The organism is Levilactobacillus sp. (assembly GCF_022646225.1).
Taxonomy (GTDB): domain Bacteria; phylum Bacillota; class Bacilli; order Lactobacillales; family Lactobacillaceae; genus Levilactobacillus; species Levilactobacillus suantsaiihabitans.
Genome location: NZ_JALCJA010000007.1, coordinates 57,672 through 115,342, shown reverse-complemented (window position 1 = coordinate 115,342; position 57,671 = coordinate 57,672). Strand labels below are relative to the sequence as shown.

At 52.2% G+C, this 57,671-nt stretch carries 49 protein-coding genes, 2 pseudogenes and 2 CRISPR repeat arrays (2 of these 53 cut by a window edge); of the genes and pseudogenes, 44 read left to right on the top strand and 7 right to left on the bottom strand.

Features of this window, described 5'->3' with window-relative positions:
- The 14 genes from LKH74_RS11605 to LKH74_RS11540 all read left to right on the top strand — a co-directional run.
- Window positions 1–144 carry the final stretch of an alcohol dehydrogenase catalytic domain-containing protein gene (locus LKH74_RS11605; protein ID WP_287708442.1) on the top strand. 807 nt of this gene lie to the left of the window's left edge, so 144 of the gene's 951 nt are visible here — the last part of the coding sequence; its start codon lies off the left edge, out of view; the stop codon is at window positions 142–144.
- Between the two features lie 356 nt (window positions 145–500).
- Complete coding sequence (locus LKH74_RS11600) at window positions 501–2,405, top strand: Ig-like domain-containing protein (RefSeq protein ID WP_287708443.1); 1,905 nt, start codon at window positions 501–503, stop codon at window positions 2,403–2,405.
- A 325-nt stretch (window positions 2,406–2,730) separates the two neighbouring features.
- On the top strand, window positions 2,731–3,750 hold the full coding sequence (gene trpS, locus LKH74_RS11595; RefSeq protein WP_125576223.1) for a tryptophan--tRNA ligase: 1,020 nt from the start codon (window positions 2,731–2,733) through the stop codon (window positions 3,748–3,750).
- Between the two features lie 20 nt (window positions 3,751–3,770).
- Complete coding sequence (locus tag LKH74_RS11590; RefSeq protein ID WP_135368784.1) at window positions 3,771–4,691, top strand: Ppx/GppA family phosphatase; 921 nt, start codon at window positions 3,771–3,773, stop codon at window positions 4,689–4,691.
- A 12-nt stretch (window positions 4,692–4,703) separates the two neighbouring features.
- Window positions 4,704–5,966, top strand: coding sequence for a hydroxymethylglutaryl-CoA reductase, degradative (locus tag LKH74_RS11585; RefSeq protein WP_287708445.1), 1,263 nt, complete (start codon window positions 4,704–4,706; stop codon window positions 5,964–5,966).
- 15 nt (window positions 5,967–5,981) lie between these two features.
- On the top strand, window positions 5,982–6,947 hold the full coding sequence (locus tag LKH74_RS11580) for an IpaB/EvcA family protein (RefSeq protein WP_135368782.1): 966 nt from the start codon (window positions 5,982–5,984) through the stop codon (window positions 6,945–6,947).
- A gap of 33 nt (window positions 6,948–6,980) precedes the next feature.
- Window positions 6,981–7,685 carry an NAD-dependent protein deacylase gene (locus tag LKH74_RS11575; protein ID WP_135368781.1) on the top strand — a complete coding sequence of 235 codons (705 nt, stop codon included), beginning with the start codon at window positions 6,981–6,983 and terminating at the stop codon, window positions 7,683–7,685.
- A gap of 5 nt (window positions 7,686–7,690) precedes the next feature.
- Window positions 7,691–8,017, top strand: coding sequence for a hypothetical protein (locus tag LKH74_RS11570; RefSeq protein ID WP_135368780.1), 327 nt, complete (start codon window positions 7,691–7,693; stop codon window positions 8,015–8,017).
- Between the two features lie 121 nt (window positions 8,018–8,138).
- Window positions 8,139–8,984, top strand: coding sequence for a DUF72 domain-containing protein (locus tag LKH74_RS11565; RefSeq protein ID WP_287708446.1), 846 nt, complete (start codon window positions 8,139–8,141; stop codon window positions 8,982–8,984).
- Window positions 8,985–9,343: 359 nt separating this feature from the next.
- The gene (gene metG / locus LKH74_RS11560) at window positions 9,344–11,377 is read left to right on the top strand and encodes a methionine--tRNA ligase (RefSeq protein ID WP_135368778.1); all 2,034 of its coding nucleotides are present in this window, start codon (window positions 9,344–9,346) and stop codon (window positions 11,375–11,377) included.
- Between the two features lie 702 nt (window positions 11,378–12,079).
- On the top strand, window positions 12,080–12,859 hold the full coding sequence (locus tag LKH74_RS11555; RefSeq protein ID WP_135368777.1) for a TatD family hydrolase: 780 nt from the start codon (window positions 12,080–12,082) through the stop codon (window positions 12,857–12,859).
- Window positions 12,846–13,412 carry a ribonuclease M5 gene (gene rnmV, locus LKH74_RS11550; RefSeq protein WP_287708447.1) on the top strand — a complete coding sequence of 189 codons (567 nt, stop codon included), beginning with the start codon at window positions 12,846–12,848 and terminating at the stop codon, window positions 13,410–13,412. The genes LKH74_RS11555 and rnmV overlap by 14 nt, the downstream gene beginning before the upstream one ends.
- On the top strand, window positions 13,409–14,299 hold the full coding sequence (gene rsmA / locus LKH74_RS11545; RefSeq protein ID WP_287708448.1) for a 16S rRNA (adenine(1518)-N(6)/adenine(1519)-N(6))-dimethyltransferase RsmA: 891 nt from the start codon (window positions 13,409–13,411) through the stop codon (window positions 14,297–14,299). The genes rnmV and rsmA overlap by 4 nt, the downstream gene beginning before the upstream one ends.
- 99 nt (window positions 14,300–14,398) lie before the next feature.
- Window positions 14,399–14,635, top strand: a complete 237-nt coding sequence (locus tag LKH74_RS11540) for a Veg family protein (RefSeq protein ID WP_061777444.1) — start codon at window positions 14,399–14,401, stop codon at window positions 14,633–14,635.
- Between the two features lie 93 nt (window positions 14,636–14,728).
- On the opposite strand, the gene LKH74_RS11535 is transcribed toward LKH74_RS11540, so the two are convergent.
- Window positions 14,729–15,562 carry a MerR family transcriptional regulator gene (locus LKH74_RS11535; protein WP_287708449.1) on the bottom strand — a complete coding sequence of 278 codons (834 nt, stop codon included), beginning with the start codon at window positions 15,560–15,562 and terminating at the stop codon, window positions 14,729–14,731.
- Between the two features lie 73 nt (window positions 15,563–15,635).
- Between LKH74_RS11535 and LKH74_RS11530 the strand changes: the two genes are divergently transcribed.
- From LKH74_RS11530 to LKH74_RS11510, 4 genes are all read left to right on the top strand, one after another.
- Complete coding sequence (locus LKH74_RS11530) at window positions 15,636–16,496, top strand: arginase family protein (protein ID WP_287708450.1); 861 nt, start codon at window positions 15,636–15,638, stop codon at window positions 16,494–16,496.
- A 970-nt stretch (window positions 16,497–17,466) separates the two neighbouring features.
- The gene (ispE, locus tag LKH74_RS11525; RefSeq protein ID WP_287708451.1) at window positions 17,467–18,321 is read left to right on the top strand and encodes a 4-(cytidine 5'-diphospho)-2-C-methyl-D-erythritol kinase; all 855 of its coding nucleotides are present in this window, start codon (window positions 17,467–17,469) and stop codon (window positions 18,319–18,321) included.
- 163 nt (window positions 18,322–18,484) lie between these two features.
- Window positions 18,485–19,078: a uracil-DNA glycosylase family protein gene (locus tag LKH74_RS11520; RefSeq protein WP_434737635.1), complete on the top strand. Its 594-nt coding sequence runs from the start codon at window positions 18,485–18,487 to the stop codon at window positions 19,076–19,078.
- 1,118 nt (window positions 19,079–20,196) lie between these two features.
- Window positions 20,197–21,147: a hypothetical protein gene (locus LKH74_RS11510; protein WP_287708453.1), complete on the top strand. Its 951-nt coding sequence runs from the start codon at window positions 20,197–20,199 to the stop codon at window positions 21,145–21,147.
- A 160-nt stretch (window positions 21,148–21,307) separates the two neighbouring features.
- Here LKH74_RS11510 and yicI read toward each other — a convergent pair whose 3' ends face one another.
- The gene (gene yicI, locus LKH74_RS11505; protein WP_287708455.1) at window positions 21,308–23,596 is read right to left on the bottom strand and encodes an alpha-xylosidase; all 2,289 of its coding nucleotides are present in this window, start codon (window positions 23,594–23,596) and stop codon (window positions 21,308–21,310) included.
- Window positions 23,597–24,076: 480 nt separating this feature from the next.
- Here yicI and LKH74_RS11500 point away from each other — a divergent pair, with 480 nt between their 5' ends.
- The 24 genes and pseudogenes from LKH74_RS11500 (at window position 24,077) to LKH74_RS11385 (ending at window position 51,042) form a co-directional block, all read left to right on the top strand.
- Entirely contained in the window at window positions 24,077–25,477 is a 1,401-nt protein-coding gene (locus LKH74_RS11500) for an MFS transporter (protein WP_287708456.1), read from the top strand.
- A 22-nt stretch (window positions 25,478–25,499) separates the two neighbouring features.
- Entirely contained in the window at window positions 25,500–26,651 is a 1,152-nt protein-coding gene (locus LKH74_RS11495; RefSeq protein ID WP_287708506.1) for an ROK family transcriptional regulator, read from the top strand.
- Between the two features lie 359 nt (window positions 26,652–27,010).
- Window positions 27,011–28,486: pseudogene (locus LKH74_RS11490) on the top strand (6-phospho-beta-glucosidase).
- Window positions 28,470–29,381 (top strand): ROK family protein, encoded by a 912-nt coding sequence (locus tag LKH74_RS11485; protein ID WP_287708458.1) that lies wholly within the window; start codon window positions 28,470–28,472, stop codon window positions 29,379–29,381. Before LKH74_RS11490 ends, LKH74_RS11485 begins: the two are co-directional and overlap by 17 nt.
- A 290-nt stretch (window positions 29,382–29,671) precedes the next feature.
- Entirely contained in the window at window positions 29,672–30,607 is a 936-nt protein-coding gene (locus LKH74_RS11480; protein ID WP_287708459.1) for an alpha/beta hydrolase, read from the top strand.
- Between the two features lie 144 nt (window positions 30,608–30,751).
- A CRISPR array of direct repeats spans window positions 30,752–31,081; the repeat unit is 25 nt; unit sequence TTCCCCACAGGTGTGGGGGTGATCC.
- Window positions 31,082–31,441: 360 nt separating this feature from the next.
- Window positions 31,442–34,207: a CRISPR-associated helicase Cas3' gene (gene cas3, locus LKH74_RS11475; protein ID WP_287708460.1), complete on the top strand. Its 2,766-nt coding sequence runs from the start codon at window positions 31,442–31,444 to the stop codon at window positions 34,205–34,207.
- Complete coding sequence (locus tag LKH74_RS11470) at window positions 34,200–35,915, top strand: type I-E CRISPR-associated protein Cse1/CasA (RefSeq protein ID WP_287708461.1); 1,716 nt, start codon at window positions 34,200–34,202, stop codon at window positions 35,913–35,915. Before cas3 ends, LKH74_RS11470 begins: the two co-directional genes overlap by 8 nt.
- Window positions 35,915–36,535 (top strand): type I-E CRISPR-associated protein Cse2/CasB, encoded by a 621-nt coding sequence (casB, locus tag LKH74_RS11465; RefSeq protein ID WP_287708462.1) that lies wholly within the window; start codon window positions 35,915–35,917, stop codon window positions 36,533–36,535. Before LKH74_RS11470 ends, casB begins: the two co-directional genes overlap by 1 nt.
- Window positions 36,528–37,601, top strand: a complete 1,074-nt coding sequence (cas7e, locus tag LKH74_RS11460) for a type I-E CRISPR-associated protein Cas7/Cse4/CasC (RefSeq protein ID WP_287708463.1) — start codon at window positions 36,528–36,530, stop codon at window positions 37,599–37,601. The genes casB and cas7e overlap by 8 nt, the downstream gene beginning before the upstream one ends.
- Complete coding sequence (gene cas5e, locus LKH74_RS11455) at window positions 37,582–38,292, top strand: type I-E CRISPR-associated protein Cas5/CasD (protein ID WP_287708464.1); 711 nt, start codon at window positions 37,582–37,584, stop codon at window positions 38,290–38,292. Before cas7e ends, cas5e begins: the two co-directional genes overlap by 20 nt.
- Window positions 38,293–38,294: 2 nt before the next feature.
- Window positions 38,295–38,966, top strand: coding sequence for a type I-E CRISPR-associated protein Cas6/Cse3/CasE (gene cas6e, locus LKH74_RS11450; RefSeq protein ID WP_287708465.1), 672 nt, complete (start codon window positions 38,295–38,297; stop codon window positions 38,964–38,966).
- A gap of 2 nt (window positions 38,967–38,968) precedes the next feature.
- Window positions 38,969–39,925 carry a type I-E CRISPR-associated endonuclease Cas1e gene (gene cas1e / locus LKH74_RS11445; protein ID WP_287708466.1) on the top strand — a complete coding sequence of 319 codons (957 nt, stop codon included), beginning with the start codon at window positions 38,969–38,971 and terminating at the stop codon, window positions 39,923–39,925.
- On the top strand, window positions 39,922–40,809 hold the full coding sequence (gene cas2e / locus LKH74_RS11440) for a type I-E CRISPR-associated endoribonuclease Cas2e (protein WP_287708467.1): 888 nt from the start codon (window positions 39,922–39,924) through the stop codon (window positions 40,807–40,809). Before cas1e ends, cas2e begins: the two co-directional genes overlap by 4 nt.
- 35 nt (window positions 40,810–40,844) lie before the next feature.
- Window positions 40,845–41,361: a CRISPR direct-repeat array (repeat unit 28 nt; unit sequence GTGTTCCCCACATGTGTGGGGGTGATCC).
- Between the two features lie 495 nt (window positions 41,362–41,856).
- Window positions 41,857–42,783: a metal ABC transporter solute-binding protein, Zn/Mn family gene (locus LKH74_RS11435; RefSeq protein WP_287708468.1), complete on the top strand. Its 927-nt coding sequence runs from the start codon at window positions 41,857–41,859 to the stop codon at window positions 42,781–42,783.
- Complete coding sequence (locus LKH74_RS11430) at window positions 42,776–43,477, top strand: metal ABC transporter ATP-binding protein (protein ID WP_135368859.1); 702 nt, start codon at window positions 42,776–42,778, stop codon at window positions 43,475–43,477. The genes LKH74_RS11435 and LKH74_RS11430 overlap by 8 nt, the downstream gene beginning before the upstream one ends.
- Window positions 43,470–44,267 (top strand): metal ABC transporter permease, encoded by a 798-nt coding sequence (locus tag LKH74_RS11425; RefSeq protein WP_287708469.1) that lies wholly within the window; start codon window positions 43,470–43,472, stop codon window positions 44,265–44,267. Before LKH74_RS11430 ends, LKH74_RS11425 begins: the two co-directional genes overlap by 8 nt.
- A gap of 938 nt (window positions 44,268–45,205) precedes the next feature.
- Window positions 45,206–46,042: a pur operon repressor gene (purR, locus tag LKH74_RS11420; protein ID WP_287708470.1), complete on the top strand. Its 837-nt coding sequence runs from the start codon at window positions 45,206–45,208 to the stop codon at window positions 46,040–46,042.
- Window positions 46,043–46,058: 16 nt separating this feature from the next.
- Window positions 46,059–47,438, top strand: coding sequence for a bifunctional UDP-N-acetylglucosamine diphosphorylase/glucosamine-1-phosphate N-acetyltransferase GlmU (gene glmU / locus LKH74_RS11415; protein ID WP_287708471.1), 1,380 nt, complete (start codon window positions 46,059–46,061; stop codon window positions 47,436–47,438).
- Window positions 47,439–47,521: 83 nt separating this feature from the next.
- On the top strand, window positions 47,522–48,502 hold the full coding sequence (locus tag LKH74_RS11410; protein ID WP_125576272.1) for a ribose-phosphate diphosphokinase: 981 nt from the start codon (window positions 47,522–47,524) through the stop codon (window positions 48,500–48,502).
- An 89-nt stretch (window positions 48,503–48,591) separates the two neighbouring features.
- On the top strand, window positions 48,592–48,945 hold the full coding sequence (locus LKH74_RS11405) for a DUF3899 domain-containing protein (RefSeq protein WP_135368855.1): 354 nt from the start codon (window positions 48,592–48,594) through the stop codon (window positions 48,943–48,945).
- A gap of 274 nt (window positions 48,946–49,219) precedes the next feature.
- The gene (locus LKH74_RS11400; RefSeq protein WP_287789060.1) at window positions 49,220–49,504 is read left to right on the top strand and encodes a hypothetical protein; all 285 of its coding nucleotides are present in this window, start codon (window positions 49,220–49,222) and stop codon (window positions 49,502–49,504) included.
- A gap of 200 nt (window positions 49,505–49,704) precedes the next feature.
- Window positions 49,705–49,980: pseudogene (locus LKH74_RS11395) on the top strand (FAD-binding protein); the annotation flags it as partial.
- Window positions 49,977–50,534 (top strand): NADPH-dependent FMN reductase, encoded by a 558-nt coding sequence (locus tag LKH74_RS11390; protein WP_287708473.1) that lies wholly within the window; start codon window positions 49,977–49,979, stop codon window positions 50,532–50,534. The pseudogene LKH74_RS11395 and the gene LKH74_RS11390, both read left to right, overlap by 4 nt.
- A gap of 190 nt (window positions 50,535–50,724) precedes the next feature.
- A complete protein-coding gene (locus tag LKH74_RS11385) occupies window positions 50,725–51,042 on the top strand; it encodes a hypothetical protein (RefSeq protein WP_287708474.1) in 318 nt (105 codons plus the stop codon).
- Window positions 51,043–51,132: 90 nt separating this feature from the next.
- Here the strand turns inward: LKH74_RS11385 and LKH74_RS11380 are convergent, their stop codons facing one another.
- The 5 genes from LKH74_RS11380 to LKH74_RS11360 form a co-directional block, all read right to left on the bottom strand.
- Window positions 51,133–51,552: a MerR family transcriptional regulator gene (locus tag LKH74_RS11380; RefSeq protein ID WP_287708475.1), complete on the bottom strand. Its 420-nt coding sequence runs from the start codon at window positions 51,550–51,552 to the stop codon at window positions 51,133–51,135.
- Between the two features lie 811 nt (window positions 51,553–52,363).
- Window positions 52,364–53,182, bottom strand: coding sequence for a sugar-phosphatase (yidA, locus tag LKH74_RS11375; protein ID WP_135368440.1), 819 nt, complete (start codon window positions 53,180–53,182; stop codon window positions 52,364–52,366).
- A 29-nt stretch (window positions 53,183–53,211) separates the two neighbouring features.
- Window positions 53,212–54,024: a Cof-type HAD-IIB family hydrolase gene (locus LKH74_RS11370; protein WP_287708476.1), complete on the bottom strand. Its 813-nt coding sequence runs from the start codon at window positions 54,022–54,024 to the stop codon at window positions 53,212–53,214.
- 2 nt (window positions 54,025–54,026) lie between these two features.
- Window positions 54,027–55,391 (bottom strand): HD domain-containing protein, encoded by a 1,365-nt coding sequence (locus LKH74_RS11365; RefSeq protein WP_287708478.1) that lies wholly within the window; start codon window positions 55,389–55,391, stop codon window positions 54,027–54,029.
- An 18-nt stretch (window positions 55,392–55,409) separates the two neighbouring features.
- Window positions 55,410–56,240: a lipoate--protein ligase family protein gene (locus tag LKH74_RS11360; RefSeq protein ID WP_135368437.1), complete on the bottom strand. Its 831-nt coding sequence runs from the start codon at window positions 56,238–56,240 to the stop codon at window positions 55,410–55,412.
- 375 nt (window positions 56,241–56,615) lie between these two features.
- On the opposite strand from LKH74_RS11360, the gene LKH74_RS11355 reads away from it, so the two are divergent.
- Together LKH74_RS11355 and rpoE are read left to right on the top strand one after the other, a co-directional pair.
- Window positions 56,616–57,056, top strand: a complete 441-nt coding sequence (locus LKH74_RS11355) for a DUF1934 domain-containing protein (protein ID WP_135368436.1) — start codon at window positions 56,616–56,618, stop codon at window positions 57,054–57,056.
- Between the two features lie 44 nt (window positions 57,057–57,100).
- Window positions 57,101–57,671: the 5' portion of a DNA-directed RNA polymerase subunit delta gene (gene rpoE / locus LKH74_RS11350; protein WP_135368435.1), read on the top strand. It continues 89 nt past the right edge of the window; only the first 571 of its 660 coding nucleotides appear in the window; it begins with the start codon at window positions 57,101–57,103; its stop codon lies beyond the right edge, outside the window.

Genomic DNA, 57,671 nt, shown 5'->3' with positions numbered 1-57,671 from the left:
GACATTGCCTTTTGCTACGATGCATTGTCCAAGGGACTCGTGAAGCCGACGCTGACCACCATCGACTTTAGCCAGATTGATCAAGGCTTGGAAAAGCTGCGGCAAGGTGGCGTCACCGGACGGTTGATTGCGATACAGGCGTAGTGTGGTAGAACCTAGCAACTTGGATAGAAGTAAGGGCCGTTTCCATGGAGGAGCGGCCCTTTTATAAATCGGATTATAATAAAATACAATTAAAATAATTTACACTAATAATGGTGACCAGGGGCGATAATCTGGTATACTGAGATTAGACAAAATTCTTAGTTGATAGCAGTCAGCGAAAAAAGTTGAGTATTCAGCGAAAACTAGGTCGCTGGTGTCCGGGAGATACTGGAAAATGGGTGCATCGAATCTTCATTTCTGGGAAAGTTAATGAAGAATATTAACGTCTAACCCGGCTAAAGAATAGTTGTTAGTAAGTTGCAATCGCAGAAAACGCGGTGGAGGGGGCATTGATCATGATAGTAGGAAGACTAGTGCGACTGTTGGTGATGGTGCTGATTGCCTTAGCCGCTATGGGGATTCGGCAGCTAACTGAACCGTCGCGTGAGGTGGCGCTGGCGGCGGGGACGATTCAAGGTGTTGGTGCCGAAAGTCCAGCGCCACAGAGAATATTTGGATTCTATAGGACAACGGGATTTAATTTACAGCCAGCAGATAGCTACACAGTTGTTGGACATGAGAAAATATTGCGGACTTCGCTTGTGCGCTCAGCGGCTGATCGTTCAGTTCCGTGGCCCTTTGGGGACAAGCAGACGATTCAATGGTTCCAATTGAAAGCTGGCATGAGTAAGTGGGCTAAAGTTAATGGAGCAACGGATGCTAACCTGAAAGTCACACCGCAGCAAGCGGGAGTGGTGTACTATCAGCAGCACTATCATTACTACGGATGGGTGTTTGAAAAAGATCGGTACTCACGAGTCGCCAAGCTAACAACCAAGCCTAGTCCAGTATCAGCAAAAAAATTGGACGTAACGACAGACAGCAATTACCTCTATAACAACCAAGGGGATGCTCAACAAACTTACGTGCACGCCACCCCAACGCCAACTGATGCCACCGGGGAACTCAAGTGGTCGAGTTCTAATCCGGCTTTAGCGACCGTTGATGCCCAATCGGGTCAGGTCACGGCCAATAAGAATCGGGATTCCGGCATCGTTACCATCACGGGAACAATGACCAATACCGATGGTACTGCCGTTTCGGCCAGTGTGCAGATAACGATTGGTGATGGCCTGAATTCACAAACAGTTGATGAAGGGCGGTCTGCCACGTTTAAAATTTTAGGAAAGTTTGATCAGGCCCCCACACAAGTCATTTGGCATCGCATCGATAGTGCTGGTAAGGAGACCGTGGTTAGCAATCAACGTGCGACCAGCTATACGGTGCCTGCCGCTACACCAGCCGATAATCACAATCGGTATTTTGCTGAGGTCAAGATTAAATCTGACGAGAAGGACACGGTTACGACGATTAAGACGGGTCAGGCAACGCTGAACGTTAATCCCAGCACGCAGCCCAGCGTTAAGATCACGAATGCCATTGATAATGTAACTGATTTGTTGAATTTTTCCGAATCGACTGACATTGCGGTCATTGCCAACGACACCTGCCAGCTTACTGGAACAGTGACTGATCAAAATCCAGCGTCGAAACTCAACACAGGTGATTTAGAAGTTAACTTACCACCAGAAGCGATTGTTTCTCGCGTCAGCGTCGACAATCAACCGGCGACTTATACCGTTGTCGGTGATAATCGCATCGATAAGACTTATACTGTGCAGAATCGGAGCTTTAGCAAGACAAAAACGCACACGGTCGTCGTCACCTTTCAGGTACCAACGATGCTGAAAGGCCGCTACAAAACCGGTATTAAGCTGCGCGGATACGACGGACAGACGCCGCCCCAATCGCTGGGAACTTTTAAGGGTAACGCGGTGACCCTGAATTTTACTGATGGTAAAATCGACATCAAAGCAAACGCCGTCAGCTTCGGCGAATTAACGAGTCGTAACTTTGGCCAGAACTTGCCGGGTATCACTACCGGAGATAGTGAGTTGCTGGATATTACGGACAATCGCCGGGTTAAGACCGCCGAACGAATTACGTTACGCCAGATGGCCCCTCTAAGCAATGGGAGCGAATTTTTAAACGCAACGATAAGCTTTGATCCGGGGCATAAGCAACCACTGCAGCAGCTATCGACTGAAGCACGAGATGTTGTCACGACTAAAGATAATGAGGTGCTTTCTTCAATCGGCAAGGACCAAGGTCAAGGACTAACCCTCAACGTGCACACGGGTGCCTGGCAACCGGGCGTATATACGACGAAATTGATTTGGAATATTGTCGCGGCCCCCTAAGAGTTCCGGTTATTGTCAGCGGTCACTTACTATAAAAATCTTTGTAGAAGATACCAGTTTACTTTACGCTGGAAAACCACTAAAATAAGGGAATGGAGCTTGATAAAAGTAGACCAATCGCAGAGAAAAACCGCCCGCGCTGAAACGGTTTTACGGTCGAAGTGGATCAAGCAAGTTTTACCCAATCGATAATAAATTATCGCGGTGTCACCGTTATTGACAAAAGTGGTGGTCATAGATGGCCACAAATTAGGTGGTACCGCGCAGGAGCGTCCTATTGGCATTGGCCAATGGGGCGCCTTTTTAGAAAAGGAGAATACGTTTAATGAGTAAAAAACACGTGATTTTAACTGGTGACCGCCCAACAGGTAAACTGCACATTGGGCATTACGTCGGGTCGTTGAAGAACCGGGTGGCGCTGCAAAATACAGGCGACTACGATACGTACATCATGATTGCCGACATGCAGGCCTTGACCGATAACGCACGCGATCCCGAAAAGATTCGCCACAGCCTGTTGCAAGTGGCCTTGGACTACCTGGCCGTTGGGATTGATCCCGCTAAGTCCACGATTCTGGTCCAGTCCCAGATTCCAGCACTGAATGAATTGACGATGGCTTACTTGAACCTGGTCTCCGTTTCCCGGTTGAACCGGAACCCAACGGTCAAGACCGAAATCAAGCAGAAGGCCTTTGGTGAAAGTGTGCCAGCCGGCTTCTTCATTTACCCGGTTAGCCAGGCCGCTGACATCACGGCGTTCAAGGCCGACACGGTGCCTGTCGGTGAAGACCAAGAACCTATGCTGGAACAGACGCGCGAAATCGTACGGAGTTTCAACAATATTTACCAACAAGAAATCCTAGTAGAACCCGAGGGTTACTTCCCACCAAAGGGGCAAGGTCGGATTCCGGGCCTCGATGGGAACGCCAAGATGAGTAAGTCTTTGGACAATGCTATTTACCTGGGCGACAGTGCCGACACGATTCAAAAGAAGGTCATGTCCATGTACACCGATCCCGAACACGTCCACATCGAAGACCCGGGTCACATTGAAGGCAACACCGTCTTCACTTACCTGGACATTTTTGCCGAAGACCGCGATCACGTTGAAGAACTCAAGGCACAATACCAGCACGGTGGCCTCGGGGATGTTAAGATTAAGCGGTACTTAAATGAAGTCTTACAAGCCAAGCTTCAACCGATTCGCGAACGTCGTGAGGCCTTTGCGGCTGATGAAGGCGCCGTTTACGATATCTTGAAGCAGGGTAGTGAAAAGGCTAACCAAGTGGCGGCCCAGACGTTACACGAAGTCCGGCACGCCATTGGCATCGACTACTTCGGCTAGGCTGAAACGGGGGATGCACCATGCAAAATTTAGCAATTGTTGATTTGGGCTCCAATTCAGTGCGAATGGCCGTCAACGAACTGCATGATGACGGGACTTATCGCGAAGTGAACCGGGTCAAGGCGGACAGTCGGTTGTCCGAGGGCATGGGTCCCGAGAAGATTCTCCAACCCAAAGCCATGGACCGGACGATTGCGGCGCTCAAGTCGTTTCGGCCGTACTACGAGCAACTCCCGCATTTAATCGTCCGGGGGATTGCGACGGCGGCGGTGCGGCAGGCACGCAACCGCGATGAGTTTTTAAAACGGGTCGCGGACGCCACCAATATTGAGTTGGAGGTACTGTCCGGCGACCAGGAAGCCTACTATGACTACCTGGGGGCCGTCAATCGGCTGAAAATTAAGGATTGTCTGTTGCTCGATACCGGCGGGGCCAGTTGTGAACTGGTCCACGTCAAGGACGGGCGCGACGCTAACCTGATCAGTGTGCCGTTTGGCGCGGTCAATCTGTCGGAACAGTTCCGGCTCGATGACCGGGTCACAGCGGTCGACCTGTTCTCCGCGCAAGTCTTCTTACGCGAGCGGCTCCAGGATATTTGGTGGCTCAATGATGCCAAACACCTGCCGCTGGTCTTATTGGGCGGCGCCAACCGGACGCTGGCCCGCATGAATCGCCAGCAACAAAAGATCCTGCACGTGGAAAATATCCACGGCTACCGCCTCACCACGGGGCAGGTCATGAAGACCTTTGAACGCCTCTTGCGCGTGCCCCTGCATGAACGCAAGCGCATTTCCGGCCTGGAGAGCGAGCGCGCAGATATCATTATCGGCGGGATGTTGCCCCTGGTGACGCTCCTGCAGATGCTGGATTCCGACCGCGTCATTTTCTCGGAAAGCGGCGTGCGCGAAGGTATTATCTCGGAGTATCTGAGCCAACGTTAAGGAGGCTGACCAATGCGGCCACAACCATTCTACCGTTTGTCCTATGAGGATCGCCGGCAACGCTTAGCCACGCGGAGTCACCTGACCCGCGCGCAACTGGCGACGATCGCCGCTCACCGGGCAACGGCTGATGAAGATTTAATTGAAAATTATTTAACTACCTACGGCTTACCGGAGGGCGTTGCGGTCAATCTGCGCGTCGATGGTCACGACCTGGCCGTGCCGATGGTCACTGAAGAGCCGTCCGTGATTGCGGCGGCCAGTAACGGCGGCCGGCTGTTGACCAGTCCCCAAGGAATCACGACCACGATCACGCAGCGCGAATTGATGGGCCAAATCGTCTTTCACCATGTGGCTGATCCGGATGCGTTGGCCCAGTGGCTGTTGGCTAACCAGCAGCGCCTGTTAAAGGTGGCCGATGCGGCTCATCCCAGCCTGTTAACACACGGTGGTGGGGCGCGGTCCATTCGGGTGCGGCAACTCCCACCGGATTGGGTGTCGCTCGACTTATTCATTGACGTGGGCGAGGCCATGGGCGCTAATTTAGTCAACACGTTGACCGAGGCGGTCGCGGCCGACATCAAGCTGCACCGCGACGAGGACATTTTGATGAGCATCCTAAGCAACTACGCCACGCACAGTCTGGTCACGGCGCGGTGTCAGGTGCCAGTCGACCAACTCAAGACCAAGGCCATTGACGGCGCGACGGTCGCCCAACGCATTGCGGCGGCCAGCGACTTCGCCCAGGTGGACCCGTACCGCGCCGTGACTCACAACAAGGGCATCATGAACGGCATCGACGCCGTGGTCTTGGCCATGGGCAATGATTGGCGCGCAGTCGAAAGTGGTGTGCACGCCTACGCCAGCCGCAACGGCCATTACCAAGGGGTGAGTCGCTGGTGGGTCGCCGATGGTCAACTGCACGGTGAACTGACCGTGCCACTCGCCCTCGGCTTTGTCGGCGGGGCGACGCGCGTGTTGCCGTTGGTCAAGGTCAACCAGCAACTGGCCCAGGTGACCAATGCCCGGCAATTGATGGGCGTGACGGCCGCTGTGGGGCTGGCGCAAAATGTGGCAGCACTGCGCGCACTGGTGACCGACGGGATTCAACGCGGTCACATGTCTCTGCAGCGTAAGTCACTGGCCTTGTCCGTCGGCGCGACGCCCGCAGAATTGCCCGCGGTGGTGCAACGTCTCGCCGCCATCACCCAACCGACCATGGCACAAGCGACGGCGGCACTGCAAGCCGTCCGCCAAGCAAATTTAAAGAAATAGGGGAATTGAACACGCATGCAAGCAAAAGATATTGAATTAAACGACACAGTGCAAGATTTATTGAACCAAGTCAATGCGCTTTACCCCGGCAAGGTTACCGTCCAAATGATTGGTGAGCTGCAAGCCGGCTTCGTGCGGCATGACCAAGCCCAACAGATGCAAATGGGCAAGGATATCGCCATTCAAGTGGCCGATTTGACGGCGCCCAACTACACGGCGTCCCACGAACTGTTGCATTTACTGATGATCCTGTCCGGTTTCCCGCAGGTCTTCTTCTCATTGACCACGGGCCAACCCGCCCTCGATGAACAGTTGATGATCATGGGCACGGAACTCTACGACATTGTCAGCCACATTGTGGTGGTCAGCGAACAACGCAAGCACCACCTGATCGATGACCACATCAAGGACTTATACTTGAAGGGGGTCACTGCCACCATCAAGCCGGAACCGAACCCGGTCGATGATGAAATGACGTTGCGCACCTTGACGCTGTTGGACGCCCTGGTCTTCTTTGGCACCGACGAACAGGCCATCATGGATCAGTTCGCCCGCGACTACCCAATCAGTTTTGCGGCAGCCCAGAAGCTGTACGGTGTCATCACGGCCAAGCCAGTCGATTCACCATTTAGCTTGCGCCGTAACGTGGTCAAGCTCTTCAAGGCCTTCGACGAACAGCTGGAAGCCTGGAGTTTGCCGGCCCTGCACAACACCGAGTTCACCACGTTGACCAGTGTCTTGTCCAAACGGCAATTGGGGTTACAGGTCAAGCAGATCTTTGAACTGTACCACTCCGACATGCACGAAAAGACCACGCAACGCCGCGGGTACGTCGGCTTCAACAAGGCCGATGAACAAAATGCCTTCGTGTTGCCGTCACCGGCGCCTAAGGATGACACACCGGAATACTTTACCAAGATTTACAGCATGACTGTGGAAGACCTCTTTAAACAACTGAAGATGCCTTACATTTTACGTTAATCTAAGCCAATCAATTCAGAAGGGATGATGGGGATGGAAGCGAGCTTACAAGCAACCTTTGACCAAGCCAAGCACATCGTATTTCTCACGGGTGCGGGCGTTTCGACGCCGTCGGGGATTCCGGATTACCGGTCGAAAAACGGCCTGTACACCGGACACCGCAACGCCGAGTATTATTTGAGTCACGCCTGTCTGGCACAGGAACCAGAAGTCTTTTACGACTACGTGAAGCAAAACCTGTACCATCCGGACGCCAAGCCCAATGTCATTCATGAAAAACAGGCGGCGTTGACGCGCCAAGACCGGGCGACGGTCATCACGCAAAATATCGACAACCTGTACCATGTGGCCGACACCAAGCATTTGGTCGAGTTCCACGGCAACATGTACCGGGTCTACTGCCAGGTTTGTGGCGCCAAGGTGCCGTGGCAACAATATCTCAAGGACCCTCATCATGACGTGGACGGAGGCTGGTTACGGCCGGACGTCGTGCTCTACGATGAGGGGCTCAATGAATTAAACATCCAACGGTCCGTGGCGGCGATGAACCAAGCCGATTTGGTCGTTATCGTTGGGACCTCGATGCGCGTCTACCCGTTCGCCGGCTTGCTGGATTACCGCAATTCGGCGGCCAAGGTGGTCGTTGTCAATCAGGAAAAATTAGATCTGGGCTTTGACTACGACATGGTGCAGGCTGAAGCCACTACGTTCTTCAATGACCTGCAAGTCCGGGGGTAACGCTGATGAGCCATCAAGAAGTCATTCGCCAACTCCGCCGGCTGGTCCGCCGGTTGCGTTGGTTAAGCGGCCTCCAGCTGATTCCCGACACCTTGGTCATCTACGGTATCTTACAGCTGGCCTTCAGCGGGCAAATCGTGACACTGTTCAACACCAGCTTTGACCGCAGCCAAGCGGTGCTGGTCACCGCCATCTTTGCGCTGATCGACCTGTGCGTGACGGGGATTCGCTACAACGACCGGCTGACCGGCAAACGCCTGATTGGCCAATTAAGTGGACGGTTGACCACGCCGGAAGCAGAGTTGATCAAGCAATTTGAACGGTTTAAGTAAAAGCTGAAGATTAAAAGACGGCCAAGATTTTGGGCGCTCTAACGGGACCTGGTTGCCGCCAATAGGCGGTCAGGCCCCAGCAAAGTCATTAGTAACATTGGTTTAAGTCAGGAGGGCTGGGATGATTACGATTGGTTTAACCACCTGGACGGAGCATCCCGCTTTAATTGGCGGTGAGACGCGGCCGGTTACGCTCAGTGAATACGCTGGGCATTTTCCGATGGTCGAGTTGGACACGCCATTTTACGGGATTCCCCGACAAAGTACGATTGAAAAGTGGCAGGCGGCCGTGCCAGACGGGTTTCACTATATTTTGAAGGCCAACCAGGTGATGACCCGCCATGACCGCCAACACGCGGATGACGAAGCGGCCATCAATACGGCGTTCACCGAGTTTCGTTCGGCGATTTGGCCATTGATCCAGGCGCACAAATTGTTGACGGTGCTCTTTCAATTTCCACCGTTCTTCAACCGGACGACCGCTAACATTGATTACCTGCGCCGCGTGCGGGTCTTGATGGGCGACTTGCCGGTAGCGGTGGAATTCCGTAGTCCTAGCTGGTTCGTGACGCCGGGGATGACGGCCGACGTCACGGCTTACCTGAAATCGTTGCACTTCACCAACGTGACGACCGACGAACCCCACAATTTGAATGATGGGATTCCGCTAGTCGAAACGGTCACGACACCGGAACTCGCCGTCGTGCGGCTGCATGGCCGTAACGCCAAGGGCTGGTTCAATCAGGGCCAGGATTGGCGTAAGACCCGGACGCTGTACCGTTACTCAGAAGCCGAATTGCAGGAATTGGCGGCACTGGCCAAGCGGTTGGACGCCCAGGCCAAAGATGTCTGTGTGATCTTTAACAACAACTCTGGTCGAGACGCGGCCCCCAATGCATTGCGCCTCCGCGAGATTCTTGGCCTCCACTGGCAAAATCTGGCCCCCCAGCAGTTGGACTTGTTCTAACGCGCTTGGGTCACAGCGGCTGGACTAGCATCACTACCCAAGAGCCTGGGAGGCTTTCCCAGGCTCTTGCACGTCACCCCGACATAGCGGAAACGTGCGTCAAAAGGCAGCTAGTGGCTTCAAACTGGGGACCCAACGCTCCAAGACCGAGAAGATGAGTCGGTCCGCAGCTTGAATGCGCGCCAGCTGATGGTCTTCTGGCGCTCACGCGTTTACGTTTTGCCGGCCATTTCTTAGACAAAAATCCCGGGTTAGCGCTATGGCTCGCCCGGGGTTTATGCTATACTTGATTAGAATTTACAATGAAAATTAACCCGATAATCACGGAACAATTTAGAGCGAGGGAAGGCTTTTATTTTATGGCAGACAAACCAAGTTTTTACATCACCACGCCGATCTACTACCCATCCGGGCGGTTACATATCGGTAATTCTTACACGACCATCGCCTGTGACGTGGTTGCGCGTTACAAGCGCAGCAACGGTTACGACGTTTTCTTCTTGACCGGGACCGACGAACACGGTCTCAAGATCGAAGACAAGGCCCAATCGCAAGGCCAAACGCCCCAAGAATACGTGGACGGCATGGCCAAGGGCATCAAGCAACTGTGGAAGACGCTGGAAATTTCTAATGATAAATTTATTCGGACGACCGACAAGCAACACGTGGCCGCCGTTCAAGAAGTTTTCGAACGCCTGTTGAAGCAGGGCGACATTTACCTGGGCGAATACGAAGGCTGGTACTCCGAAGATGATGAAGAGTACTTTACCGAAACGCAACTGGCCGAAGTTTACCGCGACGACAACGGCAAGGTCATCGGTGGCAAGGCGCCTTCTGGCCACGAGGTATCCTTGGTCAAGGAACAGTCGTACTTCTTCAAGATGAGCAAGTACGCTGATTGGTTGTTAGACTTCTACCACAGCCACCCACACTTCATCCAACCAGAATCCCGGATGACCGAAATGATCAACAACTTCATCAAGCCAGGTTTGGAAGACCTCGCCGTTTCCCGGACCACCTTTACCTGGGGTGTGCCGGTCAAGAGCAACCCCAAGCACGTGGTTTACGTGTGGATCGATGCGTTGCTCAACTATATCACCGCTTTAGGTTACACCAGCGATGACGAGAGCCTCTTCAAGAAGTTCTGGCCCGCTAACGTTCAAATGGTGGGGAAAGAAATCGTGCGGTTCCATTCAATTTACTGGCCAATCGTGCTCCACGCCTTGGGTATCGAAGCCCCAGACGAACTGTTTGCGCACGGCTGGTTGTTGATGAAGGACGGTAAGATGTCCAAGTCTAAGGGAAACGTCATTTACCCCGAAACCTTGGTCGACCGTTACGGCCTAGACGCGCTACGGTACTACCTGATGCGTGCGATGCCTTACGGAAACGATGGGACTTTCACGCCGGAAGACTTTGTTGACCGCTTGAACTATGACCTGGCCAACGACCTGGGGAACCTGTTGAACCGGACCGTTGCCATGATCAACAAGTACGAAGCTGGCAAATTGCCTGAATTCAAGGCCGGTGTCACGGCTTTTGATGCTGATTTGGAACAGACGGCCGCCACGGTCATCGCCAACTACCATGAGTTGATGGACCAAATGCACTTCGCGGACGCCTTAGCCGAAATCTGGAAACTGGTTTCCCGGACCAACAAGTACATTGACGAAACGGAACCATGGAACTTGGCCAAGGATGACAGTCAAGCGACGCAACTGGCCGCCGTCATGGCCCATTTGGCCGCTAGTCTGCGGGTCATCGCCACGCTGATCAGTCCAGTCATGACCCATGCGCCTAAGGAAATCTTTGACCAATTGGGCTTGGACCCAGCTACGTTAAGTATGACGAACCTGCAACTGGCTGATTTACCAGCCGGCAAGCAAGTTGTTGCCAAGGGAACACCCATCTTTCCGCGGATCGACGTGCAAGAAGAAGTCGACTTTATTCAAGGTCAAATGACTAAGTCGGAAAAGACGAAGGGTCGCGCTGCCATGGCTGCTAAGGCGAAAGCCCAAGAAGCCGCTGCCAGTGACGAAGCCGGTGAACTGACCTTGAACAAGCCAGAGATTCGGTTCGATAAATTCGAAAAGATCGAACTGCGGGTCGCCGAAGTCAAGGCGGTCGACCACGTTGAAGGGGCCGACAAACTCTTGAAGTTCCAGCTTGATGCAGGGGACCAAGGCACCCGGCAAATTCTGTCCGGCATCGCCCAATGGTATCCAGAACCGCAAGAACTGGTCGGCAAGAAGGTCGTTATCGTGGCCAACTTGAAGCCACGCAAGATGCGCGGTCAAGTCAGCCAGGGGATGTTGCTGTCCGCCGAACACGACGGTCAAGTCCAACTCTTGACGCTGCCTGACAGCATGGTCAACGGTTCCGACGTTAGCTAGAAATTAAATAAACCATAACCAAAACGTGGGCGGCGGATCGATGAGACGCCGACCGCGTTTTGTTATAAACACTGGTTGCGGGCAACGTGGACGCTGTCCGCCTACCGTTGCGCGAAAAGCTAGGCTGGAACGCTGGGGGAGGACGGCCCGAGCCAAAGCCCGGTCTCGGCCCTTGCTTTGAGCCGAAGAACACGTCTTAAAGTCACCAATTTACCAGCGAAGAGCGCTGCTAAATTCCCCGGCTGAGCCTAGTTTTCGCTCCACTCTCGGCTACAATGAGTTGGCCGGCAACCGGTGGTGTAAAGAAGCGGTTGGCGTCTATTGGAATCATCATCCGTGACTGCCTAATAATGGTGGTTGTGGTTGCTACTGTAACACATCCCAATTGGGATGGCTGTGGCGTTTAGGACTTGGACGGGGACTATTTTGCCGGAGGAGGCCAGGGGTGGAGCCAGCTGTGTCGACGGTGTTGGCCGAGGTTTTGTCTCGGCCTACAGCGTGGGGCGACTTGGGAGACTGGCGAATTTGGCCAGGCTTCCAAGCAAACCGGAAGCCCGCATCTGGGCTGGAGGTGTCCCCCATAGCAGGCGGAACCCCTGGCAGCCGCAGGCACTGGTCTCCGCTAACCTGGATTTCGCGGAACGGTAAGGCGGATGGCTTAAACCATTTAACAAAAAGTAGTAAAAACAAAGGAGACACACGATGAAAATCTTTGATTCGCATACGCATTTGAACAGCGAAGAGTTCATCAACGACGTGCCCGGCTACCTCAAGCGGGCCGCCGACTTGGGTGTGGTCAAGATGACCAATATCGGCTCGAACACGCAGCTGAATGCCGACGCCATCAAGTTGGCACACCAGTACCCGCAGTTGTATGCCGCGGTCGGCTGGCACCCGGAAGACTCGAAGAACTATGACGCTGCGGCCGAAAAGCTGTTGGAAGAACAGTTGGCCGATGACCGGGTCGTGGCCCTAGGGGAAATCGGCTTGGACTATCACTGGGACACGTCGCCGCAAGACGTCCAGCGTAAGGTCTTTGCCCGGCAAATTGCGATTGCCAAAGAAGTGGGCAAGCCGATTGCCGTCCACAACCGCGATGCCTTTGAAGACACGTACCGCATCATCAAGGACGCGGATATCCGCGACATTGGTGGGGTCATGCACAGTTTCAACGGCGACCCCGAGTGGTTGAAGAAATTCTTGGACCTGGGCATGCACATTTCCTATTCTGGTGTGGCCAGCTTTAAGAACGCCCATGAGGTCCACGATTCCGTGCGGGCAACGCCGCTGGACGTGATGATGGTCGAGACCGATGCCCCATATTTGACGCCAGAACCACACCGGGGTGAACAAAACGAACCCGGCTTTACCCGCTACACGGTCGAAGCGATTGCCAAGGAACGGGAAACCACCCCGGAAGCCATCGCGGCGGCCACGTTTAAGAACGCAGAGGAGTTTTACAAGATAAATGAAAAAGATTAAAGAAGTGCTCGTGGTTGAGGGCAAGGACGACACCAAGCAGATCAACCGCGCCGTCAATGCGGACACGATTGAGACCCGCGGCTCCGCGATTGACGAAGACACCCTAGCGTTGATTGAAAAATTAGCGGACCAGCGGGGCATCATCATCTTCACCGACCCGGACTTTTCCGGCGAGAAGATTCGCAAAATTGTGGCCGAAGCCGTGCCCAATGCCAAGCACGCCTTTTTGCCCAAGGCAGAGGGGCGTCCGGACAAGGCCGGGGGCTCACTGGGCGTAGAGCATGCCAGTCCAGAGGCTATCCGCGCGGCGCTCAGCCACGTTTACACTGAGACCACAGCGGCCCCGACCCTGATCACCCACGAAGACCTGTTGGCCGCTGGTCTGATTGGCGGTCCCGGTGCCAAAGAACGCCGCGAGCAGTTGGGTGAACTGCTACAGATCGGCTATGTCAATGGCAAGCAGTTGGAAAAGCGGCTGCGCATGTTTGGCATCCAACCGGCTGATTTTGCTGCCGCCCTCAAGCAGGTGCGGGCAAAGGAGGAAGATAAATGAAAAATGAAGTCCCTGAAATTGGCTCACCAGCTCGAACCAAGGCGATTCTGAACCGGTATCATTTGGTAGCGAAGAAGAGTCTGGGTCAAAATTTCCTGTCGGATTTGAACATCTTACGCAACATCGTGGCCGCGGGCGACGTGACCGACCAGGACAACGTGATTGAAATCGGTCCCGGAATCGGGGCGTTGACGGAACAGATTGCCAAGCGTGCGCGTAAAGTCGTGGCGTTTGAAATCGATGAGAACCTTCTGCCCGTGCTGGACGAAACGCTGATGGATTACGACAACGTCAAGGTCATCAACGAAGACATCTTGCAGGCGAATTTGCCGGCAGTGGTCGCGTCCGAGTTTGAACCCGGCCATCCCGTCAAGCTGATTGCTAACCTGCCGTATTACATCACGACGCCGATCCTGATGAGCGTGCTCCAGAGCACGGTGGACTTCGCGGCCATCGTGGTCATGATGCAAGCCGAGGTGGCCGATCGGCTCGTGGCCCAACCTGGCACCAAGGCGTACGGGTCGCTGTCCGTGGTCATGCAATACCGTGCGCACGTGGAAGTTGCCTTTGACGTGCCGCGGACGGCCTTCATTCCGCAACCCAACGTGGATTCGGCCATCATTCGTCTGACACCGCGTGAAGCGCTACCAGTCAATCCGTACGAAGACAAGGCCCTGTTTGGTTTTGTTAAGGGATGCTTCGCTCATCGGCGGAAATCCTTGTGGAACAATCTTCAAGGAATTTTTGGCAAACAACCTGAGGTCCGGGAACGGATTGAAACGGTCTTAAATCAGACGGGAATTTCCCGACAGCTACGGCCAGAACGGCTAACCTTGATAAATTTCATCGAATTAACCAACGCTTTCCACAATGAAGGACTTATGTAACCCTTACCAATTGAGGATTCTTGCGGATTTACGCCGGTTGTGGTATAATTTGCAATTCGCGTGAAACGATGGTATAATTGTTTCACAGAGGTGAAGTGCATGCCAACAAGTTTAGCGAACATTAAGAATAAACTGGATGATCGCATCGGCGAAAAGTTGATGGTGATTGCTCAGGCCGGTCGTAAAAAAACGACAGAGCGGCATGGAATTCTTCGGGAAACCTATCCAGCCGTTTTCGTAGTGGATCTAGACCAAAACGAAAATTCGTTTGAACGGGTTTCATACAGCTATACCGATATTTTAACCAAAAACATCGAAGTTGACTTTGATGAATAAATAATTGGGCCTAACAAGGCCTTTTTATTTTGCGGTCAATTTAGAGAAAAATAAGCCTGGGGCAAATCCCCAGACTGGAAGACGTTTAATCCTTTAGTTCTCAGGCAATTTAACACTAAGTTCAGTGATAAAATCATGTTCGTCATGATAACTGTAGTTATTGACCGATGAAATTTCATATACGATCCCCGAAGGTTCTGCAGATTGGTGACGAAATGCTTGTTGGAGCTTTTGATAGTGGTTAAAGTACTGCTGACGATTCCAATAAAAGAAAATGCACAAATAAGTTCCCGCGGGAATTCTCCCTAAATGTGTCTGCAATTTTGGGGCCTGATTCGTGAAGACTTGGGTAAGCATCTTTTGATAGTGAATCTCGTTGATTGATTGGTAGGGCCTTAAAGGAAAACTGAAGCCATATTGTAAGTTGCCAATCGTGCCATTCTCAATCAGAAGCCTATCCAGTTGACTAGTTTCCCTATCTGGATAATCTAGAGGGGTAATGGGTTGTTGGGTGGGGAGCTGAAGAATCGTTCGTTCCTTTATGTGGCGTTGATAAACCACTCCTGCGGGATGATTGGTGATCTGTTGAAGATCATTCAGTTGTTGGATTTGACCACTGATTAACTGTTGGCTATTTTGAAGGCGACGGATCTGATCATCAATATTTTGGGATTGCTTCGTTAAAGCGTTGGCCAGGGAATCACCCTTTAACGTCAACACTTGGCGGATTTCTTCAATAGGGAGTTTGGCATATTGGAGATACTTAATAATATTAACTTGAAAGACTTGATGGATAACGTAATAGCGATAATTAGTTTCCGGATTACGAATGGCAGGTTTGATTAAGTCGATTTTGTCGTAATATCTTAAGGCTTGAATAGAAACGTTACAGATTCTCGCCATTTCACCGATAGTAAAATTTCTCATAATGACCTCCTTGACTCTATTGTAAGTATAGCCTTTATGATTATCTCAATAAAGAAATTAGGAGGTCATCATGATGACAAATACAATCAGATTAATGTATCCAGATTGGCAGTCGGGGGATAATCCCGTTTATTATTTTGGCGCACAGTTGCTTAACTGGCTGGCACCACAAAATACACAACAGAAAGCAATCAAAGTGCCGGTCACATCGCCACTAGATGATCAGCCCAAGTTGAAACTGGAAAATGGTGTTACGGCCCAGTCAGAAGTTATTGCCAACGTTCGTGCAGCCCAGAAGATACTGGATGTTGAATCGCCCGATAAAATTATCACTTTGGGTGGGAACTGCATGGTTTCCCAGGCGCCGTTTTCCTATCTCCATGATAAATATGGGGCGGACGTGGGAATCGTTTGGATCGATGCCCACCCGGACATTTCCAGCCCACAAATATTCTCAAATGAACATGCGATGGTCTTGGCTAATTTGATGGGTAAGGGGGATCCGAAATTAGCCAAGCTGGTGACACATCCCTTCTCCGCTGTGTCCATTTTGTATGTTGGCCTTCAAGAACCCACAGCTGATGAGAAAACGATATTGCCAAAATTAGGCTTAGATTATCAACTGGAAAATAACCAGCAAGTGGATGTTGAAAAGATTCAGAAGTGGATCAATCGCCATCATTTTTCAAAAGTTTTAGTTCACTTTGATCTTGACGTGTTAGACCGCAAGCTATTCTTTGATCAATATTTCGATAAACCAGGCGTCACGGATTACGGCGTCTCTGGTGGCAAATTAGATCCCGATAAAGCGAGTCGCATTTTGAAAAAGTTAAGCGCTGATAACGATATTGTGGGATTGACAATCGCTGAATACCTTCCCTGGAGTGCTTTAAAGCTGAAAAGAATGATGGAAAACATGTCAATTTTTAACTGAAGGTTGAAAGACGAAAATCAACTGGAACTATTGCTATCATGCGACTCATGGCCTTAAAAATAGTTATTTTCAGCCTCACAGTGTGAACTGACCGCCTACCATTCGCCAAATATGGGTTGGAAAGCCAAAAGGCGGTCTCGACGCCTTGCTTTGAGCCGAAGAGTACGTCTCAAAGTGGCCTCATGGCCGAAACGTGTGCCAACAGGCAACTGGTTCCGCTTAACACTGCTAGGCAAATAATCCAGGACCAGGATTATCTGCCTAGCACCGTTAATGCTCGCCAGTTAACCGCCTGTCATCACACTCTTGTTAAGCGGCTGAACCCATATTTGGCGAACTCTCGGCTAAGATGGTGCGTATTAGTAGCAGTCGTCTTAATCCCAGATAGTAGTTACATTGACGACCAGTCTTTCATTAACACAGTATCACTGATAGACGTCAACTTGCCGGAGGCAGCCAGGGATGGCCCCATCTGGGTCGGCGGTGTTGGCTGAGGTCCTTACTCAGCCTACAGCGCGGGACGACTTGAGAGACTGGTGATCTTTGCCAGGCTTTCAAGCGAACCGGAAGACCGCCCCTCAGGCTGGAGGTGTTCCCCAGAGCAGGCGGAACCCTGGCTGACGCAGGCGTCTGGTTTTACTAGATTTAGTTGTCAGAACACCGCTGTTACGGCAATCAGCGCGTTAATTTTACTTTCAACCTTCAGTTTTTAACTAAAAGCTGAAAGGCACAGCGTAGGTAAACGGCTTTCAGGCATGCTGAGAAACCAGATTGGCCGATTGCGGCTGATGGGGGATGAAAATAGCGGATTTTTGGCTTAAATGATGTCAGGGGGTTCTGCACGGCTAAAGTGAGATTTAGCGCGTGTTGGGAGAACCCTTTTTATTTTGGCCGTAACCATAGTATAATGGGCTTAATCATATTCACGATAATGGTAGGGTGCCCTACCTAGTAGAATGCAGGTGAGCGCATGCAACTGATTGAAAAGGCACCAGCCAAGATAAACCTCGGGCTCGACACGCCATACCACCACCAGGATGGTGCCGAAGAGTGGAACATGGTCATGACGTCCGTGGATTTGGCAGACTACGTTGAAATTCAGACGTTAACCAAACACAAACGCATCCGCGTCGCCTCTGATAGTGGTTTCTTGCCCAATGACCAACGCAATCTCGCGTTTCAGGCGGCGAACTTGTTACAGACCAATTATCACATCGACGAGGGTGTGAATATTCGCATCAAGAAAAATATTCCGGTGGCTGCCGGTCTGGGGGGCGGATCCTCGGATGCCGCGGCCGTGTTGCGCGGGTTGAACCAGGCGTGGTCGTTGGGCCTCAGCTGGCAAGAACTGGCGGAACTGGGCCTGCAGATCGATTCGGACGTGCCGTATTGCGTCTACGGTCGCACGGCACACGTGCGCGGACGGGGGGAACGCATCACGCCACTGTCGAAATTACCCGCGGCCTGGGTCGTGTTGGCCAAGCCCAAGGTCAGTGTGTCGACGCCCAGCATCCTTCAGCAGATTCGCTACGACCAGCTTGACCACCCCGACATCGACGCCCTGTTACGAGCGGTGCGCGAGCAAGACATTGCCGGTATGTGTGCCGTCATGGGCAACGCCTTGGAGCCGTTAACGGCCCACCGTTACCCGGAAATCACCCAACTTAAGCAGCAGATGATGAAGTTCGGCGCCGACGCCGCACAGATGAGCGGGACGGGGCCGACCGTCTTTGGCCTCTGCAGCAAGCAGTCACGGGCCCAACGCGTCTTCAACGGGATGAAGGGCTTTTGTCGCGAGGTGTATTTGGTGCGGCCGTTGCCGTAGGGCCAACGCCCTAAATGGCGGTAGCCGGCGGGATGGTCTTGCATCGCATGCCAGCATTAACCGGTACTCAGTCGAAAATAGGTTGTCGACTCGTAGTAGGCGGTTTTAGGTTAGGTAGTTAGTAAGCGGTATCAATTTAAAATGTAAGGATGTTTGTGAAAAAATGACGATCTCTAAAGCAGCAGAAATTTTCCAAGCCATTCAAGCGGACCCCATGAATCGCGATTTTACGCAGCAGGGGATGTTGCCGTTGTATCACGTTGACCCCCAGGCCGAAATCTTATTGGTCAGCCAGGCCCCGAGTCGCCAGGCGCAAGCGTCGATGACCTTTTGGGACGACGCCAGTGGAAATCGTCTCCGCGACTGGATGGGCGTGACCAAGGACCAGTTCTACCATTCTGGCAAGCTGGCCGTGTTGCCGTTAGACTTTTACTATCCCGGCAAGCATGCCCACGGTGGCGATTTGCCGCCACGCAAGGGCTTCGCGGAAAAGTGGCACGCGCCGTTGCTCGAACTGATGCCGGACATTAAGCTGACACTTCTGATTGGCCAATACGCGCAAAAATACTACCTGCCACACCGTGAGAAAACGTTGACGGCCACGGTCGAACACTACGCGGACTATCTGCCGGACTACTTCCCGTTGGTCCATCCCTCGCCGTTAAATTACGGCTGGATGCACCAGCACCCGTGGTTCACGAAAACAGTGGTGCCCGAGCTCCAAGCTCGCGTGGGTGCAATCATGGGTGACCGTTAGCGCTGCTTTGGCTGGCCATTTGCCGTTCGTTAAAGTTAATCTGCATATCATTAAATCCAAAACCGGTTCTACCAACAACTCTCAGGTCGCTAGTGGAACCGGTTTTTAATTTAGCCAATGCTTACAGGAGCGGCCGTAATGCCTACCAGGTGTACGTTCTAGTGTCACTTAAGAGTGGGCAGCGATTTGGCTTAAAGCCATCCTACAGGCCAAAAGACCTAACCGAAGACAAGCGCAAATAAAAAAACCGTCCCTAACTTTGACCGGTTGGGCGACATAATTAGTCTATAACTGTCACCGCCTTTAAAGCGGCTTGCGGTGAAAGGGTCTGGTGTGCAAACCATCAGGCCTTTTCGTTTACCCTCACATAAGAGCATGGCTGAGATGTGTAAGCAACAAATACCTTTCGAAATTGGGGACAAAAAAGTTTGAAAATTTCCAGAAAATTCTTGTATTTCCACTCTCAAGAGTGTGTTATTAAGAGTGTAGAGAGGGGATGATAGAGTTGAAGAAGGTAAAAGAAAACAGCTTGAAGACCAACACCAAGAGAGCATTAAAAAATATCAATTCAAAATAGCAGTTGCAGTTGATATTGGAATTGCTCTTGAGGTTGTAAGAGAACTGGTAGACAAGCTGATTCACCAGTTAGTAAGGGGGGGGCGCAACCCCCTTACTTTGTGTATCTTTATTCTATCGTATATTAGGGGGGAATGGCATGATAAAGAATAAAGCCCGGAAAACTGACTACGAAAATAAAACTAAGATTTCAGTAGAAGTCGGAATAGCTCTTGTGATTCTACTTTTAGTTGTACGTGCATTGTAGGAGGAAAAATGGCTAAAAATGAATACACAGAGGCTCGTGCAAGGGCCAATCGTAAATGGAACGAGAAGAACAAAGATCGAACCAGATATTTAAATGCTCGGTCTGCCGCCCGTAGTTTCATACGAAACAGGTCCACAGTTGACGACCTGAAAGAACTTAGAGAGCTAATTGACCAGCGGGAAGCTGATTTAAAAGAGTAATGGTAAACCACCCTGCCGATTAATGGGGTGGTTTTTAATATGTTTCTGATTAAGTTATAATAGTATAACAGGAATTATATTAGGGGGTAATTGGATTGTTCAAAATCAGCGGAAAAGGCGCCGCATTACTAATGCTGCTAGGTGCCATGGTGGGGAGTATGGCCGTAACTAACGCGTCTGCTAAAAGTAAAGTAAATAAAGAAGTTGCTAAAATTAATATTAGTAATATCTTTAATGCCAACACAACGTTTACAACTGGCATAGGCGTTACTGAAAAAAATGAAACTATTTCTCCATACAATCGGTTTCAGACTTACAAGTTAAACAAGCCACTTAAATTGACCAACGAGTTCAAGCACAAAACGGCAACCTTACCAAAAGGGTCCGTAATCACTGGTTATGCTGATGATCAGGGGAGCATTATAAATGTGGATAATACAACACTGAGCATTAAGAATCAAAAGCGTGTAAAAAAGTTAGGAAACTGGCATTACAGTTATCCTATGAATAAAGTTAATAATGGGGCTGTAAAAAAATACGTTCGCAATACGGCGTTTTCTTACAACTCTTTAGCCAGCGTTCCCAAGTTATCGGTTAAGACTAGTCAAGCACAATATGATGGTGCGGCAACTAAATTACCGTTTATCTCAGTTACAGCCGATAGCCAATTAGTGTACCATAAGTCGGGCCAGTCTTTTGGTGCTACTTACTATGCAAAAATCAAGAAGTTTAAGCGAACTCACTCAACAATCACATACTATCTAAATAAGCGAGTTAATGGCGTAACTACTAAAAGAACAAAGATTGGTAAACACTACCGCTATAAGCTGAGCCTTAAGCTAGGTAATGTTTTTCAGAGCCGTGACAGCTATAACGGTGACGCAGGTGCCTATAATTTAACCGTAAAAAACGGCAAGCAATCATTTTTCTTACTCGTTGAAGAACATACTGTATTGCAAGCATATCTAAATACGTTAACTGGTAATGAGTCGATTAGTACTAATGACAAAGACTTAAGTCTAGCCTGTATCAATAGTTTGCATTAAAAACAGACTATGCAGGGAGCTCTCTTCATCTTTAGACTAATGTCTTATCAAAATGATACAACTGATTCTTGTCAGTTTCAGGGCTTGCAATAAATGCAATAAAAAAGACTGTCTACTTGGACAGTCTCTTTTTATCTCAATTAATTTATCCCAAATTCAATTACAGCGTGATCGTGACCGCGTCGCCAGCCAGGGCTGCCTTCGTGACTTGGCCGTTTTCGTGGACCAAGACAGTGGCGTTGCCGGATAGGCCGGTGGTCGTGATGGCCAGCTCGTTGCCGTGACGGGTTACGGTGACGCTCCCGGCATCTCGGCCCTGTTGATTGACGACGGCGACCGTGGTCGTGCCTTCGTGCATGTCGTACAGGTGGATGTCGAGGTCCTTGGTGAAGTCGTAATCGGCGTGAACGGCTTGTGGGTTCCGTAAGAGAATCGTGTTTTCTCTAGCCAGAACAGGCAGGTCTAATTCGCCGTAGTCCAAGCTGAGCCATTTGCCATCTTGAATGTCGTAGACTTCATCGTCATTGATGATGCTGGTCCATTTGCCGGCGGGCAGGTAGAGGTTGACGTGGCCTTCGTGGTTGAAGACGGGCGCAACCAAGATCTGGCTCCCCAGCATGTACTGGTTGTCCAGGGTGTGGGCGGTGCGATCGGCCATGAAGTCGAACCACATTGGCCGCATCAACGGGTTACCGTAAGCCGTGTTGTGGGCGGCTTGCGTGTAAAGGTAAGGCATCAAGGACAACTTCAGGTTGACGAATTTCCGCGTGTTTTCCACGGCTTCATCATCGAAGTTCCACGGTACCCGGTAAACATTGCTGCCGTGGTAACGACTGTGAGAAGACAGCAGGCCAAATTGGGTCCACCGCTTGTACAGATCAGCGGTTGGTGTATCCGGACCGTCTTCGAACCCACCGATATCGTGACTCCAAAAGGCAAAGCCGGAACTCAGGAAGGACAGGCCGCCATGCAAAGTGTCGGCCATGTTCTTAAAGGTCGACAGGGCATCGCCACCCCAGTGAACGGGGAACTTCTGTGAGCCCACGGTAGCGGAACGGGCAAAGACCACTGCTTCGTCTTGCCCCTTAGCAGCGGCCAGCGTGTCAAAGACCGCTTGGTTGTATTGCAGGGTGTAGTAGTTGTGCTCGCGCTTAGGGTCGGAGCCATCAAAGAAGACAGCGTCATCGACGGGAATCCGTTCACCAAAGTCGGTCTTGAAGCAGTCCACGCCCATGTCGATCAGGGCTTGGAGCTTGCCTTGGTACCATTTCACGGCGTCAGGGTTGGTGAAGTCGACAAAGGCGTTGCCTGCTTGCCAGAGGTCCCATTGCCAAATGTTGCCGTCTTCGCGTTTGACGAAGTAGCCTTTTTCCTTGCCCTCCGCAAACATCTTCCCCTTTTGGGCGATGTACGGGTTGATCCAGACACAGACCTTGATGCCGCGGTCGTGAATCTTCTTGATCAGGCCTTCGGGGTCGGGGAACTCGTCACGGTCCCATTCCATGTTGGACCACTCAAAGCCCTTTTGCCAGAAGCAGTCAAAGTGGAACACATCTAATGGAATATCGTGATCCTTCATGCCGTCGATGAACTTCATGACGGTGGCTTCACTGTAATCCGTGGTGAAGGACGTCGTCAGCCACAGACCAAATGACCAGGCTGGTGGCAACTGGGTCTTACCCGTCAGCTCAGTGTAGCGGTGCAGGATCTCTTGTGGGGTGGGGCCATAGATGACGTAGTATTGCAGGGATTGGCCCTCGGTGCTAAATTGCACGCGGTCGACGTTTTCGGACGTGATTTCAAAATCAACGGGTTGCGGCTGATCAACGAAGACCCCGTAGCCGGCATCGGTCAGGTAGAACGGAATGTTCTTGTAGGATTGTTCGGAGGCAGTCCCACCATCTTGGTTGTCGATGCGGACTTCTTGGCCGTTCTTGATGAAGTTCCCGAAGCGTTCGCCCAGGCCGTAAACCTTGTCTTCAACGCCGATGTTCAGTTGTTCGCGCATGTAGTCGGTATTGGTGGACTTGTCATGGATGACGCCTTGCGCCTTGTCTAGTGACTGGGTCAACAAGTGGTCACCGTGCAGGAAGTCGAGTTGGAAGGCCGTTTGGAACGGAATCCGAGCGGTCAATTCGCCAGACGTGAAGGTCAGTTCCTCATCGCTAGTGGTGATGGTGACGTCGGGGTTTTGGTTGTTGATGTGGTAGGACGGCCCGTGGGTATCCTGGTCGAAGTGCGTGAGCTTGACACCAATCACGCCTTCAATGGGGGAGGTCAGGTCGATCGTACTCATCCCCAGGTTCAGTTCGTCGCCGCGTTCGTGAATGAACTTAAACGGCGCATACAAGGTCAGTTGCTTGTCGGTCTGGCGGTAGTCAAAGACTTCCCGTGGCGACTCGATTTGATACTGTGGCCGGTCGAGCCAGTAACCATTCGTAAATTTCATGGATAAACACCTCTTGAATTTTTTAAAAAATTGAATTTCTTAATCGACAAACACAGTTTACGTGGGTCACGGTCAAATGTCAACGCTTTCATCAAGAAAAATTCGCGACCAGGGACCCTCAACAATGTCCCTTAAATGAAACAAGGTGGTTAGTCGAAAAATAGGACAAACGGTTGCACGGAAGATTAACGGCTAAGACTGTTATCATGGGCTTTGACGGGAATGGGGGGTTCGACCGGTTCCCGGAAAAATTTTTTAAAATGGTCGTCAACTCGGGGTTGAATGCGGCAACTCCCCGGGTCTCTAAGCGTGCCGCGGCCACCGGTCTGATAAAATAGTTGGGCAGGACAACTAACCGGTTAAAATGGCGTTGACAACTGGAAGCGGTTACAGTATGCTGTGATTTGAAAATTGAATTTTCTTGAACGTCGACAGCTCAGTTTTCAATATCAGAATCGTAATTTAACGAGGTGTGTACTTATGAGTGAAAATGCTCCTAAAGCTGCGGTGGCCGAGCGTAACATGGTCCCGTGGAATGAACGAATTGCTTATAGCTTTAGTGATTTTGCCTGCAACCTGTCCTTCCAAATGGTGGGGACTTACTTAATGATCTTCTACACGGATACGTTTGGCATCAGTGCCGCGGCCGTGGGGACCCTGTTCTTAGTCGCCCGGATCGTCGATGCCTTTGACGGCCCGTTCTGGGGAATCATGATCGACCATACCCATACCAAGTGGGGGAAGAGCCGACCGTACTGGTTGTGGTTCTCGATTCCCTTTGCCGTCTTCTGTGTGTTGGTCTTCACCACACCCAATATGAGTCTGACTGGGAAACTGGTTTGGGCTTACGTGACTTACATTGGGGTCGATGTCCTGTATTCAGCGGTTAATATTCCCATTACATCCATCTTGCCATCATTGACTAGCAATCCGCAAGAACGGGTCACCTTGTCCACGATTCGCCAGTTCATGGGAACGGCCGGCGCCACCATTATCACCGGGATCACCTTGACGATGGTTGCTTACTTCGGTAACGGCTCCACGGACAGTGCGCGCGGCTGGTTCATCTGGGCCTTGATCGTCGGCATCATTGTGGTCATCATTTTTGGTTTCGTCTTCAAATACACGACTGAACGGGTCCAGACCAAGAGTTCTCGCCAGTCGATTCCAATTAAGCAGTCCCTGAAGGCCTTAAAGAAAAACTGGCCATGGGCAATTATCATCTTCATTAACTTCATCTACTGGATGGGGATGCAGACGCGTTCGCAAGTCACGGTCTACTTCTTCAAGTACAACATGCACGACGCCAAGTTGGCTTCCTTTGTCCTGAGTTTACAAATCGTTGCCCTGGTGGCCGTGGTCTTAACGCCATGGACGTCTAAGCTGATTGGGAAACGGAACACCATGTTGGGCGGGATGATTCTCGCGGTCGTGGGCCAACTCCTATTGAGCCTGGGCGCTACTCACCTGAGCGTGCCAATGATTATCTTCGCCACCATCGTCGGTTACCTGGGAACCGGGTACGTTTCCGGCCTGATTGCCGTGATGTTGGCCGACGCCGTGGATTACGGCGAATGGAAAAATGGCGTCCGCGCCGAAGGAATTGTTACCTCATTCTCCAGTTTTAGTGCTAAATTAGGAATGGGGATTGGTGGGGTCATCACCGGCTGGATTTTATCCGGGACCGGCTACGTCGCCAATCATACGCAAACGGCTTCCGCACTGCACGGGATTGAACTGAACTACATTTGGGTCCCACTCTTGGGATTTGCCCTGTCTGGAATTGCCCTGATGTTCTACCACGTTGACGGCATTGAAAAGCAAATGCAAAGCGACTTGGCAGAAAAGCATGCCCGGGAAAATGATGCGGATGGCGAATAATTAGGTAAAGTGAGTGAACGGCATGATTATCAACAAGGACGTGATGCGTGATCACAACGAGCGCTCGGTGCTCCAAGCGATTGTGAATCACGGACCCATTTCGCGAAACGAGATTTCCAAATTACTGGGCTTAAACAAGGTGACGGTGTCTGACATCGTCGGGACCTTTATTGACCGCAAGTTGGTCGCCAGTCAAGGGGAGGTCGCGGCCAAAGCCGGTAGTGGGCGCCGCGCCGAACTCGTGGCGTTCAATGCCACCTACGGCTACGTGATCAATTTCAGCATCTCCGGAGAAATCCTGGAAATGTTGGTCACCCAACTGGATGGCCGGGCCCTAAGTTATAGTGAAAGTCCGTTGCAGCAAGCGACCGTTCAAGAGATCGTGGCCAAGATGGTCGAGATGGTGGACCAGTTACCCACGTTTGACGTGGAAAATGGCCTGCAAGCCATCTCCATCGCCATCTTCGGTGTGGTCTACGAAAACGAAATCGTCACGTCACCGTTCGTGGATTTTGATGATTACGACCTGGTCAGCACCTTCAAAGAGCGCTACCACGTGCCGGTCATCATGGAAAACGAGGCCAATCTGGCGGCGGTATTCGAGCAGGACTTCAGTAAGCAAGAACTGCAAAGTCTGGTCGCCGTCAGCATTCACGAGGGAATCGGCGCGGGTATCCTGCTGAACAAGCAGCTCTATCGCGGCAATTACGGCCGGGCTGGCGAAATCGGCCAGATCATGATCCAGGGCACTGGCCGCCAACGTTTGGCCAAGCTGCCCAGCTTTGATCACGAGTGGTCCGAGGCGGCCCTGTTGAAGAAGGCCGCGACGTTAAAGCACGTTGCCCGCTACTCGTTGGATGAATTGGTCCAAGCGGCGGGGCAGGGTGACCCGGAGATTGCCGGTCTATTAGAAGACCTGTGCTATCACCTGGCCATCGTGACCAGTGATTTGATCGTGGCCTATGACCCGCAGATGATCTTTTTCAACTCACCACTAGTTGAACAGTTACCAGAACTTTTGAAAAACATTCAGATGAAACTGAGCTTTATGCCGCTGGTGCCACCACTAGTGATGTCCAAGGACGTGAAATACGCCACCTTACTGGGTGGGGCGTCGTTGGCCATTCACCAGGTGCTGGATATGCCAGGCACGCGTTTGATTTTTCATCATTAGCTTCACCGAATGAGAGTGGGACACAGTGCAAACCACAGTGCGAACTGGCCGCCTACCGTTCGCCAAATATGAGTTGGAACGCTGGGGCGGACGGGTCGAGAAACACGTCTATATCTGCCACATAGCCGAAACGTGCGCCAACAGGCAACTGGTTCCGCTTAACACTGCTAGGCAAATAATCCAAGACCGAGATTATCCGGCTAGCACCGTTAATGCTCGCCAGTTTACCGCCTGTCGTCACACTCTTTTCAGCTATCTAAAGGTGACGCGAATGAGCCTGGGCAAAACCGCCCAGGCTCATTTTTGGTATCAGCGTGAGCGACTATTGTGAACCAAGCTAATATAAGGAGGAAACGATTTTGACAAAAACAACTTTACCGGATGGATTTTTGTGGGGTGGCGCCGTTGCTGCCCATCAAGTTGAAGGCGCATACAATGTGGGTGGCAAAGGCCTGAGCGTTGCCGATGTGATGACCGCTGCGGGGAACCAAGAAGAGCGGCGCATTACCGCTGGCGTGCAGCCTGATGAATTTTATCCGAACCATGAGGCCGTGGACTTCTACCACCGCTACCCGGCAGACATTAAGCTACTGGCCGAGATGGGCTTCACCTGTTTTCGGACCTCGATTGCCTGGTCACGGATCTTTCCGCAGGGGGATGAGTTAGAACCCAACGAGGCCGGGCTTGCCTTTTACGACCGTCTTTTTGATGAATGCCTGAAGTATGGCATTGAACCGGTCGTGACGCTGTCGCATTTTGAAATGCCGTACCACTTGGTCACCCAGTATGGTGGCTTCCGCAGCCGGCAAACGATCACGTTCTTCACGCGCTTTGCTCGGGCCGTCTTCACCCGGTTTCGGGATAAGGTCAAGTACTGGCTGACTTTTAACGAAATTAATAATCAAACCAATTATGACCGCGCCTTCACGCTGTTTACCAATTCCGGGATTCAGGTCCACGCCGGGGAAAACGCCGAAGCCGTGATGTACCAGGCGGCGCACTACGAGGTCGTTGCCAGTTCACTGGCCGTTCAGATTGGCCATAGCATCAATCCCGATTTCCAAATTGGAGCGATGGTGGCCTTCTCGCCGGTTTACCCCGCCAGCGACCAGCCACGAGACGTCTTTAAGGCGCAACGGGCGATGCAATCGCGGTTTTGGTTTTCCGATGTGCAAGTTGAGGGGCAGTATCCCACCTGGTTAACGCGTTATTTCCAGGCGAAGCACTTTGACCTCGACATCACGCAGGCTGATCTCGCCAACCTGAAGCGGGGGACCGTGGACTACCTGGGCTTTAGCTACTACATGTCCTTTGCGACGCAGGCCAGCGACCATGAAGATGACCAATTTTCTTATAACGAGGCCCACGACCTGGTGACCAATCGCTTCGTGCCGCAATCTGAGTGGGGCTGGCAGGTGGATCCCCAAGGCTTGCGGTACGCGCTGAACTGGATGAACGACCGCTATCATTTACCACTGTTTATCGTGGAAAACGGCATCGGGGCCATCGACCAGCTAGAGGCGGACCATACCGTCCACGACCAATACCGGATCGACTACTTGCGGGACCACATCGTGCAAATGAAACTGGCCATGCTCGAGGACGGCGTGGACGTCATGGGCTACACCCCGTGGAGTGCGATTGACATTGTGTCGGCCAGCACCGGGCAGCTGTCCAAGCGCTATGGGTTTATTTATGTGGATTGAAATGACGACGGCAGTGGCAGCTTGGCGCGGTATCGCAAGGATTCCTTCTACTGGTACCAGCACGTGATTGCGACCAACGGGGCCGAACTCGGCCAGAAAGCGGGTGACGCGGATGACAGCCCAGCCTGAACCCTTACTAGTGATTGATATTGGCGGAACGACCGTCAAAACTGGCGTGTGGTCCCAACAACGGCTAATTCGCCGGGACCATTTTGCGACGCCAGCATCCTGGTCGGCACTGTTGACCGCCATTGTGCAATTGCGGCAAACGTTGGCGTTGCCATTTGCGGGCGTGGCCATTAGTTTACCGGGGAGTGTCGACACTGTGGCCGGCAAAATCTCGGGCACCAGTGCGGTAGACTATCTCAATGGTTTTCCAATCAAGACGGCATTACGCCAAGCCTTAGATCTCCCCGTCAGCATTCAAAATGATGCCAACTGTGCTGCACTGGCTGAGACCTGGCAAGGTAATGCCCGCGACGTCGCCGATGTGGCCTTACTGGTGATTGGCACCGGTGTGGGTGGTGCGGTGGTTTTGGATCATCAACTGGTGGCCGGTCGGCAAAACTTTACCGGTGAATTTGGCTACCAGGTGATGACCGCACAGGGTGAGACGTTGAGTGAGCTGGGCAGCCCGGTCCGGATGGCGGAACGGTACGGGCGATTGGCAAAATTGACGCACCCCGTGTCGGCCAAGGCCGTGTATCGGGCGGCGGAACAGGGGGATGACCTGGCCCAGTTTTGTATCGATGATATGCTACACTGGTTGAGCTGTGCGGCGTTTAATCTGTTCGTCAGTCTGAATCCGCAGCGCTTATTGATCGGTGGCGGGATTTCCGGCCGCCCCGGTTTTGTGGCTGATTTGCAGCAGCGCGTGCAACGCTTGATGCACCAACACGGCGCCCCGCTGATGGCGGACATCACGGCCTGCAAGTTTCACAATGACGCGAACCTGATTGGCGCGGTGTACCAGTTTTATTTGGAAAATGGGGATGATACCACGGTGAAGGTGGCCAGCGCCTGAAAGCTGTGAATAGGAGAGTGGGCCAAAAGGCGATTAGCCAGCGAGCATTGCAACTGCCAACCGAATGATCCCAGGGTTGGATTGTTTGGTTGGCAGTTTTAAGCTGAACCGGGCTGCCTGTTGGCGCACGTTTCAGCTAGGTAAAGGTGACGCGAACGAGCCTGAAAGTTTTTCCCAGGCTCAGCGACCAGACCCAGTGTGTGTGGAATTTTCCAAGTGAATTAGTGGCAACCATCGCCGAATTTCGGTACAGTGGAGGTAGCTAAAAAACAGAAATGGGGTCGTTACTGATGAAGACTTGGCAAAAGGTAGTCGGCGGCGTGGCAGCGCTATCTGCCGTGGGTGCCGTGAGTGTCTTGGGCGCCGCGGCGGGACTGTATTTATCCGCCACGCGGTCATACGCCCGGAGTCGCCGGCAGTCTAAGGAACGGGCGATTCGTGAAAATACGGCGGCGGACAACGCCTGGTACTTGCGCCACCACCCGGTTGAGTGGACCCAGATCAGTCAAGACGGCCTGTGCTTGCGGGCCAGTTGGTTGGCGGCTGAACAGCCCACGGACAAGGTTGCCATTTTGGCGCACGGCCTGGGTCACGCCCGCGAGCAAATGATTCCCTGGGCACGTGTGTTTCACGACTGGGGGTACGCAGTCTTGATGCCCGACGCCCGAGCGCACGGCGAGAGTGATGGTCATACGATCGGCTACGGCTGGACTGACCGGCACGATTACCAGCAATGGGTCAACCAGGTCGTGGCCAAAAACGGCGACCAGAGTCAAATCGTCATGTTAGGCATCTCCATGGGCGCCGCCACGGTCATGGCCACGGCTGGCGAAAAGTTGCCGGCCAACGTCAAGGCCATCATCGCCGACTCGGGCTACGCGTCCGTTCTGGGTGAGGCCCGCTTCCGGATGCGTCACGAATTTCACGTGCCGACGCAACCGACGCTGGCAATTGCCGATCAGTACTCGCGGCTGGGCGACTACCGTTTGGCAGACGGCGACATCGCCAATCAGCTCCGCAAGAGCCACATCCCGCTATTGCTGATTCAGGGCGCCAATGACGAGACGGTGCCCGTCGAAAACCTGGATCTCTTGTACCAAGCTGCCGCGGGCCCCAAGCAAAAATATCGCGACCCAGTAGCGGCACACATCGCCACGCGCGAGGAGGACCCGGAGCGCTATGACCGGTTGGTGGCTGATTTCTTGGCGCCTTATGTGCGAGGGTAGATTATGGTATAGGTTTAATCTACTTTTTAGTAGTCTTGGGATCCTTACTGATGGTGTTTTGCTAGGGCATCAAAGAAGTAAGTTAAAGGAAAAATGGCTTTTTGGAAAAACAGAATCCCGGTGTGACGGCGTTTCTTTAGTGTATTCCCCACAGGTGTGGGGGTGATCCCGTAGCGCTGACGGAAACGGTGGCGAACGCCTTGTATTCCCCACAGGTGTGGGGGTGATCCCGTGACCCAAGGTAACATGGTTTTAGAGAGCGGGTATTCCCCACAGGTGTGGGGGTGATCCCCCCTTAATTTCATTTTTGACACACTAGCTTGTGTGTTCCCCACAGGTGTGGGGGTGATCCTATCACCTGCCGGACCTGATGACGCTGACTCGGGTATTCCCCACAGGTGTGGGGGTGATCCTGTTTGACTCAAGAAACCTCGAGTGCTATCCTAGTGTTCTCCAGAGGTGTGGGGGTGACTCTTCAGTGTAAAGTTATTTCCACAGATAGCTCTCACGGGGATGTGGGTCATAGGTGAAGGCGCCAGTATTCCCCATAAATGTGGGGGTGATCCTATAACTTATGTTATAAAGGGCCCATGATAAATGTGTTCCCCACAAGTGTGGGGTGTTTTCATAATTGTTTAGTAATATAACATATGTTATAATGATGTAGACATAAAATTAATTCTACATTTAAATAGTGATTCTATAAGGATTATTTTTGATGTTGATGGTATTGACGTGAGCCTCATTGACTTGTATCTTAGAAATATTAACAGGTCAGTTAGCGCTTTCAAGTGCTGATTAGAACCGTAATTAGGGGAAGGGTAGGCAAAGAAAATGGCAGTGGAAATATCAAAGCGTGCAGCAGCATTATGGGCCAAGAAGCGGTCCGAAGACGGTCAGCAAGCCTGGTTACCGTTAATTGTGCATTTGCTGGACACACAAAATGTTGCTAATTATTTGTTTAATCAGTGGTTAAGTCCGGGCCAGCGGCGATTGTTACAGGGATCGTTATCAGCGACGGAGAGTCAACGTCTGGTTAAACTAGTGGGCTTTTTTCACGATTTTGGAAAAATTTCAGCCGCCTTCCAAGCCAAGGAATCCTACAATCGGGACAAGTCACTAGACGAATACTTACGAGCAAAGTTAACTCAGGTTGGGTTTGTTGATTTTGATTCGTTATATCTACGCCTATCCTCTACGAAAGAATCGCCGCATGCGCTGGCTGGGGAGGCAATTTTGGAAGGCTTGGGCGTTCCTGATTCGATAGGCGCTATCATTGGTGGGCACCATGGTAAACCAGCTGACTATCCCCCAGATGATCAAATTGGTAATTACACAGCCAACTATTACCTAGACGATATTCGCCCGGAAATTCAGCAACCCTGGCAAGACGTTCAACAGGAGCTCTTCGACTACGGCTTGAAGTCAGCCGGCTACCAAACGGTTAAAGATATCCCCAACATAACCCAGCCACAGGCCGTTATCCTAGAAGGGCTCCTCATTATGGCAGACTGGCTGGCGTCCAGTGAACACTTGGATGATGACCAACAGACGCCACTATTTCCTTTGATTCCGTTGGATTGTGCCTGGCCAAAGGAGGGAATCAAGACACGTTTTCAAAAAGCGATGACAGCCTGGGATGCCGGTGGCGAGTGGTATCCCCAACAAGTCGCTCTCACGGATTCGGACCCCGACCCCTATCAGGAGCGCTGGGGATTTAAGCCCCGCCCCGTCCAGAAGGCGATGACGCAGGCAATTGGTGCGACGCTAGACCCGGGAATGGTGATTATCGAAGCACCGATGGGAATTGGGAAAACTGAGATTGCTTTGCTGGCGGTTGAACAATTGGCGAATATTACCGGGCGAGATGGCCTTTTCATGGGGTTACCAACACAGGCAACGACGGATGCTATGTTTGATCGCGTAGATGATTGGTTGGCCTTTCTGGCTAGACAGCAAGCCGAGAATTTGCAAATTCGCTTGATGCACGGAAAGTCCCAGTTTAACCAGACGTATCGAGCGTTGCCCAACGCAACCAATATTTATGACGATGATGGCGCAGGCCAGGTCGTGGTTAATGGCTGGTTCTCCGGGAAAAAGTCCATTTTGACAAAATTCACGGTGGGAACGATTGATAATCTCCTACTGTTGAGCCTGAAGCAAAAGCACCTCTTCCTCCGCCATTTGGGCTTCAGCGGTAAGGTCGTGGTGATTGATGAAGCTCATGCATTTGACGTCTTTATGGATCAATTCTTGTATAAGGCGCTGAGGTGGCTAGGTGTCTATCATGTGCCAATTGTCATTTTGTCCGCGACGCTGCCGAAGGCCAAACGAAATCAACTACTGGACGCTTACTTAAAGGGCAAATATGGCCGGCACTATGAGCTAGATGCACCAAAAGATTGGGAAGACACGCAGGCCTATCCACTGCTGAGCCTGTTGGACGGTCATCACCTGAAACAGGTGACCACTTTTCCTGGTCAGAGTGATCAGCAGCCGACTAAGCTACAGGTGCAGCGCCTGAACGTGGCTGATGAAGAACTCGTTGTCCACGTCGTGAATCAGCTGGTCGGCGGTGGCGTTGCCGGTGTTATCGTTAATACGGTCAAACGCGCCCAGACGTTGGCCGAAAAGATGCCAGCAGAGATACCAACGATGATTTTACATTCGGCCTTTCTGGCAACTGATCGAACGGTACAGGCTAATCGGCTACAAGCGGCGATTGGTAAGCACGGTCAGCGACCAGATAAGTTGGTCGTTATTGGCACTCAGGTGTTGGAGCAATCTTTGGACATTGACTTCGATGTGCTATACACGGATATTGCACCCATGGATTTAATTCTTCAACGTGCTGGGCGGCTGCATCGACACCAAATCGCCCGCCCGCAAGCGCTGGAGGTACCGCAAGTCTTTGTGATGGGAATCGCTGGGCCGGGCGACTATGGGGAGGCCAACGAAGCCATTTATAGCAAGTATTTACTCATGAAGACGGATCATTTCTTGCAGGATACGATTGCCCTGCCGGACGATATTTCACCGCTGGTCCAGGCAGTCTATGATTCAGCAACGGATGATGATGTACCGGATATTGCCGACGCAAAAGATGAGTTCGAGAATCACTTGAAGGCTGAGAAAAGAAAAGCCCGCGTTTATCAGATTGCCAATCCTAAAACGACGGCCGATGCCACGATCCACGGTTGGCTGGAACGCAATCTGGGCGACGTCACCCAAAATGAGCAAAAGGCCGCCGCGGCCGTGCGGGACATCAAGGAAACGCTGGAGGTCATCCTAGTACAGCATACGGATGCAGGTGACTTCCTGTTGGACGGACAACGGTTAAGCGAGGCCCCTTCACAGAAAATTGCTCAGCAGGTGATTCACCTGCCGATTGCGGTGACGCCGAACATTGACGAGGCCATTAAACGTCTAGAGACTTTGACCGGTCACTACTTTTCTGGCTGGCAGAGCGATGTTTGGCTCAGAGGTGCCTTGGCGCTGCCACTGGATGAAAATCTGGCGATCAGTTTTGCCGGCTGGCAACTGACGTATTCCGCAAAGGTCGGCTTAAAATATGTAAAGGAAGGTGATATTGGTGGATAGTCAAAAATTTAACTTAGCAACTGATCCGTGGATCAAGGTGGTGACGGTTGAGTCCAATCAAGAAAAGATGGTTTCTCTGATTGACTTGTTCAAAAACGCGGCTGATTATCGGCAACTGGCCGGTGATATGCACAGTCAAGACTTTGCTTTGTTACGGCTACTCTTAGCCATTCTAACAACGGTTTATTCGCGCGTGGATGCGAACAATACTCAATATGAATGGTTGGATGGGGATGTAGCGTCACCTGAGACGTTAGACCTCGATCTGGATACATTCGATGACGAAGAGGGTAAAGAGACTCTGTTTGCGACTTGGGGGCAGCTTTACCAAGCGGGTCATTTCTCATCAGCTGTGACGGCTTACTTAACGACTCACGTGGCGGATTTCGAATTTTTGGGTGAGCATCCCTTTTATCAGGCGGCGACTGCGGATTACGATGCGTTGGTGCCAGCGAATAGAAAAGTGGCTACTGGTAAGGGTGAAGTGCTAGTCCAACAGATGAATCGGCGGATTTCGGAAAGTGCCAATACGCCGGATACGTTTGCGCCTAAGTCTGGGGAAGCCAAGAACACAGTGTCTTTGGATGAATTGGCGCGCTGGGTGGTCACCTATCAAAACTTTACGGGGGTCACGGATAAAACCAAGGTGGTCACGAAGGAAAAATTCTCTAACGCCAAGGGCTGGGTTTATGGCATTAATCCGGTGTTTGCGAAGGGGAAAACACTGTTCGAGACGTTGATGTTGAACTTGATTTTAGTAGATGTACGTCAAGAAGACGCGGATTATGCGTTGCAAAAGCCCGTTTGGGAAGTACCATCGATTCGTGACTACGTTGAGCAGCGTAAGACCCAAATTCTACCCGATAATTTGGCGGAACTCTATACCGCGTGGTCACGGCTGTTGCATATTGACTGGCGCGAAAATGGGCGGCCCACGATCCTCAGTGCGGGAATCCCGATGTTTGCGTACGAGGGGGCTTTGATTGAGCCGATGACGACTTGGAGGCTTGATAAAAAGACTAGTGCTTACCGACCGGTAGGGAAGAGTCTGCGTTCTCTGGGAACCGCAATGTGGCGCAACTTTGGGCAGTATGTCAATGTTCACAGAGCAGATGACATGCATGAGCCGGGAATCGTTATTTGGTTGAGAACGCTCCAGCGAAAGCACCTGATTGCAAAGGATGCACCGTTATTCTTGAATTCAGTAGCCTTGGTGAGTGATGGCAATGCCACTTCCCAATCACCCGCGGCAGAAGTGGTGGATGATTTGGAAATGCAAGCCGACGTTCTATTCGATGAGGAGTTGACAGAGCGGTGGCCGGTGCGAATCGAAGAAGCCATTGAGACCACGCAGACGATTGGCAAGGACTACTACCATTTCGCTGTGAATTTGGGAAAAATTCGCAATTTAGATACCCGGACGTTTGCCAGTGGCATGAGTGCCAAATTTTATGAACGCTTGAATAGTCCTTTCAAGGCCTGGCTAAGTGGATTGAGCGGCCAAGATGACCGGGATGCCCAAATCAATCGCTGGAAGGCCCAATTGGAAAAGATTGTGGTAATGGCTGTCGATGATGAAATGCGTGCCAGCTCGCCACGAGACGCTAAGGGGATCAATGATGGTGACTACGGTCCCTTGAATATTTTTACCGCGAAGAATCGCTTGATGTATCAGGTCCGGCGTGATCTTGATTTGAAGAAGGAGTGATGAAAGTTATGCCAAGTGAGGTTAGAAAAGCGACCAGTCAAATTATTAATACGCTTTACCGGGATGGTAATCCGGATAAGGCCATTCTAGCGAGTCTCAGAAATGCCCCAACGATTACCAGTCACCGAGCCGAAGCTGTTTGGCCAGTCATCATGGCCCATCTGGACGAAAGCCAGTTGAGTCACGCCAAGGATGGGGCGCCTACCGCAGCGGAGACGGCCGTTTACACGGCAACGCGGTTTTACGCGCTGCACCAGCAAGGCAATCAGGACGCATTTGTTTATGCGTCAGCAGTGGGAAAAGATGCCGTGGGCGAAACATTCTTTGGTGTCTTAGGCAGGTTACGTGGAGATGAGGACTTACGGGTCGCCATGGATCGGCGGGTACAGCCGTTGCTAGCGACGACCAGTGTTTCAGGCATTATTAATAGTCTGACTCACCTAGTCAGCATCTTAAAGGCCCACCAGGGTGCACAACAGATTGACTATGCGTTGCTGGCACAAGATTTAGATAACTTGCAAGGCAGTTATGAGCAAGCCAGCCGCGTCCGGTTACGTTGGGGACAACAGTATTACTCAGTTCAAGCAGCCAAATCAAAAGGAGAGAACACTAATGACTAATCTATATGTTGACTTAAGCGTCTTACAAACGGTACCTTCATCAAACATCAACCGGGATGACACTGGCGCCCCGAAAACCGCATTATACGGTGGTGTGACACGTGCCCGGGTATCTTCGCAAAGCTGGAAAAAGGCCGTTCGTGATGTCTTTAAACAAGATCACGTTTCTGCCGGGAAGCGGACGAAGCAGGCAGCCAATCTGCTCGCGACTGAACTGAAAAACTTGGACGCAACTTTGGATGATGAGACGGTGCAGGCAAAAGTCGCAGAGGTCTTTAAATTGGCCGGCATCAAAGTAGACAAAAAGAAGGACAATGAAACGGGCGCCCTGCTCTTAGTCAGTCGTGGTCAGATTGCCAAGTTGGCCCAGTACGCAATCGACAATGAGGAACTGGATAAAAAGGAAATCAAGAAGGTCCTGAAAGGTGATCAATCCTTGGACCTGGCGCTATTCGGCCGAATGGTGGCAGACAATCCTGAATTGAATGTAGATGCGTCGGCACAAGTGGCACACGCCATTTCCACCCATGAAGTGGTTCCCGAATACGATTACTTTACGGCGCTGGATGATGAACAACCAGAGGATAATGCCGGAGCGGCAATGCTGGGCACGATTGATTTCAATTCCGCAACCCTTTACCGGTATGCCAATGTGAATCTGAATGAGCTGGCACACAATCTGAATGTGACGGACGCCATTAAGGGAACGGCCGACTTTATCAAGGACTTCTTGCTGTCGATGCCGACTGGTAAGCAGAATACCTTTGCCAATAAAACGCTGCCTAGCTACGTGATGGTGACGATTCGGCAGGACACGCCAGTCAACTTAGTGTCTGCATTTGAGAATCCGGTCGTTTCCCACAGCGGTTACGTTGCGCCGTCAGTGACGAGACTGGAAGGCGAATACCAGCGAACACAAGCATACGTTGACGAACCAGTCGCGAACTTTGTCTTGGGTAAAGCGGACTCACAAATTGGGACGACTGTGGCCAAGTTATCTGAGCTTCTGGATCAAGTCACGGCCAAGTTATCAGAGGTGATGCAGGATGAAGACACTAACGATTAAGTTAACGGCACCATTGCAGTCCTATGGGAATGAAGCCAGTTTTGCCCGGCGGACGACCAACGATTATCCCACTAAGAGTGCGGTGGTGGGGATGGTAGCAGCGGCTTTGGGCTATCGCCGCAATGACCAACGTATCCTGACGCTGAATCAGTTAAGCTTTGCGGTGCGAATCGATCAGGTCGGGCGCCAATTGACGGATTTTCAAACTGTCGAATGGAAAAAGGATACGCGAAAAATCACCTATCGCGATTATCTTCAAGATGCCGTCTTTGTGGTGGCCTTGGGTCATGAAGATGACGCGGTAATTGATAACATCAAGTTTGCACTTAAACATCCGCGGTTCCAATTGTTTTTGGGAAGACGGTCCAATGCGCCGGCAGGGGTGCTGGAGATGCAAGAGTTTGCTGACCAGGCACCAGTCGCCGTGTTACAAGACCTGAAGTGGCAAGCGGCTTCTTGGTATCAACGAAGACAGCAGGACAGTAGTTTGGAGATCATTGCCGATGCCGGTCTGCTGGCTGATAAGTCGAGTGCGTTGGTTAAGGACCGGGTCATTTCCTTTAATCAGCGGGATCGACAACACGGCTTTCGGGACATTGCCAGGACAACGGTTCCATTGAATCAATTAGACGCGCAGAGCAGTGACCTGGACACCCAGCACGATCCATTTACTGCGCTCGGAGAGGAGTAAGCATGTACCTATCAAGAGTAGAAATCGACAGTAACAACCGTGCGAAGACTCGAGATTTGACGCACCTGGGCGCCTATCACAATTGGGTCGAACAAAGCTTTCCAGCTGAAATTGCTGCCCATGAACGGTTACGACATTTGTGGCGGATTGACCAGCTAGGCGGGCGGCGGTATTTACTCGTTTTGAGTGAAGAAAAGCCCGATGTGGAGAAGCTCGCCACGTACGGTGTACAGGGAACGATCATGACAAAACCGTATGACCACTTGCTAGACCAGTTGCATGAAGGTCAACTGTTGCAGTTTCGATTGACGGCCAATCCGACGCACACGATTACGGTGCCGGGGAGGAAACAAGGTCGCGTCGTTCCCCACATTACCGTTGAACAGCAAAGACAGTGGTTGATTGATCGTGCAGAAAGAGCTGGCTTTAGTCTGATTCAAAATGTCGCGGCGGAAAATCCGGATGGTGCGCCGACTTGGTCATTTGACATCGTTGGTCGGGAGTGGCCAACGCTTCATCGGCGAGCTGGCCGAGGAGTCCGCCTGAGTCGAGTGACCTTTGAAGGGCTCTTGCGCATTAATGATGTTGCGGCCTTCAAGGAAACACTCACCCAAGGACTTGGTCGCGAAAAAGCATACGGGATGGGCTTAATGACGGTAATTCCGGAGGCGTAATCATGGTAAAAAAGCAGGTGGGGGCTAAGAAGCCGGAACGCTATGAATTGGGACGCGTGCGGGATCGAATCACCTTTTTGTATTTAGAACATGCCAAATTAAACCGGCAGGACAGTGCAATTCAGGTTTTGGATGAGCACGGCATCGTGAACGTTCCGGCAGCGATGTTGAGTGTACTGATGCTGGGACCGGGTGTGGATGTGACCCACCGGGCGATGGAACTGATCGGCGAGTCGGGACTGGGTGTTGTCTGGGTTGGTGAATATGGCGTGCGGCAGTACGCGTATGGCCGTCCCCTCAACCATGCTTCAACGCTACTAGTCGCCCAGGCCAGGTTGGTGTCGAACCAGCGATCACGCGTGAAAGTTGCGCGGGCAATGTATCAGATGCGCTTTCCGGACGAAGATGTTTCTCAGCTAACGATGCAACAGTTGCGGGGAAAGGAAGGCGCTCGTGTGCGCCAAGTGTACCTCGACCAGTCTGAAAGAACCGGGGTTGCCTGGTCACGACGCGAGTACAATCCGGATAACTTCGAAGCGGGTACGCCAATTAATAAGGCGCTAACTGCGGCACATCAGGCGCTTTATGGCTTGAGCTATAGCGTGATTTCGGCTTTGGGTGCCTCAGCGGGGTTGGGCTTTGTCCATACGGGTCATGACCTCTCATTCGTCTATGATTTTGCAGACCTCTATAAGGCAGAATTTTCGATACCAGTCGCGTTCAGCGTGACTAAGGAATACGGCGATGATGCGGATATCGGCGCAAAGGTACGCCTGGCCATGCGCGATGTTTTTGTCCAAAGTAAGTTGGTGGTCCGGATGGTGAAGGATTTGAAGAGTCTCTTGGGGATTTCAGAAGATGACGCGGAAGTTGATATGGTCAGCCTGTGGGACGACCGACTGGGACTGCAGAAGTTTGGCGTGCAGTATCATGAGCTTCAGGAAGTGGAACGCCGATGATTGTGGTGACATTAACCAAAGTTCCGAAATCGTTAAAAGGTGATCTAACCAAGTGGTATCAAGAAATTCAAACGGGGGTTTACGTCGGCAATGTGAGCGCCCGGGTACGAGATGCCTTGTGGGATCGCATTATGGAAAATATCGGTCGAGGTGAGGCCACCATGGTCTATAATGCTCAGAATGAATTGGGGTATCAATTCAGGACGACGCGTCAAGACCGACAAGTTGTTGACTTCGATGGTATTCCGCTGATGATGCACCTGAAGGAAGCAACAGGTGGTGTGAAGCATGGCTTTAGTGATGCCGCCAAATTCCATCGTGCCAAGGTGATGATGCGCAACGCTGGTGGAAAGTCGCACCCATCGACGAAAAAGCTCACGGCAGTCAGTCTTGATATTGAGACTACTGGGTTGGATGCGGTCAAGGATGCGATTCTTTCGATTGGCGCTGTCAAACGAGGGCCAGATGGGCAAATGGTACAGTCGTATCAATTGCTTAAAGGGGCTCAAGAGATTCCTGCTGGTATAACGGCATTGACGGGAATTACCAGTGAGCAGCTGAATGAGAAAGGGGTTAGTCTGACGGATGGATTGCGAACTTTGCAAGCATTTGTCGGAGACATGCCCATTATCGGCTATAACCTACGTTTTGATGAGGGCTTTTTACGGGCCGCTTTTAAACAAGTTGGGCAGCCCAGCCTGTCAAATCGATTCATTGATTTGATGCCACTGGTCAAGAAGTCAAACAAATTTCTGGATAACTATCGGCTGGAAACCGTTCTAGCTGATTATGGCATTGAAAATACCAGTCCGCACCATGCCTTGTCAGATGCTCAAGCAACTTTTAGCCTGGCGAGCAAGTTAAAGGAAAAACAGCTTTTTTGAAAAATAGAATCCCGGTGTGACGGCGTTTCTTTAGTGTGTTCCCCACATGTGTGGGGGTGATCCCTTCAGCGATTTCCGTGGAAAGCATTTTCGCCAGTGTTCCCCACATGTGTGGGGGTGATCCCAACGACGGGCTTGTAAGCTGGGTCAAGGTCGAGTGTTCCCCACATGTGTGGGGGTGATCCCGAGGCAAAACTTTACGGGTTCCAGCACAATATGTGTTCCCCACATGTGTGGGGGTGATCCTGTGCCATCTCGCCAGAAGTACTCAGCGGAGCCGTGTTCCCCACATGTGTGGGGGTGATCCCGTACCACATATCAGCAGACTTATACCCCACAAGGTGTTCCCCACATGTGTGGGGGTGATCCCAGCGGATGTCGTACCAGGCGGGCCTCGCGTGCGTATTCCCCACATGTGTGGGGGTGATCCCAAGGGTGGCGTCGACAACCCGCTGGTGGACACGTATTCCCCACATGTGTGGGGGTAATCCCTTTTGATGAATTGACGGAGCATGAGAAAAGTGGTGTTCCCCACATGTGTGGGGGTGATCCTAGCGCCATTGTTATGAGTATGGTGGACATGCAGGATAAAAGGCTTGGCTTTTTCGCGAATTAATAAGTTTTGATTGACTTTCAGTGATCTATACTGTAAAATCAGTCCTAATCCGTTGAATTGCTACAGTTGACGCGTCCAGAGAGGCCGCACTGAGCACGGAACCCAACGACGGATCTTGAGAGTCCATTTTAAACGCAAAGATTTACCTTTTAATCGCTTCCAGCGAGGAGCAAAATGATCTTGTTAACCTAAAATTCGACCAATAGGGCACTGGAGTTTTTTCCAGTGCCTTTTTTTATGGCTCTGTCGGTGGGGTGTTAATGCTCTGGACGCATCTCCCCAGCATTTCCTTTACATTTGTGCAAAGATTCCCCCGCCAACCGCGAAAGTTTGTTGACAAGTTTTCATTTTCTGGTAAACTACTAAACGGTAATCATTACTGTTTACATATTTAAGGTGCAAAGAATAGTTGTAAAAAATTTTGAATGGGGATGACGGACTTGCAAAGACAAAATTGGTGGCGGCAAACGCGCTGGTTGGCGGTGGTTGCCGTATTCGTCGCGCTTTTGACGCTGGCTGGCTGCCAACCCGCGACGCAACCGCAGCAGTCCGGCAAGATCAACGTGGTCGCCACATTGGGCTTCTATGGAGAAGCGGCGCAAGCGATTTTAGGCGATCGCGGTAACGTACAAACGATTATCAACAGTCCCAGCATTGATGCCGAGAGTTATGAGCCGGACGTGAAGACCGCTAAGTTAGTCGCCAAGGCCAACGTGGTGGTGGAAAACGGGCTGGGCTACGATAGCTGGATGGACCGCGTTGTCGCGGCCAATGAAGGCTCCGGCACCAAGACGTTGACGATTGGCAAGCTGATGGGCAAGACCACCGGGGACAATCCACATTTGTGGTCGGACCCCACCGTGATGACCCAGGTCACGCGGCGGCTGGTGCAGCAGTTTAGCCGCATCGAACCGCGGCACGCCGCTGAGTTTAAACGCCGGGGCGCGGCCTACGAGCAGCAATTGACGGTTCTGGCCCAAACGGCGCGACAAATCAAGCGCCACGCCAACGGTCAGAAGGTCGCGGTGAGTGAACCGGTCTTTGACCTGGCACTCACGGCGATGGGCTATCGCATCAGCGACGGGCATTTTGCCCAATCTATTGAAGAGGACAGCGACCCGACGCCAGCCGATATTACCCAGCTGCAGAAGCAGATCAAGCGCCACGAGATCGCCTTTTTTGTGGAGAACACACAGAACTCCAGCAAAAACGTCACCGCCATGGTCAATCTGGCGCGCCAATACCACGTGCCGGTGGTCAAGGTGACCGAGACCATGCCGACGCATCAAACGTACCGGGCCTGGATGCTTGCACAGTATCGCCAGGTCCAGCGGATTCAGGAGGACAGCCATGAGTGAACCAGCAATTTTAAAACTTGAAAATTTGGGCGTGACCTTTCCCAATCATCCGGTCTTTGCCGACCTCAATCTGACAATTCGTCAGGGCGAGTTTTGGAGCATCGTCGGGAAAAATGGGGTGGGGAAGACCACGCTGATGCGTGCTATCTTGCATCAGTTGCGACCGACCACGGGTAAAGTGACCTATTTGCCCAATGCCAATAGCGTCAAGATTGGCTACGTGCCGCAATTTCGCAACATCGACAGCGACTACCCGTTGACCATCAAGGACTTTGTCGGCTTGAATTTGACCGGCTGGAAATGGCCGTGGTTGTCGCGCAAGGAGCACGCGGAAATCGACCACATTTTAGCAGAAACCGGCCTGACCAAGTTGGCGAAACGGCCGATTGGCCAGGCTTCCGGTGGGGAGCGCCAGAAGGCTTACTTGGCCCAGGCGTTAGTGGAATCGCCCAATCTCTTGATTTTAGACGAGTCGACGGCCAGCTTGGACCCGGTCACCAAGACGGAGTTGCTCGATTTGGTCATCGAATTGAATCAGCGGCTGCATTTGACGGTGCTTTTCGTGACCCACGATATCCCGATGGCCCGCAAGTACAGTTCACAATATCTGATGTTAACGCCGGACGGAGTCGAACAGGGCCCCATCAGCGGGTTGACCCAAGCCAAGGTCTGGGAGGGCGAGAAGAATGTTTAGTTATGAATTTATGCGCAACGCCTTCGCGGCCGGCACCATCATTGCCATCATCTGTGGCATCATGGGCGTCTTCGTGATTGCCCGCAACATGTCCTTTTTAACGCACACGTTATCCGAAATCGGCTTCTCTGGAGCGGCCTTTGGTGTCTTTGCCGGCTGGGCCCCGTTGAATGGGATGCTGCTGTTTACGGTCGTCAGCTCGGTCATCGTCGGCCAGCTGAGTGCGCGCAGTGAACGCCGGGAAGCGGCCACCAGTGCCATTTCCGCGCTGTTCATCGGGCTGGGCATCTTGTTCTTGTCGTTGGCCAACAAAAATGCCAGCTACGCCACCAGCATCCTGTTCGGAAGTGTCATCGGCATTAGCGCCAGCGACGTTCGGCAAATGTTGTGGTTGTCCGTGCTAGTTCTGCTGGTCGTGTTCGTGATCTATCGATTCTTGAAATTTGACTCGTTTGACCACACCGGTGCGCGGGTTAAGGGACTGTGGACCAACACGCTGTCCATCACGTTTTTGGTCCTGGTAGCTCTAAGCGTGAGTGTCGCGGCGCAAATCGTGGGGTCACTGTTGATCTTCATCCTGTTGACCCTACCAGCAGCGACGGCCAAATACTTCGCCCACACGGTCGGTGGCATGATGACGCTGGCGGTCGGCCTCGCCCTGATCGGCGTCTGGGCTGGGTTAACGTTAAGTTACGTCACCAACTACCCGGTCTCCTTCTTCATCGCGGCCATCGAAGCGGTCTTTTACTTCCTGGCCTTGGGCTGGCAAAAGCTCCAGACGGCGGAGTAGGGTGAAACCAGCTGCCTGCGTCAGGCAGAGGTTCCGCCTGCTATGGGGGACACCTCCAGCCTGGGAAACGGGCTTCCGGTTCGCTTGAAAGCCTCGCTAAACCCGCGAGTCTCTCAAGTCGCCCCACGCTGTAGGCTGAGACAAAACCTCAGCCAACACCGTCGACACAGCTGGCTCCACCCCTGCCTGCCTCCGGCGAGATAGTGACCGTTCTCCCAAACGGTCCGTCGTTTTGAAACCAAGAATGCGCCTCAATCGTAGCCGCGTGGTCACCGCACTGGCCAACAATTTTAATCACTCGAATGAACAGGTCGATTTCCTCAATTTATGAGGAAGCGGCCTGTTTTTAAATGCTTTAACTAACTGGTTGAAAGTAACATTAGCTCGTTGCCCCTCAGAACTTTAATGTTAGTTGGGAGCTAGTCGTTAAGTGAGCTGCCGTCTACGATTAAGTGGGGCGTCGCCTGGTGCCCACCACCGTAGCCGAGAGTTGTACCCAATATGAGCTCAGCCGTGGGAGTTGCCTTAGCGGCGCGATTCATGCCGCTTAGACAACTGGCGTCTTTGAGACGTGGGCTTCGGCTCAAAGCGAGTTTCGAGACCGCTTCTCAGGCTCGGAGCGTCCGCCCACAGCGAACCGGCTCATATTGGGTGCGACGGTAGGCGGCCAGCATACGCAATGTTGCCAGTAACAACCGGTGAAGCCAAAGCGTGAAGTCCGCAAAGTGAGCGCGAGTGTTGTATCCTAGGGACTGGGACGAATAACCTGGGAGAGACCAATTACCAACAAATTCGTCAAAAACCCGGGAATTTGGCCCGTAATTTCTTAAGTTTAAACAAGTTTTGGGAATTCTCACGAAAATGTAACGAAAAACCCGAACATTTATGCTAAAATTGGGCTTACAATTAACTCTAAAGAAATCGTTGAGGTGAAGAAGTTGAAAGTCAGAAGAAGTGACCGGTTGGTTGATATGACCCGGTATTTATTGGAACGGCCGCATCAATTGGTTTCATTAACCTTTTTTGCGGCGCGTTATGAATCAGCAAAGTCTTCGATCAGTGAAGACCTGACGATTTTAAAACGCACCTTCCAGACGCGGGGCACGGGTCTGTTAGAGACGGTCCCTGGCGCTGCTGGTGGTGCGCGGTTCATCCCCTACATTTTGCGCGAAGAAGCGGAACAATTTGTGGATGACATGATCACCGAACTGTCCGAAGCCGACCGGTATTTGCCCGGTGGCTACGTATACATGTCCGATATCTTGGGGCGGCCCTCCGCTTTGCGGCAAATTGGGCGGATCTTAGCCACGCAGTACTTAAATCAAAACGTGGATGTCGTGCTGACTGTGGCCACCAAGGGGATTCCGTTGGCGCAAAGTGTGGCCAACTACCTCGGCGTGCCGTTTGTCATCGTGCGGCATGATTCGCAGATTACGGAAGGCTCAACCGTCAGTGTCAACTACGTGTCCGGCTCGACCAAGCGTATCGAACGCATGGCGCTGTCCAAACGAAGCGTCAAACCCAATTCCCGGGTCTTGATCGTCGATGATTACATGAAGGGCGGCGGGACCGTGGGTGGTCTGCGTTCCTTAGTCGATGAATTCGATTCCCAATTGGCGGGCGTTGCGGTGTTTGCCGAAGGCGATTTTGCCGGCCAACGGACCGTTAGCAAGTACACGTCACTGTTGAAGATTCAGACCGCCGATGAACAGATTCGCGTGTCACCGGGGAACTATTTGACCCAGATCTTTGGCGACGATTCTCAATTAAAATAGCTAGGAGACAGTTAGCATGACGACTAGAAATACCATTATCCTCGCTGCCGGTAAGGGCACCCGGATGAAATCAAAGCTCTACAAAGTGTTGCATCAAGTCTGTGGCAAGGCCATGGTCGACCACGTGTTGACCCAAGTTGAACAGACGCATATGGACAAGATCGTGACGGTCGTGGGTTATGGCGCCGATGACGTCGAAGCCACGCTGGGTGACCGGACGCAATACGCCCTGCAAGCCAAGCAATTGGGGACCGGCCATGCCGTGCTCCAAACGGAACCGATGTTGAAAGACGAAGCGGGGACCACGCTGATCGTCAGCGGCGACACGCCGTTGTTCCGCGCGGAAACGTTTGAAGACCTCTTCGCCTACCACGAAGCCAAGCACGCGGCGGCCACCATTTTGACCTCGATTGCGCCGGATCCTACCGGCTACGGCCGCATCGTCCGCAACAATATTGGAATCGTGGAAAAAATCGTGGAACAAAAGGATGCCAGCTCCGAAGAACAAGAGATTCATGAAATCAACACCGGGGTGTACGTGTTCGACAACCAAAAGTTGTTCAAGGCCCTTCACGAAACGTCCAATGACAACGCGCAGGGGGAATATTACCTGACCGACGTCATCGAAATCTTGAAGCACCAAGGCGACATCGTGGCGGCTTACCAAATGGCCGACTTCGACGAATCCATGGGTGTCAACGACCGCGTGGCCTTGTCCGCGGCGACTAAGATTATGCGTAACCGCATCAACGAACAACACATGCGTGACGGTGTGACCTTGATCGATCCAGCCACGACCTACATCGATGCCGGCGTCAAGATCGGTGCCGATACTATCATCGAACCGGGCGTGCTGTTAAAGGGCGATACGGTCATCGGTGAGGACTGCTACATCGGGGCGCATTCCGAATTGCGCAATGCCAAGTTAGCCGACCACGTAACCGTGACGTCTTCACTTCTAGAAGACTCCGACATGGCAAGCGGCTCTAACATTGGCCCTAACAGCCACTTGCGGCCAGAATCACATATTGGACCGAAAGTGCACCTGGGCAACTTTGTCGAGGTCAAGAAGGCCACAATCGGTGAGGGCACCAAGGTGGGTCATTTGACCTACGTCGGCAACGCCAAGCTGGGCAAGCACATCAACGTGGGGTGTGGGGTCGTCTTCGTCAACTATGACGGCAAGTACAAGCACGAGACCACGGTGGGTGACGATGCCTTTATCGGCTCGAACTCTAACTTAGTGGCCCCACTCGAAGTGGCCGACCACAGCTTTATCGCGGCGGGCTCGACGATCACCGATGGCGTGGCGCAATACGACATGGCCATTGCCCGGGCACGGCAGACCAACAAGCCCAATTATTATCAGAAACTGCCATATCGTGGCGAAGATTAAGGTGAAGGCCTTGTGTTTCCTAGCGCGATAGCATAAAATTGTTGTAGGAAATTCAGACAGACTATACGCTATTGGAGGAAATTATGGCTACGCAATATTTTGACCCTAAATTAAAGATTTTTGCGTTGAACTCCAACAAACCGTTGGCAGAAAAGATTGCTAACGAAGTTGGTGTCGAATTAGGGAAAACTTCGGTGGACCGGTTCAGTGACGGCGAAATTCGGATTAACATCGAACAAAGTGTGCGGGGCAGCCACGTCTACGTGATTCAATCGACGTCGGCCCCGGTCAACGACAATTTGATGGAACTGCTGATCATGATTGATGCGTTACGACGGGCCAGTGCGGCCACCATCAACGTGGTCATTCCGTACTACGGCTACGCACGCCAAGATCGTAAGGCGCGTTCCCGCGAACCAATTACGGCCAAGTTAGTTGCCAACATGCTCCAAACCGCTGGCGTGACCCGGGTTCTAGCTTTAGACCTGCACGCGGCACAGATTCAAGGATTCTTTGACGTGCCAGTCGACCACTTGATGGGCGCCCCGCTGTTAGCGGACTACTTCATCAACAGTGGCTTGGCAGAAGATGCCGTTGTCGTTTCACCGGACCACGGTGGGGTGACGCGGGCACGGGCTCTAGCCGAATTCTTGAAGGCCCCGATTGCCATCATCGACAAGCGGCGGCCTAAGGCCAATGTGGCGGAAATCATGAACATCATCGGGGATGTCAAGGGCAAGCGGTGCATCATGATCGATGATATGATCGATACGGCCGGCACGATTACCTTGGGCTCTCAAGCCTTAATGGACGCGGGTGCCAAGGAAGTTTACGCTAGTTGTACCCACCCCGTCTTGTCCGGCCCCGCCATTGAACGGATCAAGAATTCACCGATTAAGAAATTAGTCGTGACGGATTCCATTCAATTGACGGCCGACAAGCAAATCGACAAGATCGAACAAATTTCTGTCGGTCCCCTGATTGGACAAGCCATCAAGCGGATCAACGAAAACCGGCCAGTCAGCCCATTGTTCAAGAACCGTTTCCGGAGTCACGAACAATAAAACAAATAGACTTTAAAAAGAGTCTGGGGGCAAGTTGTCCTCGGCTCTTTTTTTAAAGGCCTGCAGATTAAAGCAAGGGATTGAAGCAAATGAAAAACTGGAAACGCGCAGCGACAGGTACCGTAGCGGCGGGCCTGCTGGTTGCATTAGTGATGAAAATAGTCGGTCAGTCATTTATGACGATTGGCAACTTATTGTTCATGGTGGGGCTGGCGCTGATCGTGTTTGGCGCCATTTGCGTCCTGTTGAAGGGCCACCTGTTCACGGGCTGGCGGCATCTGTGGCACCGCAAGGACAAGGTCGACCCGTTGCCCGGTGAAAAAGTCCCGGTCAAGCACGTGGCTAGCGTGAAGAATTCACCAATCGTGGTGAACACCTTTGCGCGCTTCGGTTTGGTCAGCGGGATTTGCTACATCATCTTGGGCGTGGTGTTCACGATTTAAGATGGCTATCGGTAAATGGTCGCCCGGAAGTTTTCACTATGAAGTTGCAAGCACCCGGTTTCCGTCTTTTAGGTTTTTGTACAAAACATAACTTTGAGGCTACGTACAGAACGTGCGCAGCCTTTTTGCATACACGCATGATCAAATGGTTAGGTCCCGCAATTTTACGAAATGGGGTCGCCGCGGACCGCAGATTATCCCGGTATGTGCCCAGCGCTTATAGTGGAGGGTGAACGGACTGGGTGGTCACATCCAGTTGAGAAGGGAGCTCGGTATGATGACAGTAAAGAATCTGGGTGCTTTGATTGGCGTCGTGTTGATCAGTGGAACGGTGCTTGCCGTGAGTGGGGGACGGGTGACGGACCGTGTTAGCGCGGCGGCCGCCCCACGAATTGAACGGGTCACGAGCCAAACGACCCGACCGGCGCCACTAGAGAGCAAGCGGCAATCCGTGGAACCCGTGGGTCAACGTAGTCGCATCACGACAAACGCGGAACACGAGCCGATTGTTCCGGAACGTCATGCGGGAACCACGGCACCGACTGGAGCGACCTGTTGAGTTGATGCTGGATGAGCGCAGACGAATTCTGAGTGTTAGTCCACATTAGATGTTTGAACAAATGACAACGGCCTTCACTGCCCGATTGTAACTGGGTGGTGAAGGCCGTTGTTGTTTACTGAAGGTTGAAAGACGGCAATTAGCTGGAACCACATCATGTGTCTCATGGCCGAAACGTGCGCCAACAGGCAACTGGTTCCGTTAACGCCGGTCCATACTACGGCTTTAAGTTGTACACTGGGGCTTTCTGCACCATGGGTGGTCTGCAAGTGACGCCGGATAACGAAGTCGTCGATGATGCCGGACAAGTGATTCCGGGATTATACGCGGCCGGCAACGATTCTTCTGGTTTGGTCGGGGATACGTACGGGCCGAACATGCCAGGGACCTGCGTGGGTTATGCCTTCTACTCCGGCCGTAATGCGGGGCAGACCTTGGCCAATTACTTAAAAAAAGCAGAGGTGTCCGCCTCATGAAAATCATTGGATTAGTCGGTAACAACGCCGATTTTTCATACAACCGCTTGTTGTTGCAGTTCATGAGCAGTCATTTTACGACGGACGTCGACATCGAAGTCGCTGAAATCAAGGACCTACCGATGTTTAACGAGTCGACGGCGCAACCGACGCCGGCTTGTGTGACCACGTTGGCGGCCAAGATTGCCGCAGCTGATGGCGTCATCATTGCGACTCCTGAGTATGACCACTCGATTCCAGCCAGTCTGAAGAACTGCTTGGAATGGCTGTCGTACGCGGCGCATCCTTTCACGGACAAGCCAGTCATGGTCGTGGGCGTTTCGTTGGGACAACAAGGAACCTCGTTTGCCCAGACCCAACTACGTGAAATCTTGAACTCGCCGGGTCTGAACGCTCACGTGCTGTCGGGCAACCAGTTCATGATGGGGTTTGCCAAAAAGCAATTCGATCAAAATGGTCAGTTGACCGACGACCGGACGCTGGACTTCTTGACGCAATGCTTTCAAACGTTCCAGCAATTCGGTCAGGCTCATCGTCTGATGACAGTTGAATAGAAAATACCGTAGACATCTTCCTAGTGAGGGTGTTTTTTTGCTTGAGTAGTTAAACCGCGCAATCAATTCGTTAGTCGATACGATTGTGCTTTTTTCGCTAGGAAATGGGGGCGACTTCCTGTATAGTTGGACTTACCTCATGGAAGATAAACGTTGATATAACAGTATTTATAAGACGGGAGGCGTCCAGATGTTAAAGCTGAAAACGAGAATCGTTACACCGGCCATTGCAGGTATCACTGAATTGATTGGTCTCATCTTTTTCATCGGGGTAGTCATGATCTCACCAGCGCACGGTCGGATGATGGTGTCGCTGGTCGGCATGTTCTTTGGACGGATCGCGCTGTTCAATCAGCCGGTGATTGGGGCTGACTGGTTGGATAGGATTGGCGGACGGCCCACAGACCAGGTTCGGTATCTCAGGCGCTGTTCGCCGCCAGTTGACGTGTCGTGCGACCGCTGGGGGTCAACGGTTGAGAAGGTGGCCCGTGGCTGGCCAGTGATGTGAATGGGATGATGCAAAAAAACATCGGGGCTCCAATTAGGCAACCCCCGATGTTTAGGTAAATGATATTTTTTGTACAGATAGCGGTGCCACCTAGACGACCTGGTCGTCCAATTCCCCGATTTGTTCGATCATGGTGGCTAATTCACCGTGAGACAAGGTTGATTTGGTCAGTGCTTTGGTCATCTTGGCGGTGAGTTTGGTCAGTTTTGCGTAGAAGTTTTGATTGTCGACGAACTGCGCGTGCTTTCCCGTGATAAAGCGCAGGATATCGGCACAGTGGGTCGCATCGATGTCGTCGGCGTCACGCAGCTTTAAGACCTTGTCGATTTCTTCTAGCGACAGGCCCGCCCGTTTCAAGCTGTGGATGATGCGGTACGTCGCCAGGTCCGTCACTGTGTATTCACGGTAGTTGCCGGCTGTGCGCTTGGGAACGAGCATCCCCATCTTCTCGTAGAAACGAAGCGTATCCGGACTACAGTCCACCTGCGTTGCAAACTCCTTAATATTCATATCACAACCATCTCCTCTGGTCACCACTACCCTAACACTGGAGCCAACCACAGGGTTAAAATAAATGACTAAGCGGTGATTTTTAACCGAGGTTCGGTGAGTTAATTAAAAAATCGACTTATCCACTGTGGGGGTAAGTCGATAACGGTTTGATTAATTAACGTCAAAAGATTACTGTAACAGTGGTGTTCTGACAAACTAAAATTGGTGAAGCCAGGCGCCTGCGTCAGCCAGGGTTCCGCCTGCTCTGGGAAACGCCTCCAGCCTAAGAGGCGGTCTTCCGGCTCGATTGAAAGCCTGGCAAAAATCGCCAGTCTCTCAAGTCGTTCCGCGCTGTAGGCTGAGACAAAACCTCAGCCAACACCGCCGACACAGCTGGCTCCACCCTGGCTGCCTCCGGCAAGGTAGCGACTATCAGTAACACTGTGATAATCAAAGACTAGTCGTCAATGTAGCTACTACCTGGAGGTAAAGCGACTGTTACTGATACGCACCACCGTAGCCGAGAGTTCGTCAAATATGGGTTCCGCCGCTGAAAAGAGTGTGACAACAGGCGGTTAACTGGCGAGCATTAACGGTGCTAGGCGGATAATCCCGGTCTTGGATTATTTGCCTAGCAGTGTTAAGCGGAACCAGTTGCCTGTTGGCGCACGTTTCGACCATGAGGCCATTTTGAGACGTGAACTTCGGCTCAAAGCGAGGCGTCGAGACCGTTCTTTGGCTCGACCCGTCCGCCCCAGCGTTCCAACCCATATTTGGCGAACGGTAGGCGGCCAGTTCTCACAATCTTAACATGAGGAACAAGTTGCGGTTACTGCAACGCGTACTTACGAATGGCCGCGGCCACGCCATCTTCAGCGTTGGTCAACGTGGTGGCCTGCGCCGCTGCCTTGATCTCGTCGATGGCATTGCCCATGGCGACGCCCCAGCCAGCGTAAGTGATCATGGACAGGTCATTGCCCTGATCGCCCAGTGCCATGACGTTGTCCGCCGTGAATCCCAGCTGCGTGGCCAGTTCGCCTAAGGTGCCACCCTTGCTGGCATGCTTGTTCATGACTTCGATGAAGTAAGGCGCACTCTGGACGACGCTGAAGCGTTCCTTGAATGCGGCCGGCATGTCGGCTTTCACGTGGTCGATGACTTTCGGGTCGTCGACGAACATGGCCTTGGAGATGGTCAGGTCGCGCGGTGTTTCGCTGACTTCCCGGTACCGAATCAGCATGCGGACCAGGTAACTTTCGGCGATGGTGTAGGCCGAGATGTTCTTGTTGGCCGTGTAGATGTAGTCGGGCGTTTCGATTTGAAAATGGGATTGAAGCTTACGGGAGAGGCTTTCCAAGTCGATGTAGTCGTCGTAGGTCAAGGCGTGGTTGGTCAAGACCTTGCCGGAAATCGTTTGGGCGACGGAGCCGTTGAAGGTGATGGCGTATTGGTCGTCACCACTGATGCCCATGGCGTCCAAATAAGGCTTGACCCCGGTCAACGGCCGGCCGGTACACAAGACCACCTTGATGCCTTGGGCCTTAGCGGCTTGAACCGCGTCGATCGTGGCCTGGGCCAATTCGTTTTTCTCGTTGAGCAGGGTGCCATCGATATCAATGGCGATTAATTTAATTTTACTTGCAGTCATGAAAGGCTTCTCCTTTAAATAAATTCAGATTAGAGTGACAGCGCGTGGGTCAAAATGGCACTGGCGACCCCGTCAGCGTCGTTACTGGCGGTCACTGCATCGGCTGCGGCTTGGACCTCAGCGTCGGCATTGCCCATGGCGACCCCAAGTCCCGCGGCCTGCAACATGGGTAGGTCGTTGGGGCCGTCCCCAATGGCCATCACGTCGGTAGGGTCAATGGCCAACCGTTGGGCCAGTTCTTGCAGGGCCTGGGCCTTGCTGACGTGGCGGTTGAGCACCTCGATGAAATGCGGGTCGGTGTGGACCACGTAAAATTGCTGGCGCAAGGCGGCCGGAATGGTGGTGTCGAATTGGTCGACCACCGCCGTTTCGTCGATGAAGACGAAGGTCAAGAGGTCCTCGCCGTCCGGAATTTGATCGGCCGGGAGATACTTGATCGGCAGGTTGACCAGGTGACTCTCCCGAATCGAATAAGCGCTAGCCGGGCGGTTCGGGGTGTAGATGGCTTGGGGTGTGATCAGGTGATAGTGGATGGGCGCCTGGTCGGCCAAATCCACCAGCCGTTGGGCGTCATTTAAGCTCAGCGAATGGGTGATCAACGGCTGTCCGGTCGTCGTTTGGACCGCCGCGCCGTTGTGGGCGATGACGTACTGATCGTCGCCGATTAAGTCGAGCATTTCGAGGTAAGGCCGCACGCCAGCCAAGGGACGACCGCTACAGAGCACGACTTTAATGCCCGAAGCCGTGGCTGCCTTGATAGCGTCAATGGTCGACAAGGCCAATTTGTGGTTGGACGTTAAGAGGGTACCGTCAATATCGATTGCAATTAGTTTCACCGTCATAGTTAGGACTCCTTGGGTTGAATCAATTGGTTATTTTGAATGTAGGACCCGAACTCATCGTAAGTGGGCTGGAAGAGTTCTGGAGCGTTGTTGCCGGGATTGAGCATCTCCTTGGGGAAGAAGAAGCGTTGATCCCCCGAGAACTTGCCGCGCATGGCGTTGACCAGGTCGGACACGGTCGATAGTTCCAGTAGACTGCCATCGGGTTCTTGTAGTTCGATTTGGGTCAACGGGTAGGTCATCTTCGGGTCGTAGGCATCGTCGTAGGGCAGGTCGTAGCTGTTGTCCGTGGCGGTGTAGTAATCCGTATTGAACCCGACCGAGCGAATCATCTGGCGTAGTTTTGGCAACAGGTCCGCCGTGGCCGCTGTGTATTCGGCACTCTTCAACGGCTTGCGGTCCAAGAACCGGTGCGCCAGGTCGGCCAAAATTTGATCCGGTGAGTCGCGCCAGTGGATGAAGTAGGTGGTCAAGACGCCGTCGTCTAGGTTCAGATAGTCGTGAAGGTCGAATTGGTGATTGAAAAACGGCAACAACAGGTGAGGGATGAAGCTCTCATCCGTTTGGTTGGCCTGATACAGCTCGTTGGCCCGGCCTAACAAGTGGTCCAAGATGACTTCCATGGCCCGGGAGACGGGATGGAAGTAGACCTGTTGGTACATTTGAAAGCGGCTGATGATGTAGTCTTCGACCGCGTGCATGCCGTTCATGGCAAAGGCGATGCCCCCGGCGTAAGGGCGCATGACCCGCAGAATCCGGGTCAGATCAAAGGTCCCGTATTCGGTCCCGGTAAAGTAGGCGTCACGCAAGAGGTAGTCCATCCGGTCCGCGTCGATTTGACTAGAGATCATTTGGACGACTTGTGGATTGGGGTAGGTCTTTTGAATCACGCTGGCGACTTCGGCGGGAAATGTCGGGCTGACCCGGCGCAAAACCTGGTTGACCTCGGTGGCGGGTGAAGTCAAAATCTCTGCAGTGATGGCTTCGTGGTCAGTGTGAAAGATGTGTTCAAACGTGTGTGAGTATGGGCCGTGACCGATATCATGCAAGAGGGCCGCACACAACGCGGTCAACCGCTCCCGGTCATCCCAGCCGCCATCACCGGGCGTTTGGGACGGGTAGTTACGCTGGAAATTGTCACAGATTTGCCGGGTGATTTCGTAAACGCCCAACGAGTGGGTGAAACGGGAATGTTCGGCACCGTGGAAAATCAGTGAGGCGGTACCGAGTTGTTTGATGCGCCGGAGCCGTTGGAACTCCCGGGTATTGATCAAGTCGAGAATGACTTGGTGTTGGACATAGATATAGTTATGAACGGGATCACGAAACACTTTTTCCCGTGGTAAACGTTGTTGGGCGTAAGTCACACTGATTCCTCCTTAAGTTTAATCCTGTAAACGGGGTTGACGCCGGGCCATTTGGGCCGTGGCGTGGTCTAGAGCCGCCGTGAATTTTGGCGTGGCCATCAAGGTCGCTAATTTTTCGTGGCCCACCTGTAGACCCGCCGTTTGGGCCGCGTCAATGAAGCGGTTTTGAGCGTCGGTGACGGTCATGTCGGTGTGCAACAGTGCGGCCGTGGTCGTCATGACGTGAGGGTCAACGTCCGGGAAGTTCCACTGATTCTCAGCATCCCCTAAGCCGGCCTGGTAAAAGTCACGGATCATCTCGCCGCGAGCCAGTTGGTCGCCGGAAACGCTTAGGTACAGCATGGTGACCAGGGCGTGGGGGCTGCGGCGTTGGGCGATGCCGGCAATCTTTTGGCCGTCCACGCTGAGATCGTAGTCACCCGGGCAATAGGAGCGGGTGATCTCGTAGTGTTTGAGCGTCAGTTCTGGCCAGGCGGCGTCGACCAGGGTGGTCATCTGCGCGTAGGCCGCCTCCACACTAATGGGAGGGGTGGTCAATGGCGTAAATAACGAAACGTTGAGCACGCCGGCATCACTGACGACCGCCAGTCCTCCCGAGTTGCGGAGCACATAGTCGTAGCCATGGCGGGAAACGGCCTTCACAGCCGCTGTCAGGTGCGGCAAGCGTTTGTCCTTGAGTCCCATGATCACAGTCGGTTGCATGGTCCAGAAGTGCAATATGGGCTCCTGAAGGTCAACGACTAAGTCGAGCAACGCGTTGGTGTACCCAAAGGCTTGGTTTTTCTGATCGGCCGGGATGGGCGTCGTCACGGTCTGAATTTGGTTAGTGGGGAGGTCAAACGGAAACATGAAAACAGCCTTCTTTCGTAGAGTTACTTCAACCTCTCATTATACTAGAAAACGCTTGCGCCGTCATGGTCTGGACCAGTGTTCTTGCCTGGTTAGCGTGATTGCGGACTTGGCAAGCTAATGACGCGTGTCTCGCGTGTTCTGATCATTGAAAGCGGTGAAACCAGGCGCCTGCGTCAGCCAGGGTTCTGCCCGCTGTGGGGAACACCGCCAGTGTGCCGACCTAGATTTCGCACAATACAAGGCATTCCGCCAGAACGTTGTCTCAGTACCAGGCTGACCGAATTTTATCGTCCAGCAAGTGATAATTGGTAGGTTTTCGCCGCGAAATGAACTATAATTAATCCAGACAATTCGCGGAAAGGAAGTGTGCAAATGGATCAATTATCTGCGGGGGTGCCCGTCATGATTCACTTGGAGACGCACATCAAGCAAGAAGAAGACGTTTCCGACTACCGCTTGGATGTGGATGGTCAGCTGGTTCAGATGGGGCGCACCCTGTACTTGCGGTATTTGGAACCGAATAAGGAGACTGGCGAACAGACGCCGGTGACCATGAAGTTCACCCCAGAAGGCGAGGTCCACTTGACCCGCAACGCTGAGGCGGAATTACGCTTGCATTTTGTCAGTGGCAAACGCGTCACGGCCCGGTACAACACCCCGTATGGCATCATGCCAATCGAAACGGTGACCCCTTATTTGGAAACGAGTTTCAAGGAAAGACCCTTTAGTGGCAACGTTAAGATCGACTACCTACTCTATGCGAACAACGATCTGGTCGGAAACTACAAGATTAGATTGCAATTTACCGCATAAACGAGTATCATATTTCGTAGACTGTGGAAAGGACGTGCACCAGTTTGGAATTAAAAGTCTTTGAGGGCCAGAACAAAAAGGAATTATCAATGATCGAAGTTGCTCACGCCATTTTATCGCAACATGGCGATGTGATGGCATTTGCTGACTTAGCGAACGCCGTCCAAGCCTATTTAGGCGATAGCGACGCGGAAGTTCGTGACCGGCTGTCCCAATTCTATACGGATTTAAATGTCGATGGTAGTTTCATTTCTCTGGGTGATAACCTTTGGGGACTGCGAACTTGGTATCCGTTTGAATCCATCGATGAAGCGACCGTTCACGCCGAGGAAGATGAAGATCAACCTAAGCGCAAGAAGCGCAAGAAGGTTAACGCCTTCTTGGCCGACACTACTGACGACGATGACGTGATCGATTACGACGATGACGATCCGGAAGATGACGACACCACCAGTACCTATGCGACTGATGATGACGACGATGATGCAACCGGCAACGGCAGCGCACCTGATCTGGGCAAGTTACAAACCGGACTAGGCATCGACGACGATGACGAAGAAGACGATTCGGAAGAAATTCCGGACGGTATCGAAGACCAGCTTTCCCAAATGGAAG

Coding starts and splice junctions, on each gene's coding strand:
- LKH74_RS11600 (WP_287708443.1), top strand. CDS start 501: ATGATAGTAGGAAGACTAGTGCGACTGTTGGTGATGGTGCTGATTGCC.
- trpS (WP_125576223.1), top strand. CDS start 2,731: ATGAGTAAAAAACACGTGATTTTAACTGGTGACCGCCCAACAGGTAAA.
- LKH74_RS11590 (WP_135368784.1), top strand. CDS start 3,771: ATGCAAAATTTAGCAATTGTTGATTTGGGCTCCAATTCAGTGCGAATG.
- LKH74_RS11585 (WP_287708445.1), top strand. CDS start 4,704: ATGCGGCCACAACCATTCTACCGTTTGTCCTATGAGGATCGCCGGCAA.
- LKH74_RS11580 (WP_135368782.1), top strand. CDS start 5,982: ATGCAAGCAAAAGATATTGAATTAAACGACACAGTGCAAGATTTATTG.
- LKH74_RS11575 (WP_135368781.1), top strand. CDS start 6,981: ATGGAAGCGAGCTTACAAGCAACCTTTGACCAAGCCAAGCACATCGTA.
- LKH74_RS11570 (WP_135368780.1), top strand. CDS start 7,691: ATGAGCCATCAAGAAGTCATTCGCCAACTCCGCCGGCTGGTCCGCCGG.
- LKH74_RS11565 (WP_287708446.1), top strand. CDS start 8,139: ATGATTACGATTGGTTTAACCACCTGGACGGAGCATCCCGCTTTAATT.
- metG (WP_135368778.1), top strand. CDS start 9,344: ATGGCAGACAAACCAAGTTTTTACATCACCACGCCGATCTACTACCCA.
- LKH74_RS11555 (WP_135368777.1), top strand. CDS start 12,080: ATGAAAATCTTTGATTCGCATACGCATTTGAACAGCGAAGAGTTCATC.
- rnmV (WP_287708447.1), top strand. CDS start 12,846: ATGAAAAAGATTAAAGAAGTGCTCGTGGTTGAGGGCAAGGACGACACC.
- rsmA (WP_287708448.1), top strand. CDS start 13,409: ATGAAAAATGAAGTCCCTGAAATTGGCTCACCAGCTCGAACCAAGGCG.
- LKH74_RS11540 (WP_061777444.1), top strand. CDS start 14,399: ATGCCAACAAGTTTAGCGAACATTAAGAATAAACTGGATGATCGCATC.
- LKH74_RS11535 (WP_287708449.1), bottom strand. CDS start 15,562: ATGAGAAATTTTACTATCGGTGAAATGGCGAGAATCTGTAACGTTTCT.
- LKH74_RS11530 (WP_287708450.1), top strand. CDS start 15,636: ATGACAAATACAATCAGATTAATGTATCCAGATTGGCAGTCGGGGGAT.
- ispE (WP_287708451.1), top strand. CDS start 17,467: ATGCAACTGATTGAAAAGGCACCAGCCAAGATAAACCTCGGGCTCGAC.
- LKH74_RS11520 (WP_434737635.1), top strand. CDS start 18,485: ATGACGATCTCTAAAGCAGCAGAAATTTTCCAAGCCATTCAAGCGGAC.
- yicI (WP_287708455.1), bottom strand. CDS start 23,596: ATGAAATTTACGAATGGTTACTGGCTCGACCGGCCACAGTATCAAATC.
- LKH74_RS11500 (WP_287708456.1), top strand. CDS start 24,077: ATGAGTGAAAATGCTCCTAAAGCTGCGGTGGCCGAGCGTAACATGGTC.
- LKH74_RS11495 (WP_287708506.1), top strand. CDS start 25,500: ATGATTATCAACAAGGACGTGATGCGTGATCACAACGAGCGCTCGGTG.
- LKH74_RS11485 (WP_287708458.1), top strand. CDS start 28,470: ATGACAGCCCAGCCTGAACCCTTACTAGTGATTGATATTGGCGGAACG.
- LKH74_RS11480 (WP_287708459.1), top strand. CDS start 29,672: ATGAAGACTTGGCAAAAGGTAGTCGGCGGCGTGGCAGCGCTATCTGCC.
- cas3 (WP_287708460.1), top strand. CDS start 31,442: ATGGCAGTGGAAATATCAAAGCGTGCAGCAGCATTATGGGCCAAGAAG.
- casB (WP_287708462.1), top strand. CDS start 35,915: ATGAAAGTTATGCCAAGTGAGGTTAGAAAAGCGACCAGTCAAATTATT.
- cas7e (WP_287708463.1), top strand. CDS start 36,528: ATGACTAATCTATATGTTGACTTAAGCGTCTTACAAACGGTACCTTCA.
- cas5e (WP_287708464.1), top strand. CDS start 37,582: ATGAAGACACTAACGATTAAGTTAACGGCACCATTGCAGTCCTATGGG.
- cas6e (WP_287708465.1), top strand. CDS start 38,295: ATGTACCTATCAAGAGTAGAAATCGACAGTAACAACCGTGCGAAGACT.
- cas1e (WP_287708466.1), top strand. CDS start 38,969: ATGGTAAAAAAGCAGGTGGGGGCTAAGAAGCCGGAACGCTATGAATTG.
- cas2e (WP_287708467.1), top strand. CDS start 39,922: ATGATTGTGGTGACATTAACCAAAGTTCCGAAATCGTTAAAAGGTGAT.
- LKH74_RS11435 (WP_287708468.1), top strand. CDS start 41,857: ATGACGGACTTGCAAAGACAAAATTGGTGGCGGCAAACGCGCTGGTTG.
- LKH74_RS11430 (WP_135368859.1), top strand. CDS start 42,776: ATGAGTGAACCAGCAATTTTAAAACTTGAAAATTTGGGCGTGACCTTT.
- LKH74_RS11425 (WP_287708469.1), top strand. CDS start 43,470: ATGTTTAGTTATGAATTTATGCGCAACGCCTTCGCGGCCGGCACCATC.
- glmU (WP_287708471.1), top strand. CDS start 46,059: ATGACGACTAGAAATACCATTATCCTCGCTGCCGGTAAGGGCACCCGG.
- LKH74_RS11410 (WP_125576272.1), top strand. CDS start 47,522: ATGGCTACGCAATATTTTGACCCTAAATTAAAGATTTTTGCGTTGAAC.
- LKH74_RS11405 (WP_135368855.1), top strand. CDS start 48,592: ATGAAAAACTGGAAACGCGCAGCGACAGGTACCGTAGCGGCGGGCCTG.
- LKH74_RS11400 (WP_287789060.1), top strand. CDS start 49,220: ATGATGACAGTAAAGAATCTGGGTGCTTTGATTGGCGTCGTGTTGATC.
- LKH74_RS11390 (WP_287708473.1), top strand. CDS start 49,977: ATGAAAATCATTGGATTAGTCGGTAACAACGCCGATTTTTCATACAAC.
- LKH74_RS11385 (WP_287708474.1), top strand. CDS start 50,725: ATGTTAAAGCTGAAAACGAGAATCGTTACACCGGCCATTGCAGGTATC.
- LKH74_RS11380 (WP_287708475.1), bottom strand. CDS start 51,552: ATGAATATTAAGGAGTTTGCAACGCAGGTGGACTGTAGTCCGGATACG.
- yidA (WP_135368440.1), bottom strand. CDS start 53,182: ATGACTGCAAGTAAAATTAAATTAATCGCCATTGATATCGATGGCACC.
- LKH74_RS11370 (WP_287708476.1), bottom strand. CDS start 54,024: ATGACGGTGAAACTAATTGCAATCGATATTGACGGTACCCTCTTAACG.
- LKH74_RS11360 (WP_135368437.1), bottom strand. CDS start 56,240: ATGTTTCCGTTTGACCTCCCCACTAACCAAATTCAGACCGTGACGACG.
- LKH74_RS11355 (WP_135368436.1), top strand. CDS start 56,616: ATGGATCAATTATCTGCGGGGGTGCCCGTCATGATTCACTTGGAGACG.